The sequence below is a fragment of the Micromonospora sp. NPDC023966 genome, assembly GCF_040639095.1.
Classification (GTDB): Bacteria; Actinomycetota; Actinomycetes; order Mycobacteriales; family Micromonosporaceae; genus Micromonospora.
In genome coordinates, this window is sequence record NZ_JBEZZJ010000047.1 from 1 (window position 1) to 46,699 (window position 46,699).

Sequence of the window (46,699 nt, forward strand, 5' to 3'; positions counted from 1 at the left end):
GAGATCGACACTTCGGAAAAGTCACTTCCCGGACCCGCCACACCCCAGCCTAGAACACCCCTCTTGATCATCACTTGACACAGAGGGGTGCCAGATGAGTGTGCGCATCCTCGAACTACTGAACCAAGCGCCGAACCTCGATTCGGGCCCCGGGCACTTCGTTGCTGCGAACGGTGCGCTTGTCGCCTCGATAGTGATCGACGCGGTCGTCTGCCGCTTGCGGTGGACCGCGCCATTTTCGGAACCCGAATACGCCCTCCATCGCATCCAACCTCGGCTTGACCCGGACCAAGCCACTCCTGGTGACCGCCTCACGGACCGCGGCCTTCCACGCATGCTCGGCTGCTGACGAGTGGCTGCCTCCCCACCCAACACCCCAGGTCACAGCCCCGCAGACGCCCAACTCAGCAAAGCGTGAGCCAAGTCGGGTAAATCGGAAGTTGACCATCGCGGAGACGTGCCGTCCGAGTCGCTCGCGTTCGGCTACCGCTCGCAGGATCCGCTGTCGAGGTGGAAGTACCTCGTGTTCGCCCAACGGCAGAGCCGGATGCCGACGACTATGCCGGCGATCGTGACCAAGGCGGGGAGGTACCCGCTGGCGACTTGCACGATGGGGATCGCCGGGCAGCCACCCGAGATCGCCCAGCCCGCGCCAAACAAGATTGCGCCGGGGATTACGCCGGCGTGGATGCGACCTGAGGTCCGGCGGACGCGCAATACGGCGAATACCACGACGATGATCGCTACGGCGCCGGCGAAGGCCAGGAACATGCGCAAATCCTGGAAGGTGAACATGCGGTTCAGTTCGGCGTAGTCACCGAACCCGATGTTCGCGACGGTATAGCCGAGAGCCAGCCCAGCGATGACGTTAGCGATGGTGATCCCGCCCCGGGTACGCATCAGATCACCTTCCACAGCAGGAACGACACGAGGACGCCGGTGCCGAAGAAGACGGCAGTCGCGACGCTGCTGACCGGCTGTAGCCGGCCACAGCCATTGAGCCCGTGACCGCTGCTGCACCCTCCGGCGAGACGGGTACCGAAGCCGACGAGTACACCGCCGACGAACAACGCGCCAATCATTTCGATCGGTTTGTCGGTCACGATCTGGCCGAAGGCGTCGCCCATGTCGAGGCGGAGCTGGAACCGGCCGGCGGTAACCGCCGCTATCCACCCGCCGCCGAAGATTGACAGGAGCAGGGCGACCTGGCTGACCAAGGGAGCCGGGAGCAGGCTCGCCAGTGAGGAGCTCGGGGAGGCAGGTGGTCGCCCGTCCTGTCGCGGTGCCCGCGCGTCGCCGTGCGGGGCGGGATGCGCAGCAGGTGCCGCCGAACCGGCTCCGAACTGGTCGGCGGCGGCCGCGGCGAGAGCCTCGGCGAGGACACGTTCGTCAGCGAACTGCTCGTTCACGCGTTCGACCCGGCGTTCGGCGCGCCAGTGCAGCACGCGGTCCCACGCACCGGACACCCCGAAGGATCGATCGGTCGTGACGGCGTAGTTGATGGTGGTGAGAGCGAGCCCGGCAGCCCCCGCCCACCAGGGCCAGTATTCAGTCATGCGGGACCTGCAATCCAATCTACGAGTCGGGTCCACCACCGGACCCGCCGAGGCGCTGGTGGGGACGATGGGGTTCTAGAGGGGTGCGAACCCGGTGCGGACGAGCCAGGGGTGAAGCCTTGAGCGGGTGCCGGTAGCGGGTTGGGCTCCCGGGCCGGCACCGGCTCGAACCGCTGCGAGGACCCCGGATCGAGTCGTGACGGGGGTGTCTGGCGTGCCGTGTCGGACCCCACACCGGCGGGTACGCGCCCCAGCAATATCGCGTCGGCTCCATTCGGCAGGAGCGTGATCGGTACGAGCTGGCCCGTCCGGGACAGCTCGTACCGAGCGCACGTCAGCCAACCCTCGGCACTGTCGCAGTAGTGGTTGCGCCAGGCGCTCAAGCTTGCGTTGAGCAGAGGGAAGAGGGGACAGTCCTGAGCGTGTGAGCAGCCCAAGTCACTCCGATCTGACCAGCGTCACCCGGCGAATGGGTGGGATGGCATGAGTTGGAGGGGCAGGTCTCGGTCAGCAAGCATACATACCGTATGGACGACTGACGATCGACAGGCGACCATGTCGAACGCCGCTTTGATCAACGGCCTGGTCACGCCCCACCACGGCCTGGTCGCGGTCGGACGGCCGTTGCCCGTGCGCGCCGAGCGTTCGCGCTGCGCGGCACGCGCAGATCCCATGCCGGCGCGCCCTACGCCTCCGGCCACCGAGGGTGCTGTCGTTGTGGACCGGCGAACGTGTTGAAGCGATGTGGGTGAGACCAGCCGGGAAGCGCAGTCCGCTGCAGTCAGGCAGGCGAGCGCGTCGGCGGCCGCACAGTTCGACGGGATAGTCGCCGACTTGGCCAGCCGGACGTCCGCGCTGAGGTCGGTCGCGAGCTCGACATCGGACGCCTGTCGCGCCGACGTCCCGTCCCCCGTCGACATGGACGTCGCCTGCCGCGACACATACGGTTCGGGCGCCTACGCACAAACGTCGAATCCTGACGATTCATACGCCTGGCGGTGCTACCGCTGGCCACCCGTCACTCGAGCAGTGGTACCCATGCTGCGGCGACGTTTCCGTCGCGTCGCGCCTCGCTGAGCCGTTGAGCTGGAAGCGGCTCGGGGTGCACTGTCTGCTGCAGGGGACCAACTCCGTAGACGGCGGCGACGCCGCCCAGCGCCCTTGCGGCGGTCGTCCAGGTGGACGGTATCTCGGCGACGCCGTAGGCGAATACATGACCGGTCGGGTCACGCAACGCGAGGCCCGTAGCGCCCAGACCCACACCCCAGGTGGTCACCCTCGCCGGATGTGTCGCCGATGCCCAGCGCGGCAGGCCCAACAAGATCGCCGCCTCCACCTGCGCCTCGCACCGCGAGCCAGTGAGGGTCTCCGTCCACGCGGCGCTGGCTGGCTCGAACCACGCGACGGCGATCCCCACCGGTCCTTCGGCGTGAGAAGGCTCCCCTGGCTGCGGGATGGGACAAGGAGCAGCCCACGGCGTCTCCTGGCTCGTCACCCACACGTGCAGCCGTTCACCGCCGCGGCGTTTCGCATCATCGGCGACGGCAAGCACCCATGCATCGCTGACCTTGTCTCGCGCGCCTGAGCGATCCGGGTGGTTTACCGGTGGAGTCGGCTCCGTAGCACCTGCGCTTTCCGCAGCCGGTGATCCATCCAATACCTCTCGCGATGTTGCTGATGTCCACGGGCGGCGTGCGTTCGCCGGTTGAGTGGACCTGGGTACTGCCGCAGGTACGGGCTTGAACGCATCGACTCCATTCGGCAGGAGCGTGATCGGCACGAGCTGGCCTGTCCTGTACAGCTGGTACCGAGCACATGTCCGCCAACCCTCCGCACTGTCGCAGTAGTGGTTGCGCCAGGCGCTCAAGCTTGCGTTGAGCAGAGGGAAGAGGGGACAGTCCTGAGCGTGTGAGCAGCCCAAGTCACTCCGATCTGACCAGCGTCACCCGGCGAATGGGTGGGATGGCATGAGTTGGAGGGGCAGGTCTCGGTCAGCAAGCATACATACCGTATGGACGACTGACGATCGACAGGCAACCATGTCGAACCCCGCTTTGATCAACGGCTTGGTCACGCCCCACTACGGACAGAACCCGGGCCGTGTGCATGGCGAAAGGCCGCGAGCGGCCCAGGAAGGCGGACACCGCGGCACGCAGAACGAGCTGATCAGTCGGTACAACGTTGGCAGCGGAAGCAGGAGAGGTTGTCATACATCACCGTGCGTCACCAGCGGTGATGAACGCCAGTCCACCGGGAGCGGCAGAACGTGCACGTGATCTTGTTCCCGGAGACCAGCGAACTCTCTGCGCAGTAGGCGGGCTAAGAATGTGTCGCCTCTTGTCCAAGGGCGCGAGCGAGGCGGCGGACGGCCTCGTCCATGAGGTCGGGTGGGGCTGCAGCGTAGGTCAGGCGCAGGTGCGGCGCCGGGGGTTCGGCCGCGTACCAGGGGCGGCCGGGGAAGACAATGACGCCTTCGGCGGCAGCTGCGACGGCCAGGGCGACGTCGTCGGTGCTTCCAAGGGCTCCAAGGGCGCCGTCTCGTGAACGGCTCCTTCCCACTTTCGGCTGCCTCACTCTCGGCGGTGACGGAGGGACGTCAGCCGAGCAGGATGCGGGTGTCGTAAGAGTGGGAAGCCGACACGCCTGGACATCTGACGCTTCACCAACTGGTCTTCGTGTTGACCCCTGCGATCGCCCTCCACGCCACCGCTGCTGACGCTTGAGCAACCAGCAACCAGCGACCACCACCCGAGACAGCGGACGCCGCTGCCTGCTGTGCGTGACGCGGGGCGTCATGCTGGCGGTCAGCCTGGGGTCGGTCGGTTCCTGCGTGTTCGCGCGACGCCCAGCCATTCACCGAGCCGACGGCGGACCCGGCTGCGGCGATATCCGCCGTGCACGGCCCCGGTTGGTGGTGGATCGAACAGCGATCCGAACCCGGGTGCGGCTGTGGTCGGCTTGGTCAGGAACGTCGCGCTCCACCGGGCGACCAACGACTCGGTGACTCGCGGCGCCATTCGGTGGGCGGACAACGCCAGGTGTGAGAGCACACCGGTTGTTACCTGCCTGCGCGGGCGGCGGGCGCACGCGAGGATCGTGGCAGCGAGACGCTCAGGTGCGTACGCGGGCGGGATAGCCCGTAGTTGGCGGCCGGAGTGGTTGGCGGCCCGCTCGAAGAACGGCGTGTCGACCGGCCCGGGTAACACGAGACAGACCCGTATCCGAGGATGACGGGCGACCGCCTGCTGAAGGTTCAGGGCCAGCCCTCTGATGGCGAACTTCGTCATGGAGTAGAGCGGGACCAGCGGGTTCGGGAACACTGACAGCAACGATCCGAGGAGCACGAGGGTGCCGTGGCCCTGCGCCTGAAATGTAGCTAGGGCGGCGCGGGCGCACAATGCGATGCCGAATACGTTGGTGTCCACCAGCCGACGAATCTCGTCCACCGATTCAGAGCCCAGCGGCCCGGCAATGCCGACGGCCACCGCTTCGACCCAGACGTCTATCTGCCCGAACCGCTGCACCGCCAGCCGGGCCAACCGCTCGACGGCCGCTGGATCTGCAATGTCGGTCGGTACAACCAGCACCTGCCCGCCCCGTGCTCGGCAGTCGTGTTCCACCTCCGCAAGCGCTTCTTGGCTGCGCGAGGCGAGCACCAACCTGGCCCCTTCGGCAGCGAACGCCAACGCGGTAGCGCGGCCAATTCCACTCGACGCCCCCGTGATCAGCACCACGGCGTCACGGAACGTTCTACGCCTGACCATCACACCTCCCGCAGCGCAGCAGAGCGCGATCAACCATCTACCCACGGGTGTGACAATCACTCCCAGGGCGCATCACGCTGCCTGGCCTTTCCGCGGCAAAGCCCCGGAAGCCAGGAGACGCGTTGATCATCGCCGGCTGACGGCCGGGCTTTCGATGCCGCAAAAGAGCCGGTCGGTGAGAAGGCGGGGTCGGCGAGATCCCACGACTCGGTGAGGCGCTCGCCGCGACGAGTGGCCGCCGCGGCGCTGCTCCGCGCCGCTCAGACGTATCCGGTTCTGCTGCCGAGGGTGCGCGACAGGGCACGGAGCGCATCCCGCCACAGGGTCGGGGTCAAGGCCGGGCCGTGATTGGAACTGGCGAGGGACAAATCTTGATCATGCGGCAATGCGATGCCCTGCAGTCCCCCGTGGTACTTCGCCCGGCACGAAAGTTTTCGAGAAAGTTTGGGCGGGCTTGTCGATTGGAGTTGGTCCTTTTCGTCGTCCTGGTGAGAGCCCGGTACCGAGCCGGTCCATACACCCACTGGAGGCCACGATGACCACCACCGTGAACACGACCCACGCCACCACTTCGGCCTTCGGTGCGATGATCCGGACCGGCGTCATCGCCGCGATTGCCGCGAGCGCCGCCACCATGGCCGTCGCCGCCGCCGGCCACGCGGCAGGCATCAGCCTCGATATCGCCGACGCCCCGATCCCGGTGGCCGGGTTCGGCGTGCTGACCGCTTCGTTTTCGCTGATCGGCGTGGTCATCGCCGCGCTACTGTCCCGTTTCGCCCGGCGTCCCCGGCGGACGTTCGTCCGCACGACGGTGGTGCTGACGGTCCTGTCGCTGGTGCCGGACGTGATCGCCGACGCCGGGGTGGCCACCAAGGTGCTGCTGATGCTCACCCACCTGGTCGCGGCCGCGATCGTGATCCCCGCTGTCGCGCGTCGCCTGGCCGCCTGACCTGTCACCATTCCACAGTCGAGTCATCGGAGTGTCGCGTCATGAAGCAGTACCTGCTGTCGGTGCACTTCGTCGAGGCTTCGCAGCCAGGAACTCATCTACCGCCCCACCCTGCATGTCTGAGTCCGTCCGTGCAGTCTCACCCCGCCACCCGGCCGAACCTGACCCGCAGTTCGCGCCATCGCACGGCGGCGGCGCGGGAACTGGGTCCTTCGGTGACACGTTGCCGCAGCCAGGTGGCCGGAGATCGTCGCGCTTCGTACGCCGCTTCGGCTGGTCGGCCTGGAAGCGCCGGCTCGGCTTCCCGAGTCGCCCGGAAACCGCTCCGCTTGGTTTGATGTTGGGAGCTGCTTGCCAACACCATAGTGATGATCTTAGGTTTCATCACGGCGATGGCGGAGGGCAACGGCTGGCTTCCCCAGCATCCGGCCGCCGGCTCGCCGACCCGACGCGCAGCACGTGACCATTCCGCCCGCCGTCGCCCGGCCCGCGGGCGAACATTAGATGCTTCCTTGCTGCTCAGCTGAGTGACCCAGAGGGCCGAGCTGCACCGACCAATCGGCACGACAATGGCCCCGGCGATCAGCGGTGGTCGCCCTGCTGCTCGACGGCGCGCTGCACGGCCCGGTGGATCTGGCGCTGAGCGGGTGTTCCAGGTGCCGCACTGCGGATCGACACGTGACCGACGCGACCCGAAGGTGCCTGCCCGGGCTGTGCAACCTCATCCCGGCGGATTCACAGCCGCTACCCCGCGCAGACTGATCGACCGCGGGACAGCCAACCTCCCGCCGCGCGATCATGCCGCCCCGCCCCGCGCCGCCCGTTGGACCGGCTGCACTCCGCTACACGGGAAGCGGGTGCACACACTGCCTCGGTCATGGCGAGTGCATCGCTGGCGCGTCAGCAGGCTCAGTTGGGCGGCTCGAAACGGCCGTCGACCGCGGTCCACCCGCCGTCCACGATCAGGCAGGTGCCGGTGACGAAACTCGCGGCGTCGCCGGCGAGATAGACCACCGCACCCGCCATCTCCTCCGGTCGTGCCCAGCGTCCGAGCGCGCTTTTGGCGGCGTACGCGTCGTACCACTCCGGATTGGCCTTGATCTGTGCCGTGAGGGGCGTCTCCACGACGCCGGGGGCGACCGCGTTGACCCGGACACCGCGCGGCCCGAGTTCGGCGGCGGCGGTCCTCAGCAGCTGCACCAGACCAGACTTTGTCGCCGCGTAGACGCCCTGACCCGGTTCCACGGTGTAGGCGCGGATGGAGGAAAAGCCGATGATGCTGCCCCTACCTCGCTCCGCCATCCCTGCGCCGAAGGCGCGAACCAGCGCGAAGGAGGCTGCAAGGTTGAGCCCGACGACCCGGTCGAACTCCTCCTGCGTGTAGTCCAGCAGACGCTTACGGACGTTCGTGGCGGCGGTGAAGACCAAGATGTCCACATCGCCCAGTTCAGCCGCGGCCAGGGACACCGCCGAGGCATCCAGAACATCCAGAACGTACGCGGAGCCGTCGTCCATCCGGGCGGTGAGGGCGGCGGATTCAGCGTCGCGGTCGGCGCAGATGACCTCGGCACCGTGCGCCGTCAGCGCCCGGGCGCATTCGCGGCCGATGCCGCTGCCGGCCCCGACCACCACGGCCCTTCGACCGTCGAGCCGAAACAGCTTTTCGTACGCGGGCATGGCTCACTCCTCATCCTCTGCAGCAGTTGCTCATGGACAGGCCGCGTGATGCGCGCCCATGACGTCGACAGGGGGTTCAGGCCGGCCGGATGATCGCCATCCGGGTCACGGTGAGTTCCTCCACCGCGAAACGAGGGCCTTCCCGGCCGATGCCGGAGTCCTTGACCCCGCCGTAGGGCATGTTGTCGGCGCGGAATCCCGGCACCTCGTTCACCACGACCCCGCCGACCTGCAGCCGCTCGACCGCAGCGAAGGCGGTCGCCAGCGACCGGGTGTAGACGCTCGCGTGCAGGCCGTACCTCGATCGGTTGACCACGTCGAACGCGCTGTCGATGTCGGGGACCGCGCGTACGCACACCACCGGGCCGAAGATCTCCTCGTCCCAAGCGGCCAGGCCGTCCGGCACGTCGGCGAGGACGGTCGGCCGGAGCATCCGCCCGTCGACGTCACCGCCCGCCACGACCTTCGCGCCCGCCGCGACGGCCTCGCCGATCCAGTCGTGGACCCGCCGGGTCGACCGCGCGTCGATCAGCGCCGCGACCCGGGTCGCCTCGTCACGGGGGTCGCCCACGGTCACGGCGGAGACCCGATCGGTCAGCAGTCCGAGGAACTCCTCGGCGACCGGCGCCTCCACCAGCACCCGCTGCACGGAGATGCACGCCTGGCCGGAGGCGTAGTAGCCGCCGCGTACCACGGCGTCGGCGGCGGCGGCCAGGTCCGCGTCGGCGGCCACCACCAGGGCGGCGTTGGACCCGAGTTCGAGCAGGACCTTGGTCGGTGCGGCCGCCCGGGCGATGGTGTGTCCCACGGCGGCCGACCCGGTGAACGACACCGCGCCCACCCGCCGGTCGGTCACCAGCGTCTCCCCCACGTCCACGCCACCGGTGACGAGCTGCACCGCCTCCGGCGGCAGCCCCACCGCCCCGCCCGCCTCGCGCAGCAGGTGCACGAGCCAGAGCGTGGCAAGCGGCGTCTGCGGCGCGGGCTTGCACACCACCGGGCAGCCGGCCGCGAGCGCCGGCGCGATCTTGTGGGTGGCGAGCAGCAGGGGATAGTTGAACCCGGCGATGCCGACGACCACGCCGATCGGCCGGCGCGTCCAAAACCCGATCAGTCCCTCGCCGGACGGCAGCAGGTCCAGCGGCACCGTCTCACCGTGCAGCCGGGCGACCTCCTCGGCCGCGCTCTCCAGCGTCACGAGGGTACGGGCCACCTCCGTCCGGCAGTCGACCAGCGGCTTTCCGGTCTCCAGCACGAGCAGTCGCTCGAACTCCTCGCGCCGGGCGGCGAGCGCGTCGCGGGTGTGCAGCAGCGCGGCCCGGCGGACGTGCGAGGGAAGCCGCGCCACCGTGTCGGCGCTGGCCACCGCGGCGTCCAGCGCGGTGCGCGCCAGCTCGGCGTCGCCGAGCGGCGCCTCGGCGACCGCCGACCCGTCGTACGGGAAGCGCACGGGCGCGGTCGGCGCCGGGACCCAACCACCGCCGACCGGCAGGCCGGCCGGGAACGGTGCCTCGGACAGGCTCATCATCGCCTCCATCCTTGAACGGCGCTGGGAAAGACCTCGGCGTACGCGCGGTATCCCCCGGCGCTGCCCGCCGCGAGGATGCCGTGGACCACCGCCCGGGCGAACGCGTCCGCGGCCGCGGCGAGCACCGCGTTGAACGCCACCGGGTCGAGGCCCGGACCGGCGCAGGTCGCCAGGGCGAAGACGGTGTCGCCGTCGAACATCGAGTGGACCGGCCGGATGGCGCGGGCCATGCCGTCGTGCCCGATGCCGGCCAGCTTCTGGCACTGGGCCTTGGTGAGCGTCCCGTCGGTCGCCAGGACACCGATCGTCGTGTGGAACGACGCGCCGACGCCACGGCCGGCCGCCACGGGCGCTTCGGCGGCCTCCAGGGCGGCGGCACGCTCCCGCTGGTCGGGCGGGCGCGCGCCCTCGAACTCGCCGGCCAGGCCGAACCGTGCTCCGTACAGCTCGCCGGTGGCGGGGTCGACGGTCGAGCCGACGGCGTTCACCACGGCCAGCGCGCCGACGGTCACGCCATCCACGACCACGCTGGCCGAGCCGACACCGCCCTTGATGCCGCCGGCCACCGCACCGGTGCCCGCCCCGACGGTGCCGAGGGCGACCGGCCCGTCGGTCGCGGCGTCGTAGGCGGCTGCCCCGAACTCCGGGCCGGGTGTGGCGCGGAAGTCGCCGCCGCGACCCAGGTCGAACAGGACCGCGGCGGGAACGATCGGTACCACCTGCCCCGGCTCGGTGCCGACGGGGAAGCCGATCCTGGCATCCGCCAGGCGGTCCATCACACCGGCGACAGCGGCCAGCCCGTACGCGCTGCCGCCGCCGAGCACGATCGCGTGCACTCGGTCGACCAGGTTTCGCGGGTCGAGCACGTCGGTCTCGTGAGTGCCGGGGCCGCCGCCACGGACGTCGACGCCGGCGACCGCCCCGCCGGGCGGAGCGACCACCACCGTCGTCCCGGTGAGCCAGCCGTCACCGATCCGCTGATGGTGACCGACCCGGAGACCGGCGACGTCGGTCAGGGTGTTGCTCGGCCCAGGTCGCATCGGGGCGGTCACCGCCCACCGACCGGGCGGGGCGCGTTCAGGAACCGGCGGGCCGCCTCGGCGTAGACCCTGGTGGATCGGACGATGTCGGCGAGCTCGACGTACTCGTCGGCCTGATGGGCGATCCACTTGCCGCCGGGCCCGTAGACGACACTCGGCACGCCGCCGCGGGCGGTGAGGATCGTGCCGTCGGTGGTGCCCGGCACTCCCCCGTACATCGGCTCCTCACCCGTCACGACGGTGTGCGCCTCGGCGAGTGCGGCGACCACCGGGGCGTCGACGGGCGTGTCCACCGGCGGCCGGTCGACCAGGACCGCGACCTCGGCGCGCACCTCCTCGTCCGCCCCCAGCGCCGTGGCGATGCCGCGGACCCGCTCGACCAGGGACGGGTGGTCCACTCCGGGCACGGTGCGGACGTCGATTGCAACGGTCGCGTACGCGGGGATCACGTTGATCTGGTCGAGGTCACCCGCGCTGGCGACCGTCGGGGTGACGTACGGCAGGCCGAGGTGGGGATGTGTGCCGTGCCGGGACTGGAGTTCCTGCTCCAGCTCGGTCAGTTTCAGCACGAAGGCTCCGGCCGTACGGATGGGGTTGCGGGCGTGCTGCGGCATGGCGCCGTGCGCCATCCGACCGTGGAAGTCCACCCGGAACCGGATCGCCCCCTTGGACACCGGGCAGATCTCGCCGGCCTCGGGTTCGCACACGATCGCCGCGTCGACGTCCGCGGCGAGCCCGGAGTCCACGAAGTGATGGACGCCGAGCATCAGCCCTTCCTCGTCGGCGAGAGCGCACACCTTGATCCGGCCGGGGAACGGCCCGGCCAGCTGCAGGGCGCGGACGGCGTACAGCATGGCCGCCACACCCGCCTTCATGTCCGCGGAGCCACGGCCGTAGAGCCGTCCGTCGCGGATCTCCGCCCCGTACGGGTCGACGGTCCAGGTGTCGAGAGCGCCCTCGGTGACGACGTCGGTGTGCCCTTCGAACATGAGGGTCGGCCCGTCGCCACCGCCGCCCTCGACGACGGCCACCACATTGGGGCGGCCGGGCGCGGGCTCGGAGACGACGGGGTCCCAGCCGAACTCGCGCATCTTGGCGGCGACGAGGTCGGCGGCCGGTTGTTCGGACCGGCCGCTGGCGGGGTCGTTGACGCTGGGGATGCGTACCAGAGCCTGGGTGAAGGCGACCACGCCCTCCTCGTCGACGCGGATGGTGTCAACCTGGGCCGAGACGCTCATCGTTGCTGCGGCTCCTTCCGGTCTCTGTCCGCCGCGTGGGCCGCGAGGGCCTGGCGCAGCGTGGGCGCAGCGGCGAGCAGCGCCTGGGTGTAGGGGTGGGTCGGGCGCTCGTAGATGGCGGTGGTGGGGCCGCGTTCGACGATTTCGCCCTCGTGCATCACGACGACCGTGTCGCACAGGTGCCGGACGACCGAGAGGTCGTGGGAGACGAAGACCAGCGTCAGCGAGAACTCGTCGACGAGGTCCATCAGCAGGTTGAGGATCTGCGCCCGGACCGAGACGTCGAGGGCGCTGACCGGCTCGTCGGCGACCAGGACCTTCGGATGCGGGGAGAGAGCCCGGGCGATCGAAATCCGCTGTCGCTGGCCACCGGAGAACTGGTGCGGGTATCGATTGGCGGCTGCCGCCGGGAGCCCGACGGCGTCGAGCAGTTCCGCTACCCGGGCCCTGGGGTTCGGGTGGCCGAGCGACACGAGGGGCTCGCTGACGATGTCACGGACGGTCATCCTGGGGTCGAGCGAGCTCATCGGGTCCTGGAAGACCATCTGCAGGTCACGGCGAAGGAACTTCAGAGACCGGTCCGGCAGCCGGGTGATGTCCCGCCCGGCGAAGCTGATGGAGCCGGAGGTCGGGCGGTCCAGCCCGGCGAGGAGCCGGATGAGGGTCGACTTGCCCGAGCCCGATTCGCCCACGATGCCGAGCCGCTGCCCGTACGCGATGTCGAGGTCGACCCCGCGGAGCGCCTCGACCGCCGGGCCGGGCCGGGTCAGCGAGCGACGGGGACGCCGGTAGCGGCGGGTCACCTGCCGGGCGGTGATCACCAGGTCCCGTCCGATGCTCCCGGTCACCGGCACCGCGTCAGCGGTGACGGGGGCGGGCACGGGCGTACCGATCTGCGGAGTCTCGGTCATCGGTTCTCCCCCACCGGGTGCCAGCAGGCGAACCCCCGCGCGGGGGTACCGGACCACTCCGGCGCCCGCTCGCACCGGTCGGTCGCCCTGCCGCATCGGGTGCGGAAGACGCAACCGTCCGGGAACTCGCCGCCGTTCGGCACGGCCCCGGGAATCGTCCGCAGACGCCCACGCTCGTCGACGACGGTCAGGTCGGAGGCGGCGATCAGCCCTTCGGTGTAGCGGTGCCGGGGCGCTGTGAACACGTCGTACACGTCGCCGGTCTCCACCACCCGGCCCCCGTACATGACCAGGACGCGCTGGCAGACCGAGGCCACGACAGCCAGGTCGTGGGTGATGAAGAGCAGCGCGGTGTCCCGCTCGGCGGCCAGCTCCAGGATCAGGTCGAGCATCTGCGCCTGCACCGTGACGTCCAGGGCCGTCGTGGGTTCGTCGCAGATCAGCAGCCCCGGGTCGTTGGCCAGCGCGATCGCGAGCATCACACGCTGGCGCTGGCCGCCGGAGAGCTGATGCGGGAAGGCCCGGGCGGTCGCCCTCGGGTCCGGCAGCCGCACCCTGTCGAGCAGCTCGACCGCCGCCGCGACCGCCTCGGCCCGGCTCTGTCGCGTCCGGTGCAGCAGCATCACTTCCGCGACCTGGTCGCCGATGCGCATCACCGGATTCAACGCGGTCATCGGTTCCTGGAACACCATGGACACAGTCCTGCCACGGACCTTCGCGAGCTGGCGCTCACCGGTCCGCAGCAGGTTCTCGGGCATTCCGCGCAGGCGGATCGATCCGGTGGCCCGCAGGCCCTCGGGCAGCAGGCCCATCAGCGCCAGCGCGGTCAGGGACTTGCCGGACCCGGACTCACCGATCAATCCCACCCGCTCGCCGCTGCCGATGGTGAGCGAGACCTCCTCCACGAGGGGAACCGGACCTACCCGGATGCCGAGGTCGTCGACCGCCAGCACGGCGTCCGTCGCGGTCCCGGTGCCGGATGCCCGCGCCGCGGCCGTCATCGGTGCTCCCGCAGCTTGGGGTCCAGCCAGTCGCGCAGCCCGTCGCCGAGCAGGTTGAAGCCGAGTACGGCGAGGGCGATGGCGATGCCGGGCACGAACGCCAGGCGGGGCGTCGAGAACAGGAGTTCCTGCGACTCCTGGAGCATGCGGCCCCAGGAGGGGGTGGGTGGTCGGGTGCCGAAGCCCAGGAACGAGAGCGCGGCCTCGGCCAGGATGGCGATGGCGAACGACACCGACGCCTGGACGATGAGGATGCTGGCGATGTTCGGCAGCACGTGGCGCAGTGCGATCGCGAGCCGGGAGCGCCCGGCGGCGCGGGCGGCGAGGATGTACTCGGTGTGCATGACGCCGAGGGTCTGGCCGCGGGCGACTCGGGCGAACGCCGGGATCGTCGCGACCCCGATCGCGATCATGGCGGTGAGGGTGCTCGCGCCGAAGACCGCGCCGAGCATGATCGCGAGCAGCAGCGCGGGGAACGCGAAGAGCAGGTCGTTGGCCCGCATGACCACCTCGCTGAGCCAGCCACCGGCCATGCCGGCGAGGACGCCGAGCGGCGTGCCGATTACCGCGGCGACGCCCACCGCCACGATCCCGACGAAGAGCGTCGTACGGGCACCTACCATCAGCTGGCTCGCCACGTCCCGGCCGAACTTGTCCGTGCCGAGGAGAAAACCGTCGCTGAACGCCGGTGCCAGCCGGTGCGCCGCGTCGACGTGCACGGCGTCGTGCGGCGTCCAGACGAACGAGGTCAGGGCTGCCAGCACCACCAGTGCCACCAGAGTGCCGCCGACCATGATGCTGGCGTTGACACGGTGCCATCGGCGGTACGCGCGGTCCGTGGGGGCAGGAAGGTTGTCGAGTGCGGTCATCGGACCCCCCGCAGTCTCGGGTCGAGCAGGGCGTACAGGACGTCGACCAGGAAGTTGATGCCGAGTACGGCGACGACGAGCACCATGACGGTGCCCTGCACGAGCAGCAGGTCGCGGTTGGCGACACCGTCGAGCAGGAGACTGCCCAGGCCGGGCAGGGTGAAGACCCGCTCCACCACGACGGCCCCGATCAGCAGCGTGGCCAGCTGCAGGCCGAGGACAGTGACCACGGGGATCGCGGCGTTGCGCGCGCCGTGCTTCCACAGCGCCCGGTAGAGCCCGAGTCCCTTGGCGCGGGCGGTACGGATGTAGTCCTCCCGCATGACGTCGAGCACCGCGGATCGGACGTACCGGCTGAGTACCGCGCCCTGCACCAGGCCGAGAGAGAGGGACGGCAGCAGCAGTTGCCGGAGCCAGGTGGCGGGGTCCTCCGCCAGCGGGGTGTAGCCACCCGACGGAAGTGCCTGCCAGGTGACGGCGAACAGGTACACCAACAGGATGCCGGCGAGGAACGCCGGCACGGCCACGCCGACCTGGCTGAGCCCGGACAGGAGCAGCCCGCCGACGCTGCGGTGGCGTACCGCGGCGGCGGTGCCGAGCGGCACCGCCACCACGATGGCCATCAGCATCCCGAACAGCACCAGCCAGAGCGTCACGCCCAGCCGGTCCACGATCTGCGGACCGATACGGTCCGTGGTGACGTAGGAGACGCCGAAGTCACCGGCCGGTAGGCCCGACACCCAGTCCAGGAACTGGGTGGTCAGGGGCCGGTCCGTGCCGAACTCGGTCCGTTTGGCCGCCACCGCCTCCGCCGTGGCGTTGACACCCAGCGCGACCTCGGCCGGGTCGCCGGGAAGCACCGCCATGACCGCGAAGACGACGACCGAGGCGACGGCGGTGCTCACGACGAGCACCGCCGCGCGGACCAGCAGGTACAGGCCCATCGGGTCAGGCCTCGGACGGAGACAGCACGCTGAGCTCGAAGGACTCGGACACCAGGTTCTTCGGCAGACCGGTCATGCCCTTCTTCGCCACGATGAGGTTGGGGAAGAGGAAGAGGAAGTCACCGGCGGCGTCCTCCGAGATGATCCGCGCGGCCTCCTTCATCGCGGCGACCTGCTCGTCCTCCGTGCCCGCGTCGGCCTTGGCGAACAGCTCCTGCACCTGAGGGTTGTTGTAGCGCAGGTAGTAGTCCTTGTTGCCGAAGACGGCGGTGATGTCGCGCGGCTCGACGTGGTTGATGATGGACATGTCGTAGTCGGCCTGCTTGAACACGACGTCCAGCCACCGGGCGGGAAACTCCAGCGGTTCGATGTCCACGGTGATCCCCACCGCGGCGAGCTGCGACTTGACCACCTGGGCCGACGCCACGGCATAGGGCAGGTTGGGGATGCGCATCCGCAGCTTGAGGTTGCTCTGTCCGGCCTGGGTCAGCAGTTCCTTGGCCTTCGCCGGGTCGTGCGGGTACAGGTTGGTCAGGTCCTCATACCAGGGGTCGGTCGGCGGCACCATGGTGCCGATGAGCTGGCCCCGCCCGGCCCAGGCGGTGTCCAGCAGCGCCTTGTGGTCGATGGCATACCGGATCGCCTGGCGGACCCGCTTGTCGTTGAGCGGAGCCTTGGAGTTGTTGAACGAGAGGACCACCTCGCCGGTCGTCGTGCCCTCGATGACCTCGTACTTCGAGGTGTCGGAGAACTGCTGGATCGACTCGGGGGCCTGGACGGCGGAGATGACGTCGATGCCGCCGGTCAGCAGCGCGTTGTTCAGGGCCGTGGCGTCCTTGAAGTACTTGAGCACGACCTTGCCCACCTTCGGCTTCGTGCCCCAGTAGTTCTCGTTGGCCGAGTAGGTGATCGCGTCGCCGCGACGCCAGGAATCCAGCTTGTAGGGGCCGGTGCCGACCGGCTTGTTGGCCAGGTCGGCGACCCCGTCGCGGCTGAACATGGCGCCGATCCGGGTGGTCATCTTGTACAGCCAGGAGTTGCTCGGCTTGGCCAGGGTGACGACCGCCGTGGTGTCGTCCTTCTTCTCCACGTTGGCCACGACGTCCATCGCCGACTTCAGCGAGACCTTCCAGTCGGTCTTGACGCGGTTGATGCTGAACACGACGTCGTCGGCGGTGAACTTCTTGCCGTTGGTGAAGGTGACATTGTCGCGCAGGTGGAACGTGTAGGTCTTGCGGTCGGGGCTGACCTCCCACGACTCGGCGAGCAACGGCACGACCTTGCCGTCCTGGTCGAGTTTGACCAGGCCCTCGTAGACGTTGATGAGCAGCGCCTGCGGGATCGCGGCGCCGTCGGTGCTGGTGAAGTCGAGGTTGGCCGGCTCGGCGACGAAGCCGACCGACAGACTCGAGGTGGTGGCGGAGTCTCCCGAAGTTCCCGATGAGCATCCCGCGGCGGCGATCGCGAGCGTAACGGTCGCGGTCACCGTCACGAGCCGGGCGAGCGGTCGTGTCACGGCTTTTCTCCTGGTGCGGGGGCCGGGCGGGGCCGGTCCGGCTGGCGAACGGACGGGTGGGACGTGATCACGGTGCGGTGCTGGTCTCCACGACGGCCAGGATCTCCGCCGCGACTTCCTTCGTGGTGGCGATGCCACCGAGATCGGGGGTGTGCAGGGAAGGATCGCGCAGCGCAGTCGCGACCGCATCGCGCACGATTCGCCCGGCCACCGGCAGGCCGACGTGGTCGAAGAGCATGGCTCCCGACAGCATGCACGCGACCGGGTTGGCCACGCCACGCCCGGCGATGTCCGGGGCCGAGCCGTGCACTGGCTCGAAGAGCGCCGGCACATCGCCGCCGGGCAGCAGATTCGCGCTCGGCGCCATGCCCATCCCGCCGACGAGCACGGCCGCGAGGTCGGAGAGGATGTCGCCGAACAGGTTGCTGCACAGCAGTACGTCGAGTTCGCGGGGCTGTTGGACGAGCCGGACGGCCATTGCGTCGACCAGCACGTTCTCGCACTCGACGTCAGGGTTCTCCGCCGCCACCTCGGCGACGACGGAGTCCCAGAGCGTATAGCCGTGGCGGAGCACGTTCGACTTCGTCACCAGGCTCACCCTGCCCCGCCGGGTCCGTGCCAGATCGAAGGCGTACCGGGCGGCTCGCAGGATAGCTGGCCGCGAGTGGACCGCCACCTCGATGCCGACCTCGTGCGCAGTGGCGGTGTGCGCGCGACCGCCGATGCCCGCGTACTCCCCCTCGGTGTTCTCCCGGACGATGACGAGGTCGATCCCGTCCGGCTCGCGCAGCACGGTCGTCACGCCGGCCCAGGATTGAACGGGCCGGACGTTGACCGCGAGGTCCAGAGCCTGCCGCACCCCGATGATCAGGCCCCAGATCAGCTCGTGGTCGGGCACGTCCGGCCGGCCGACCGCCCCGAACAGCACCGCGGGAAACTCGCGGAGCACGTCGACGGCGTCCGCCGGCATCGCTCGGCCGGTACGCAGATACCGGTCACCGCCCCAGTCGAGCTCGACAACGTCCAGCATGCTGCCGGCGCGCGCGGCGGCCGCACGGAGCACGGGAAGGCTCGCCGAGACGACCTCGGGGCCCACGCCGTCGCCGGGAATCACTGCCACGCGGAGATCCTGCACGTCGAGCTCTCCGTTCTATGCGGATCTATGCGGATCTATGCGGACGCTCTTTACCTTGCCTGGTCTGACCAGTAGCCTCAGTGGACCCCACGCTCTCACTCGCCCGCAGGAAAGGTCAAGAGCTCAACCCCACGGTCTTCGCTGGAACCGGGGTCCACCGATGCGGACACCGCAGCGGATCCGACACCACTCCACACAGAGGGGATCTCATGACATCCATGGCTTCGCGGTCCGCCGCACTGCTCGCCGGGGCGCTGATGTTCTCGGTCGCCACCGTCGGCATTCCGGGTCCCGCCGCGGCGGCGGACACCCCCGGCCTGCCCGGCAAGTACAACGCGATCACCGACGTCCCAGGCATCCAGGTCGGCCAGGTCCAGTCCACCCGAGCCCCGTACCTCACCGGCAGCACCGTCGTCTACACCCCCCGCATGTCCGTGACCGGCGTCGACCAGGAAGGCGGCGCGCCGGCCACCAAGGAGACCGACCTGCTCGATCCGCTCAACTCCAACCCCGGCGTCAACGCGGTCATGCTCGGCGGGAGCAGCATGTACGGGCTGTCCGCCGCCGACGGCGTCATCCGCTGGCTCGAGGAGCGCGGCGAGGGAGTCAAGGTCGGCAACGGAGTTGCTCCGATCGTGCCGGCCGCCGACATCTTCGATCTCGGCCGGGGCGGCAACTTCCGGGCCCGTACCACCCCCGGCTGGGGCTGGCTCGCAGCCGAGAACGCCAAGGCGAGCGCCGTCGCGCAGGGTGTGGTCGGCGGCGGCACCGGGGCCCGCTCGGGTGGGCTGAAGGGCGGTGTCGGCACGGCCAGCATGGTCCTCGACAACGGCGTCGTCGTCGGCGCCATCGTCGTGGTGAACTCGGTCGGGTCCCCGGTGGACCCGCGGGACTGCTCGCTGCTCGCCGCCCGGTACGAGGTGGCCGGCGAGTTCCGCGGCCTGGCGACGCCGAAGAAGCAGGAGTGCAACCAGCCCGGCGCGTCCGGCGCCAAGGCGGAGGAACCGTCGATGAACACCACGATCGCGGTGGTCGCGACCAACGCGCCGCTGGAGAAGGCCGCCGCCGCCCGGATGGCCACCAACGCGCACGACGGCCTGGCCCGGGCGATCAACCCGATCCACACGCTGAGCGACGGCGACACGGTATTCGCGATCTCGACCGGCGACGGCACCCCGTTGCGCGTCAACGCCGACGGTGGCCAGCTCAACCGCATCTTCAACGCGGCCGCCGATACCCTGACCCGGGCGGTCGGGCACGCGATTCTCAACGCCACCACCGTCGGGACGGCACGGAGCTACTGCGACCGGTACCCCTCGGCGTGCAAGAAGGTCACCTCGCTGCCGGCGGACCAGCGCGGCGAGGCGCCGGAGGTCACGGCTGAGTCGCTGGCCTCCGCCACCGCGAAGGTCTCCGACGGCACCCCGCCGGTCGGCGGCTCGTCGGCCACCGGGCCGGCCGCCCAGTCGAGCGCTCCGGTAGCCGAGGAGAAGAAGGCCGACGGATCGCGGCAGCCGGTTTCATTCAGCAGCGCCGCCTCTCCCGGCGGCAACGGCCCCTCCCCCCTGCTCGTCAACGGAGGGCTGGCCTTGGTCGGGCTCGGCGGGCTGGCCGGCGCTTTGTTGATCCGACGCCGAGCAGCCACCAGGAGTTAATCCCAACCCGGAGAACGACACTTCGCGGAATCGGCCGGCGTGACCGGACCGTCGCGCCGGCCGAGCGCCGTGGGGCGTTACCATTCCGGGCAGACGGCCGTATCTGGTCGGATCGCTTCGCCCCACCACCGCGATCCCGCTGCGTCGCGAGCGCTTCTGCAGACTTTGAGAACGAGGGGTAGCCAGTGGCCCAACGGCCGCGATTTCAGCCGGTCCAGCCCGTGCGGGCGTACGAACGGATCGTGCAGCAGATCGAGGAGGCAATCCTCCGCGGTGACCTGCGCCCGGGCGAACGACTGCCGTCCGAGCGCGACCTGGTCCAGCAGTTTTCGGTCAGCCGCGCGACCGTGCGCGAAGCGCTGCGGGTCCTCCAGAGCAACGGCATGGTCCGCTCCCGGGCCGGCGACCCGGCGGGTGCGGAGATCATGCCCTCCTCCCCGGCCACCCTGCAGAAGTCGATGACCACTCTGGCCCGACTCTCCGAGCTGACCCTCACCGAGCTCATCCAGTTCCGCATGTTGCTGGATGCGACCGCCAACCTGCTCGCTGCCCAGTTGCGCACCGAGGAGCAGCTCGGCGAGATGGACACAGCGCTGAAGGTGATGCGCGACAGCGTGTCCCTCGGATACGAGGAGTTCAGCCGGGCCGACGTGGCGTTCCACGACGCCGTCGCGAGAGCCAGTGGCAATCGACTGCTCCAGGTCTGCAACCAGGTGGTGCGGTCGGTGGCGCTCACCCTCATCGCGGAGAAGATCGTGCACGCGCTCGACCGCACCGCGCAGATGGAGGAGAGCATCGCCCACCACGCCGAGGTGCTTGAGGCGGTACGAGCTGGCGACGGCACCGCGGCGGCACGGATCGCCCGCCAGAATCTCTACGACTACTACGCCTCATATGTCCCGGAGGACGAACGGGTGTTCCTGCGGGCACTGCTCGATTGACAGCAAACTGATCATCCTTGAGTTACCAACGTAGCGTAGCGACGTAATCCACTCAGGGATCGTCGCCAATCTCGTTCGGCCGAGACAACTCAAAGAGTTTGAGAAATATCCGACGTCAGGCATCAAGAAGCGGCGACTGGCGCGGCCCCTTATCCGGGACGCGCTCGTTGATCGGCTGGTGTTCGCGCGCCCCGGCGGCCAGCAGCTCCCGCACTGCGCGGGCCAGGTCGTCCACGTGCCAGTACAGGACCGCGCTGCCCGGCGGGTCCGGCATGGCGCCGGCGTAGCGGCGGTCGATCAGACCCAGCTCGTGCTGCTGGCCGCCGAGGCCGAACTGCAGCACGGCGTAGCCGGCGCCACGGGCGCGTTCGTCTTACGGGTACAGCGCCGCCCGTCGGGACAGGTGAGCAGCTTGCCCGATCCAACGCGCTTACTGCGCCGAGGGGCAAGGGGTTACGGAAGTCCGGCCTCGCCGCTGCCGAACCGCCAGATAATGCGGGAGTCAGCCTGGTTCCCAGCCCCACCGGAGGCGGCGGGCTGGCCAGGATGCGGCCGGGAAGGAGCAATCGTCGGATGAGCACGATGCACGCCGTGAGAGCGCACACCAGGGGCGGGCCGGAGCAACTCGTGTACGAGGAGGCGCCGCGGCCCGAGCCGGGGCCCGGTGAGGTGTTGGTGGCCGTGAAGGCCGCTTCCATGACACCCACCGAGCTCACCTGGCCGCAAACCTGGACCCACACCTCGGACGGGACAGGACCCGAGCGCACCCCGATCATCCCGTCGCACGAGTTCTCCGGCGTCGTCGCGGCGTGCGGCGCGGGGGTAGAGAGCCCCGCCGAGGGTCAGGCCGTCTACGGGTTAATCCCTTTCACCCGCGATGGCGCGGCCGCCGAGTACATCGCCCTGCCCGCGGCCGTCGTGGCGGCCAAACCCGCCACCATTGACCATGACCACGCCGCAGCGCTGCCACTGGCTGCGTTGAGTGCCTGGCAGGCACTGGTGGACCACGCCGACCTGCAGGCCGGCCAGCACGTGCTGGTGCAGGGCGGCGCCGGCGGCGTGGGGAGCCACGTGGTGCAGCTCGCGGCCGGTCTCGGTGCTCGCGTCAGCGCCACAGCGGCGGCGGCCGACCTGGATTTCGTCAAGGGTCTGGGCGCCGAGCAGGTCATCGACTATGCGCACGACCGCTTCGAGGATCACGTTCGCGACGTGGACGTGGTCGTTGATCTTGTCGGAGGAGCCACGCAGTCGCGGTCCTGGTCGGTCCTGAAACCCGGCGGTGTCCTGGTCACCCTCGTCACTCCACCCGACCAGCAGGAAGCAGCCCGGCACGGCGTCCGCGGCGTGTACTTCATCGTCGAGCCCGACCACGACGCGTTGCGTTCCATCGCCGAACTCGTCGACAACGGCCGGTTGAGGCCGGTGCTGGACCGCGTGCTGCCCCTCACTGAGACGCGCTCAGGTTACGAGGCGCTCGAGACGGCCAAACGCCGCGGCAAGATCGTCATCCACGTCGCGGACTAACTGCATCGCGCAGCACCATTGCTGACACGGGTGACGGGTGGTTCGCGGCCGACTGACGTGTGGCTGCGGTGGTGGCTGGTGGTAACCGCTCGGGCGTGAGGGCGGGCGGCCCGAAGAGCCAGTCGACGTAGCTGCATGAACCGCCTGATCTCACCCGATCGGTAGGTTTCCGGCCGTCGTCAACGGGTAGGACGCGCCATGCCTGGCCTTTCACTGGTGCCCCTCGGCGCCAGTCTCGTGCTCGCCGATCCAGCGCAGCTGCTGCCGGCGCGCGAGCAGATGGCCTTCACTCTCGGCTTCCACATCATCCTCGTGCCGTTCGGGGTGGCCTTCACATTCCTGATGCTGATCGCGAACGCCCGCGGCATCCGCCGGAACGACGAGACCGCGCTGCTGCTGGCCCGGCGCTGGTCACAGGTGGCGGCGGTGCTGTTCGCCGTCGGCGCCGTCTCCGGCACGGTGCTGTCGTTCGAGCTCGGGCTGCTCTGGCCGCGACTGATGGGCAACTACGGCGCGGCGTTCGGCATCCCATTCGCGATCGAGGGTCTGTTCTTCTTCCTGGAAGCGGTCTTCGTCGCCATCTACGTCTACGGGTGGCGGCGGATGCGCCCATGGCCACACTTCTGGACCGGGGTCCCGGTGGTGCTCTCCGGGATCGGCGGCACGCTGTCGGTGGTCGCGGCGAACGCCTGGATGAACCAGCCGGGCGGATTCACCATGCGGGACGGCAAGATCGTGGAGGTCCGCCCACTCGAGGTGATCTTCAACGACGCGTTCTGGTACGAGGCCATCCACATGCTGCTGGCCGCGTACGTGGTCGCCGGGTTCGTCATCGCCGGCGTCTACGCGGCCGGGATGCTGCGCGGCCGCCGCGACCGCTACCACCGGCTCGGCCTGCTGATACCGCTGACCGTCGCGGCGCTGGCCACCCCGGTACAGGTATTCGTCGGCGACATCGCCGCGCGCGAGGTCTTCCGAAACGAGCCGGCGAAGTTCGCCGCGATCGAGGCCGTCCCGACCACGAGCACCCACGTGCCGGAGGTGCTGGGCGGCTACTACGCGAACGGAGCGACGCACGGCGGCATCAAGATCCCCTCCGGGGGCTCGCTCCTGTCCGGTTACTCGCCGTCCACCCGCATCCAGGGCCTGGACGCCATACCCGCCGAGCTGCGGCCGTCGGACCGGCAGGTCACAATCGTCCACCTCAGCTTCGACGTGATGGTCGGCATCGGCTCCGCGCTGCTGGCCCTCTCCGCCTGGTACGCGCTGGCCTGGTGGCGCCGGCGCGACCTGCCGCGCAGCAGATGGTTCCTACGGGCCACCACGGTCAGCGGTCTGCTCGCGGTGGTGGCGCTGGAGGCGGGCTGGGTGGTCACCGAGGTCGGCCGGCAGCCCTGGACGGTCCGCGGTCACCTCCTCACCCGGGACGCCGTCACCACCTCCGGCAACCTGTGGCTGTTCTTCGCCGCCACCGTCGCGCTCTATGCCGCGGTCGGCGCCACCACCGTGTACGTCCTGCGACTGCTGCGCCGCCGCTGGCGCGACCAGGGCGGGGCTACCGAGACGGACGTGCCCTACGGCCCACCCCGGTCCTCGGAGTCCGCGCCCACGGGCGGGCAGGCGTGAGTACCTTCGCCGCCGTCGTGTTGTTCATCGGCGTCACGGCCTACGCCGTGCTCGGCGGCGCGGACTACGGTGCCGGCTTCTGGGATCTCACCGCCGGTGGTGCGCGACGTGGGCAGGCCCCCCGGCACCTCATCGACCACACGTTGGCACCGGTGTGGGAGGCCAACCACGTGTGGCTGATCTTCTGCCTGGTGATGCTCTGGACAGGCTTCCCGTCCGCCTTCGCCGCGATCATGACCACGCTCTACATCCCGCTGGGCCTCACCGCGCTGGGCATCGTGATCCGGGGCAGCGGGTTCGCATTCCGAAAGGTGGTGGTGAACACGGACCAACAGCGGGCGACCGGGGCGGCGTTCGCCACCTCGTCGGTGATCACACCGTTCTTCCTCGGCACGGTCGCCGGCGGAATCGCCAGCGGGCGAGTGCCCGCCGACGGACACGGCAATCCCGTGACCAGCTGGGTCAACCCCACGTCGCTGCTCGGCGGGGTGCTCGCGGTCGGGGTGTGCGCGTTCGTCGCCGCGGTGTTCCTCACCGCCGAGGCCCGTACCCAGGCCGACGCCCGCCTGGAGCGCTGGTTTCGCCGTCGAGCCCAGGCCAGCACCGTGGCGACCGGCGCCGTGGCGCTGGCGGGCATCGCCATCCTGCACGCTGACGCCGGGCGTCTGTTCTCCGGGCTGATCGGCCGCGGCCTGCCCCTGGTGCTGGTCTCCGCGGCATGCGGGCTGGCCAGCATCGCCCTGCTTCACCGGGCCGCGCCCCGGTTGCTACAGGCGCTCGCCGTCGGCGCGGCCGGCACGGTGGTGGTCGGCTGGGGCGTCGCGCAGTACCCGTACCTACTGGGCACCCATCTACGCATCGACGAGGCCGCCGCTCCCGACGCCACCCTGGCGTCGCTCACCCTCGTCGCCGCCGCAGCGCTCCTGCTCGTCGTGCCGGCCATCGCGCTGCTGTTCGTCCTGCACCAGCGCGGTCGCCTGGACACCGCCTGACTCCGACTCGCTGGTGGGATCAGCGTTCCAGCAGGCAAAACCCATATGACGAAGTGCAAAGATGCGAGTCGATCCAGAGTCTCTGCAGAGGTTCGCTGCAGCGGCCGGCGGGTTTACCGCGTATACGCCTGGTCAGCCCGTCCGCCGCTGTCGGGCAGCGTCGGCGTCTGTGGATGACATTGGCTGTACGAATGGCTGTAGCGGCCTTGGCCGCTGACCTCTACGGTTCCCGACCATGGAGGCCACATTCGCAGCCGTCTTCTTCTACGCGCTGAGCATCTTCGTTCTTTACTGGGTGATCCGTCTAGCGGTCCTGCACGCCATCCAAGCCGCCGACAAGCACCGGCGGGGCGGGGCGTGACGGCTGGGTCCGAAAGTCGGGTGAGGGTTCGAACCTCCGCCACACTGCTCCCATCCCCCCGCCGAGGGCAAGCAGTTCTGCGGCGCGGCAGCGATCGCCCCAGCCAAACGGCGAGCAACCCCGACGACGATCGTCCCGCCTCAGCCGCCCATTGCTCTTGACGTTCCGCCAGTGTGGCCGGCCGGCACGCCCGCTGCCGGCTGATGGATGAGCTGGCCGCGTCGGCGGTAGCGGACTGGCCCGTCGCGCATCACGCGGACGCTGTCCCGCGCCTTCCGCCGGATGGGCGTGCCAGCCGCTCGATCCACTACGAGGAGTTCGACTTCCGCTGATCCCGGCCGCGGGCACCCGTGCGATAGCGTGTGGCGCCATGGGATCCGTGGACTTGGTCTTGGCCATCGTGGTTGCCGCGGCCAACCTGGCCGTCGCCACCGTGCTGCTCGCCAGGAGCCGTGGCGGCACGGCGGTGCCCCGGATCTTCGGCCGCTCGCAGCCCTTGCCGCGCCTTCGAGCCGCGATGCACGCCTGCCTTGGGCTGGGGGTGGGCGTCGGCTGGCTCGTCAAGGACATCTTCCCACCCCACTCCACGGGCGACACGGTGCTGTTCAACGTGATAAGGGTGCTGCTGGTGGCTGGCCTCGTCACCGCCCTGCTGGTCGCCTTCCGGCACGCGCGACCCATCCGTGACAAGGCCGCCCGCTAGTGCGGTGGCCGCTATGGGTCGGTTATGTAGATGGTCGGCGATGAAGCAAGGCTGGTTTGGGCTGTCCGGCGTGTCTGCGGGCACGGGAACAGCCCGCTGGTCATGCTCGCCCACGCCATCCTCACCATCATCGCCGCCCGAGAACGCAACAACCGCACGATCTTCCTTTCCTCGCCCCAGCGGCATGCTGTGGGCTCGGGCGCTGGTCGAGTCCACGGACACGTCCCAGGTGATGCGGCCCGCCCATCGGCGAGGGCTTGCAGCGCGGTGAGGATCCGCTGTTAGGTTCGCCTGCATGACTGGGCAGATCACGGCTGGGCAGTTCCACGCGGCCGACGGTGTCGAGGACTGGCGCTGCCTTTACCATGTGGTCTCCGCCTATTTCCTGACGGGCTCGTTGAACAAAGGCATCGAGCTCGTCGCTGAGATCGGCCGGCTCGCCGACGAGCACGAACAGCAGTACGTCACTATCGACCTGCGTCGCGCCGGCGTTACCGTGAGCCTGGGAGTGCGTCACGTCGCGCTGGCCCGGCGGATATCGGCCGCGGCCAAGAAACTGGACATCCCGGCCGACCCGAGCGCCGTACAGCTCATCAACGTCACCCTTGACGCGCTTGTCGGTGCGGATGTGCTGCCGTTCTGGCGAGCGCTGCTCGATTATCGCCAGCTCGGCGAGGACTACCTGTTCGACCCAGCGCGTCGCGGCCCCGGCTTCAGTTTGCAGCACATGGATGCGGCGCGCCCACAACGCAACCGCCTGCACCTCGATGTCGCCGTCCCACACGATCAGGCTGAGGCCCGCATCGCCGCCGCCTTGGCTGCGGGCGGCCGCCTAGTCTCCGACGCGCACGCGCCGATGTGGTGGATCCTGGCCGACGCCGAGGGCAATGAGGCCTGCGTCGCCACCTGGGTCGGACGCGAATAAGGGACCCCCTCCGGGCACCAAAGACTAGCGGCGCACCGCTACCCCTTCCGCGCCGACCGGCGAACCGAGCATCCGCTTCTGCCGCTGGTTGGTGCGACCGATGGCGCCGGGTCCGGCGAGGAGGGCGGGCTCACGATGCGGCGATCACCGTCGGCCCGTCGATGTTCGGCGATTCGGCTCCTGCCGAGGAACTGCCGGATGACCAAGACTGAAGCGATGTCTCACGATATCGGTGGTGCGCCACGCACCCAGGTAGCAGTCGCCGCTCTGCTCATCGTCGCCGGCGTGCTCGTCCTCTTCGTCCCCGCCGGTGACGAGGGTCGAGTCCTCGTGCCGGTCAGCGAAGGCCACGGACTATCCGCCGTAGACGGGGTAGGTGCGGCACTGCTGGCGTTGGGCGGCACCTGGCTGGAAGTGCTCGTGGTACGGCGTCTGCCGTACCTCGCCCTGCCCCCACGGGCCTTGTTCGGACTCGGCCTGCTGGCCGGCCTTGGCATGGGGCTTCTCATCGCCTCGGTCTTTTCCGGATTCTTCTGGTGGTGGGCCCTCGGCGCCACCGCACTTGGCGTTGCCGTCCTCGTCCTCGCGCCTCTCACGGCGCGCCGGTCCCGCCGGGACCCTCCTAGTCTCCAGGCAAGCCGGTGACCTCGTCACTCTGAGGGTCGTAGATGACCAGGCCGTGCCGCTCCGCCAGGTCCAGGACGACGTCTATCGCCTCGCTGCCCCTCGGCGAGTAGCTGATGTTCATGCTCACGTGGTCGATGCCGACAGCGAGAGGGGCGGACATCCAGGGCGACTCCGGGTCGTACGGCGGGTGATCTGGGAAGCGCTCACGCAGTTCCTCGTAGAAGGCGACGATGCGCTGGTCAAGTTCGCCGTCAAGGTGTTCCATGCCGGTGCAGTGATCGGCCATCTGCCGCGCATCGTCTGCCGTCGCGGAAGGCTCGATGGCCAGGACCATGAGATCAAAACTCACGGCTACATGCTCCCGGACCAGAAGCCGCTCCGTCGACCTCTGCCCCACCGTCAGTGCTGCATTGACCGTTTGCGGCGGGGTCGTCGGACCTGCCGTTTTGGCGCGCCCAGCGACCTGCGGTGGCGTCCTCTCGTCCCGAGGATTCGCCGTTGTTGACTGCTGCTGACCGCTTGATCGGGCACGCGACGGGAACGGCTCAACGCGGTAGTTCCCCTTGGGCTGACTGACCTAGGATCGCGTCGTGACGCACGCCCGCCTCCGCAGGTTATCTGCTCTCGTCGGCTGGGCGCTCTACCTCGTAGCGGGCGTCGGGCTGCTGCTGCACTGGGGGTTCGTAGTCTGGCTGCTGACGGGCGCAGGCATGCTCGCTATCCAGTGGTCGCATGGCTTCGGCCGGCGCAAGTCGTCGCAATGACAGAGGGAGCCGAAGCCGATGTAAAACCGGCGCGTGACGTCAAGCGTTTATTGACGCGGTAACGAGGCTGGCTGACAACGGGATGAGGCCGTGGTGGGGATGCGGCGCGTGTACCCCGGGCAGGCCCCTGGCCTGCCGGCAACGCCGGACCGAGGGGTCGCAGAGGCTCCGGGGTCAGGGGCGGCCCGCAGGGCCGTCGCGCAGCGACGCGAAGCGCCTTTGACCCTGGAGGGGCGGCCCCGCACACTCCGCGCCCCGGCCGGCTGCCGGCGCACCAACTGCCCACCCAACGGCCTATCGCTCTGCGGCGGCCCTCCGGGCTTCCCGCTGTCCGCGCCAGCTGCCGGGGCGTTCGCGGGGTCAGCTGCCGCGGATCCCTGGTCATCGCCGGGGAACGCATCCACGTCGGCATCGCCCACGCCGGATCAACCTTGACCGTCGAAGCCGCCGACACCACCTTCCGCGTCCACGACGGCGACCAGCTCGTCACCGAAGTCGCCCGCACCACCGCCAAGGACATCGCCCGGTTCAAGGCCCGCAAGCCGGAACCAGCCCGGCGGACCCCCACAGCACAACCCCCTGTGGAAGTCTGAGCCCATGCAGGCCCCTGCCCCACCTCAGGGAACAATCACGGCCGCCAACAGCCCGGACTGGTCAACCCGGGCCGCCGCAGGACAACAACTCGCCGCGTGGGCCAACCAAGACGACATCGCCGACATCCTCCAGCGGCTCCTCCTCGACCGCGGCAACACCGCCGTCGTCGAAGCGACCTGCCTGGCCCTGCTACGCCGCAACGACATTCACGGCACCCGACTCGTCGCACGCGCCACCACCACAGCCCACGATCTCCTGACCATCGGCCTCGACCACCTCGACCACCTCCACAACGCCGTCGTGAACTACCTCCTCCCCGACTGGCTCGGCCAGCTCACCGGCACCGTGGACGACTTCCTCATCCTCTGCAACGCCCTGGCCCAACACCCCGACCCCACCACAGCCAGAGAACTCGCCGGCTGGGCCCGCCGGTAGTTCCGACGACCGAGCAGATCCGCTACCCAGCCCAGTAACAAGATCGTCTAGCCGGACGTGTCACCCACGTCCCGAGACTGATCTGTCACGGACGTCCTGAGACCCGACATCGGCCGGCGGCTCGGCTGTCCTCCGTCGACTGATGCGCGACACTCGTCCGCCAACTGATCTGCGACACCTCAGCGCGCTGATGGCGACAGATTAGTATCGGCCACCGAGCCCTCCGGCTGGCAGTTCGGTGATGGTCGGCGCTAGTGGCTGGCGGTCGGGGAGGAAGGCGAGGGGTCATGCACTCGTGGGGCTCGTTCACACCCGCTCAGCAGACCTTGCTGCGTCGTGCGATGTCGGACAGCTGGCTCGCCGGGACGGTGCAGGTCTACGGGGTGGATCTGCGCTGGGCGGGGGCCGATGGGGCGCCCCCGCCGCGCAGCTATACCGAGCACGAGCAGCGCATGTTGGTGCCGCTGCTCGCCGCGGTGACCACGGATCTCGTCGACCATGGCCTGCTGACCGTCCACGAGTCGGCCGGCCTGGCTCCCTCCGTCTCCGACATGGCGGTGGAGGGCAGCGGCTTGCGCGCGGTCCTCGCGAAGGCGGAAAACTGGCTCTGGTCACCGCATCTACCATCCCAGTTCCGGTTGTCCGCCCCTCGGTTCGTCCGGGAGCAGTGGTTCGACGAGGCATACCCCACGGCAGACGGCGGCGATCTTCTTCGCTGGGACGAGTTGGACGTAGGTCAGCGCGAGGTCCTGGTCTGCGCCGCCGAGGCTAGCGGGATGCTGACCGGGCCGTTCGGTATCTGGGACGGCCCGCCGGCTGAGCTGGACGCCAGGCAGCGCTTGGATTGGGTCGATCGGCATCTGGCAGCGTTGCTGCCCTTCGTCCGCGATGGCTTGATCGAGGTACGCCGCTACTCCGAGGCTGCCAGCGACGAATTCATGGTCATCGGCGTAGACGGTCTGCGCGACACTCTGACCGATCCCACCCTCTGGTGCAGTGATCTTGATTGGGGCGTCGGAGTGGGATGCCTGTTCACCTACCCTGGACTCGCAGTATGGCGGGGTGGCTGGAGCGGTGCCTGGAACGCTCGCCTGACGTTCGAGTGACCGCCACGGGTCCGCAACGCCGGCCACAATCGCTTTCGCTTGGTCAGCCGGACTGTCGAGGAACCCATGCATCTCGGCATGACAGGACCTTGCCTCGGCGGCCATCCTGTCGCCCCTGGCTTGCTGGATCTGTCCACATCAGCTGTCGGATCACACGGCCGGCGGCTCGGCCGGCTGCCCGGACGTCCGACTGCACAACCTACGGCACACCGTCATGTCTCTGCTGATGGAGCTGGGCGGCCCGCCGCACGTCGTCCAGGCCATCGCCCGGCACGCCGACCTGACGATCACCCTCAAGATCCACTCGCACGCCAACCTTGATGTCATGCGGCAGGCGCCCGGGAAGCTCGACGGACGACTGTCGTGACCGCTACTGCTGTCACCATTGCTGTCACCGCCTCGCGGAATGATCTTCTCGGCGCGGTTCCTGCTGGTGGTGTGTGGTGGGCGCGGCAGGTTTCGAACCCGACCGCCGGCGGCCGCGCTCGTCGCGGATCGTTGCTGTCACCGCAACCGTCGATAGCCGTCGCCCGACTCCCACACTGCCAAGGAGATCTCTCGAATCGTCCTGGCCAACGCGGTCGTGACCTCCGGCGACGCGGTCGCTCTCCCGCCAGTCCCCGTCAATCACCCAACGTGACCTACCGACCTGGCACGGATCTGACACGCAGCTCCCCTGTTGTGCGTGGCCGGCCGGCCAACGCTGGCCGGAGGCCGCCAGCAGGTCGGGGCCGGCTTGTGCCCCGGATCCCTCAGGTGGGAGCAATGAGCAACGTCGACCTCGTCATCCTGCCCGCCTACGCGTCCTGGCTGTTCAGCGCCCGAGGACGTCCACCAGTTGCTGCCCCAGGCCGGTGCAGGCCTCCATGTCCAGGCGGTACGTCACGTAGCGGCCGCGGCGCGCCGAGATCAGCAGCCCGGCCGCCTTTAGTACCGCGAGGTGCCTGGACACCTCCGGCGCCGTCACCCGCCAGAAGTCGGCCAGCTCGCCGGTCGTGTGCGGACCTCGGGCGAGCGTGCGGCAGAAACGTAGCCGCAGCGGGTGCGCAAGCGCGGTCAGTCGAGCATCCAGCTCGTCCACCCGCAACACTGGGCGCGGGTCCCAGCCCGGTGCCGGGTACTGCAGCACGGGCAGCCAGCCGGGCGCGTACACGACGGTCATATGCGGTGCGCCGTACGCGCTCGGGATGAGCGTCATCCCGCCGCCGCGACCGTCTGCGGTCTGGTCCTGCAGCTTGTCGATCGTCAGAATGCCGCGCGCGGTGTCGACCCCGATTGCGTGCGAGATCCGGCCGAGGGCGCCGATACCCTCGCGGGCCAGGTCGAAGCGTCGATGGTCGGCTTCCTCGGCGAGCGCTGGGCGGACGCGTTTCCAGACCGTGCCGAAGAAGGCGGACTCGCAGGCGAGCAGAAAGCGTCGTACCCGCTCGCGCTCGGCGGCCGGATCGGCGAGCACCCGCTCGGCCCACGCCGCCTGCCGCGGCCCTCGGGCACGGGCCGCGGCCAGCGCCCGCTGCCGCACGATCGGGTCACGCAGCGGCGACCACATTCGCGGCGCCGGTGAGACGGCCCGATGGGCGGCGAGCGCCGCAGCGACCCAGCGCTCGTCGTCCAGGCGGTCGACGTCGTCCAGTTCCTCGCGCAGGCTCGGCCGTGGATCGGGCGGGAACAGAAAGTCGGCCCGGCCGGACTGCCAGAGCAGACCGAATTCCTCGAGGTCTGGAGCCAGCTCTGCGGGAAGGGCAGCCGCCATCATCGCAACCGCCGCGGCGGTGTCCGGATGATGCTGCGGCTCCGCGAGCACGTGCAGCACCGCGCCGAGCTCCGCGAGCGGCGACGGCGTTATCCGGATCCGATCGGCCGGTACGCCGGCGATGTCGACCGAGGTAACCACAGTACCGATCATGGCAGGGGTCCGCGCCCGGGCAGACCGATTGACGTCGTTTGTCAATCGACGAGGCATGAATTGACGACGCTGGCCAACCTGCGTCCCTTCGCAGTCGTACGGCCGGACGATCGGAGCCGTGACGACCACCCGTACGACGCTTCGTGAGCTGGTCCGCATCCCGGGCGGCGGCCGCTACGCGCTCAGCGCCACAGTAGAGGCAGCGACCTCCGGGATGCTGCGCCCGTTCATCGTGATCTACGCCGTCCTGATCGGGCTCAGCGCATGGCAGGCCGGTATGACGCTGACCGTCGGCATGCTGGCCGGACTCGGCGCCGTCCCGCTCGCCGGATGGTGGATCGACCGCGGAGCGCGGCGGGCCCCCGCCGTCGCCGCGCTACTGGTGCGAGGGGTGGGGTCGCTCCTGCTCGCCCTGGTGCCCGGCACCGCCGGATTCGCGATCGGTGCGGTGCTCATCGGCGTCGGCACGCAGATCGCTCCACCCACCAATTCCGCGCTGGTCGCCGCGCTGGCCGGCCCGGCCCAGCGTGCGGCGGCGCTGGCCGCGGGCCGCTCGCTGCGCAACGCCGGCCTGGGCGTCGGCGCCCTGCTCGGCACGGTTCTGGTCGCGAGCGGGCCGGAGGTGCTTCGCTGGCTCGCGCTGGCGACGGCGCTCGGGTGCGCGTTCGGCGCGGCAGTGATCGCCCGGGTGCCGCTGCCCCATCAAGATGTTCCGGCCCCCGCCCTGGCTGCGGCAACGAAGGAAGCGCGCGGTGCCGGCCTACGCACCGTTAACGTCCTGGCCCTGGCCGGCATTCCGTACGCGTTTTACGCCGACATCATCGAGATCGCCCTGCCGCTGCTGCTGGTGCAGGGCCTGCACGCGTCGCTGGCGTGGCCCTCGGGCATCTTCGTCGCCAACACCGTCATGGTGATTGCGCTGCAGCTGGTTGTGGTAGTGCGCCTCGCGAAGTGGCCGCACCGCATCGTGCTCTTCTGGTCCGGCCTGTTGCTCGCCGCCTCCTACCTCGCCTTCTGGCTCGGCGGGGCGACCGGCGGCGGCCCCGGCACTGTGCTCGTCGCGCTGGTCATCGTGCCTTACACGCTGGGTGAAATTCTCTATACCGGCAGCAGCGTGCCGCTGGTGATCGAGTCAGCACCGCCACACCTGATGGGGCGCGCGCTCGCCCGCTGGCAGCTCAGCTACGGCCTGGCCCGGGCCGTCGATCCCATCATCATCACCGGTCTGCTCAGCCTGGGTGCGGCGGCGCTGTGGCTGCCACTGGCCGCCGCGACCCTGCTGGGCGCAGCGACGGTGCGCCTGGGCACTCGATGGCGTCGTCTGCACCGCGCGCGTCGGCAGTCCATGAGTCATGCCGTGGCAGATGGCGGGAGCCCGGCCGTCGATGGTCCCCTGACCAAGAGCGTTCACGGTGAGACTGTTACGTCCAGATCTGTGAAAGCCGGAGGTTAGACCCCTCCCGGCTACTCGCAACGTTTGGTCCCGGCTCACCCTGATCGTGAAGTCCTCCGCCACTGTGCCGAGGCCACCGTCCGCTCGGCATGCCGCCGGCGACGCCAGACGGAAGCTGAAGTGCAAAGGCAGTCACTTTGCGTCCGGCGAGCCGCCAGTTCGGCCGATTCGTTGACAGGCCGTCTGGATCGCTCGCCGCTCAGAGTTGGCTCATCGCCTCCTCACCGATGGGCGAAGACGAAGCCACCGTCGACGTTCGGGGCCGGGCGATGCAACATCTCCGCCTCAACAGTGAAGCCGGCAGCGTCCAGCCAGGCCGCGACCCGGCCCGGTGAACGACGGTGCACGTAGACATTCATTGGGTGGCCGCCGTAGCCCTCCGTCTTGAGCTTGCTGCTGTCACCGGCATAAAAGCCGAGCAGCAGGGCCCCGCCAGGCCGCAGCACCCGAAAGAACTCGGCGATGACCGTGGGAACCTCATCGTCGGGGACGTGGATCAGCGAGAACCACGCGAGCAGGCCGGTCAAGGAACCATCAGTCAGTTCGAGAGCCGTCATGGAGCCAACCTCGAATCGCAGGCCGGGATGGTCCCGCCGAGCCACGTCGATCATCGCGGGCGACAGGTCGACGCCGAACGCGTCCAGGCCGATGCCTTGCAGGTAGGCGGTGATCCGGCCCGGACCGCAGCCGACATCGGCGACCGGCCCGGGACCCTGGGCATGCACCAGCTCGGCGAAGAGCGCCAGGATGCCCCGCTGAAAAGGCTCGCCGGCGAGGGCGTCCCGCAGCAGGTCGGCGTAGCTGACCGCCACGGTGTCGTAAGAAGTCCGGGTGTCGTCGAGCCAACCGGGAACGCGCATGCGGAGCACGATAGCCGCGACTCACGTGGTGGCGCCGCCTTGGGCAAGGCCACCATCGATCCGCGCGAGCGAAACCCTCGTGACCGTCATGTATTTGCAGACCATGATCGCGCAGACGGATCTGCCGCTGACCGCGCGCCCACCAGTCGCTACCGCCCGACTCTGCCGATGTGCGTGCACGTGGCGTCGTTGATCAGCGAGGGCTGTGATCCTCGCCGTCTCTAGCACACCCCAGGACACATTGAGGTAGGCGGCCGGCTCTGTTTGCTGCGCCCGCCCCGTCCGATTTGACAGCGTCATGGATAGCGGTTATCTATTGTTGATCTACGGAGGTGTGCTGGGTGCAGGACGTGGTGCTGGCGATGCTGGCGAAGGAGCCGGCGTACGGCTACGAGTTGCGTAGCCGGATTCGTGGCGCGCTCGGCCCGCTCGGCGAGGCGATGAACGCCGGGCAGATCTACGTGACGCTGGCCCGGCTGGCCAAGGCGGGGCTGGTGACCTCGGAGCGGGCCGAGGGACTGCCGGATCGGCCGGACCGGCGGGTGTACGCGTTGACTTCGGCGGGGCAGCAGCGGGTTGCCACGTGGCTGGCCGAGGTGAGTTGGCCGAAGCCGGACCTCAGCGAGTTCCATCTCAAGCTGGTGGCCGCCGCTGCCGCCCGGCTGGCCGATCCGCTGGCTCTGGTCGATGCGCAGCGGCGCGAGTTGCTGCGCCGGCTGCGGGATACCCAGCGGGCTGCGTTGGAGCGGTCGGTGGATCCGGTCGTCGGATTGTTGTTGGAAGGGGTCGTGCTGCGGCTACGGGCCGACCTGGAGTGGCTGGAAGCGTGCGAACGGATGTGGACCGAACGCGACCGGACTGAACAGAAGGGGAACCGATGACCGAGCGGAGCGAGGGCCGCGAGGGCATGCCCGGTGGTACCGCATGATCGGGGCGGCGCTGCTACGGGCGCGCGCGGTGACCAGGTGGTACGGCCGGGGAACTGCACTGGTCCGCGCAGTCGACGAGGTCGACCTGGAGGTGCCCGCCGGGCAGACGCTCGCGATCATGGGTCCCAGCGGCTGCGGCAAGTCGACCCTGTTGCACCTGCTGGGCGGGCTGCAACGCCCGACCGACGGCGAGATCTGGCTGGCCGAGCATCGGATCGACGGGATGAGCGAGCGCGGCCTGGCCCGGCTGCGGCGGCAACACGTCGGTTTCGTCTTCCAGTCGTTCCACCTCATGGACGAGTTGACCGCGGTAGAGAACGTCGAGCTGGCCGCGTTGCTGGCCGGACAGTCGCCGCGCCGGGCTCGGCAGCGCGCCTTGACTCTGCTGGACCGGGTGGGGCTCGCCGACCGTGCCAGGCACCTGCCGTCGGCATTGTCCGGCGGCCAGCGCCAGCGGGTCGCGATCGCCCGCGCGTTGAGCAACGAGCCGCTGGTCGTGCTGGCTGACGAGCCCACCGGGAACCTGGACAGCGCCGCCACCCTGGAGGTGCTGCGGTTGTTCGAGGAGCTGCGTACGGCGGGGCAGACTCTGGTGGTGGTCACCCACGACGCGCGCATCGCCGCGGTCGCCGACCGGGTGATCTCCATGCGTGACGGGTCGTTCGCCGACGACAGCCTGCTCGCCGGTACCACCGGCGGCACGGGCACGGTCTACGGCGGGTGGCGCTGAGGTGGCCGGGCGTCTGTTGCTCGTGTGTCGGCTGCTGGTGCGGGACCTGCGCCGGCGGCGCACCGAGACCGTACTGCTGCTGCTCGCCATCAGCGCCGCGACCGGCACGCTGACCCTCGGCCTCGCCCTGAACAATGCTCTCGCCCAGCCGTACGAGCGGACCCGGGCCGCCACCGCGGGCCCCGACGTGGTGGCGATGCCGGGGGGGACGGGCCCGGAGGCCCTGGCCGCCCTCGCGCCGCTGGCCACCGCACCCGGTGTCACCGCACACAGCGGACCGTACCCGATCGCTTATCTGATGCTGACCGCACACGGCAAGACCGTGCACGCGGTCGTCGAGGGCCGGGACAACTCCCCGGCGGCGCTCGACCGGCCCGCGGTGACCGCCGGCACCTGGGTACGCCCCGGCGGTGTGGTCATCGAGCCCACCTTCGCCAACGCCGTCGGCGTACACGTCGGCGACACCGTCGACATCAACGGCCACCCGCTGCGGGTGGTCGGGACAGCGGTCACCGCCGCTAGGGCCGTGTACCCGAGTGCCGACTGGCGCGCTGATGCGGGCAGCCCCTTGACCGAAAACGCCGGCCTGGTCTGGGTCGACCGTAGCCAGATCGGCGCGCTGGCCGGCGCACGGCCGTTGTCGTTCACCCTGAACCTGAGATACGCGGACCCGCGGGCCAGCACCTCGTTCACCCACAAGCGCGACGCCGGGATCGAATACACCAGCTGGAAAGAGATCGCCTACCAGGACGGCAGGCTGGTCGAAGGCGCACACGAGGCCCTGCTCATCGGCAGCTGGCTGCTCACCGCCCTCGCGGTGGCCAGCGTCGCCAGCATCGTCGCCGGCCGCATCAGCGGCCAGCGCCGCCGGGTAGGGCTGCTCAAGGCCGTCGGCGCCGGACCGGCAATGGTGGCCGCCGTCCACCTCGCCGAGTACCTCGTGATCGGGCTCGCCGCCGCCGGCACCGGCCTGGCCGTCGGCTGGCTCGCCGCTCCCCCGCTGACCAACCCCGGCGCAGGGCTCCTCGGCGCCGTCGGCGTCCACCCGCCCGCGCTACGCACAGTGGTCGCCGGCACCGTCCTCGCCCTCGCCATCGCCGCCGCGGCGGCCCTGGCGCCCGTGGTGCGCGCCACCACCACCGACACGGTTCACGCGCTGGCCGACGCCGCCACGCCGCCGCGGCGCCGCCGGTGGCGCGTCTGGCTGTCCCGCCGGCTGCCCAGCGCCCTACTGATCGGAGTACGCATCAACGCCCGCCGGCCACGTCGCGCCCGGCTCGTCATGGTGAACAGCCTGGTCACCACGACCACGCTCGTCGCCGTGCTCATGGCTCAGGCGCAGGACCAGCTGATCCCGCTCGGCGACGTCGAGCTGCCCAGGCCGCGGGACGCGCGGACCAGCCAGGCCATGTTCCTCGTCATCGTCGTACTGTGCGTCCTCGCGCTCATCAACGCCATCGTGAGCGCCTGGACGGCGGTCCTCGACGCCCGCCACCCCCTGGCCGTCGCCCGCACACTCGGCGCCACACCCGCACAGGTGACCGTGGGCATGACGGTCGCGCAGCTGCTTCCCGCGATACCCGGCGTCCTCGCCGGGATCCCGGCCGGCATGGGGCTGTACCTGGCCGTCGGCCGCGGCGAGGTCCGTTACCCGCCCGATTCCTGGCTGTTCGCCGCCGGGCTGGGAGTCCTGCTCGCCATCGCCGCACTCACCGCCATCCCGGCCACGGCCGCCGCCCGGCGCCCGGTCGCGGACACCCTCCGATACACACCGACCTGACCGGCCGCCAACGGCCTACAGTCTGCTCACGGCACCACGACGAGCGGAACCGCCGAGCGAGACGGCAGTGGCAGCCGACGCAACAACCACACAAGGAGTCGCACGGATCTGCAGCGGGCCGCGTGCTATGCAGCGTCACGGCGAGCTGGCCCGGTTGCCGTCCGGACGTGCCGAATAGGATGCCTCCCTCCTGATGATCGGCACTATCGTGATCGCGTGACCATGGCGCGGCAACGGCAGGACTACTTCGATGCTCTCGGCTGGGTAACCCAGCTGATGACACAGGTGCGGAGTGAGCACCTCGAAGCCCGCACTCCCTGCGTAGATTTCGATGTTCGAGGGCTGCTGGGTCACCTCATCGGCACCGCACACCGTGGACTCGGCACCGCCCGGGGCATCCCGACACGGGGCATCCCGCACGTGATCACCAACGTCGCAGATGCGGAACTCGCCTCCACGTATGCAACGTTGGCGGCCTCGATCCGAGAGGCGTGGTCGCCGCTGGCGGCTGTTGACGGGGTCATCGCGCCTTGGGGGCCCTGCACGGCTGCGGAAGCGGCACGCGGCTTTACCGTCGAGACGATCACGCATGGATGGGACTTGGCGGTGGCCACCGGCCAGCCGAGCGATGCACCGAACGGCATTGCCGATCGCTGCCTCTCCTATGCTTCAGCCGCCATCCCCGACCGGCTCCGAGGAGTCATGTACGACGCGCCCGTTGTCGGGGCGAAGGCCTCATCCACGACGGAGCAACTCGCGCACCTTCTCGGTCACAAGAGAGAGCCTCGATGACATTCGAGGAGGCATCTGCCGATGACCGTTCCTCACCGAGATCAGGTGCGCGGATCTGCCGCCGGAGCCCGGAGGTTCCGGCGACGGGCTTCCTACCTGCCCATATTAATGGTGGGCGATACTGAAACCGAACCAGTGACGGAGCCGTTGACGCTCGGCCGCTTCCAGCCGGGGCAGTCCCAGACGCTGCCCGTCGACCGCGGCCGTGCTCGTCCCGCAGGTAGTCCACCAGGCGCACGCAGCCAGGCCTAGCGGATCGGCTCGTGTCAGCGCTGGCCCGGGACAGCGAGGCCTATCGGCTCCCAGTTTGCGCCCACACCCCGCCCAGATCGGGGGCAGGAAATTTGACGGTTGAACCGAAGGTTGTCCGGGATCTGGTCCTCGTCGACTCCTTGACCCCTGACAAACAGCCCGCCCGTGAATGCGGAGGCTCAATCGCATCGAGAAGCTGAAGTTCTTCCTTCCGGCCGAAATGAGCACGACCATTGCCCGCCGTAATCGAACTGCTGAACCGGTACCACGACGGGTGATCCTCAGCAGCTGTGCCCCTCCTGGTCACTGAGCCGCCGGCCGCGCACAGGTTCTACCACCGCCACAGCCTGAAGCTCGCGACGCCACCCGTCAGCCAAGCCGGCCAGCGAGGGTGATCTCGTGCGGGGCCCCGTCGGACCGCGGCAACGGGTACCGCGGAAGTACAGCCATCCGAGCGAGCGGATCCGACAGAAACGAGCGCCACCGCCAATGGAACAGCCATGCCACGGACGGCAGCGGAAGCTGGCGGACGCGTGAAAACTGACCCCCTGGCGGCGGCGGGTTCCCGGCACGGCGGATCCCGCGTCGCAGGGCAAGTTCGCGATCGTCTTCGGTTCCATCTGTCATCGCTCTTGGTTGGCCTGCGCCGTGGTGCGACCATCCCCGCCGTGCACCTCGCGCGGATGACGGTTCGGGGAAGGAGCACGGCCGAGACAGCCACGAACTAGCGTGAGCGCCGACGGCAGTAGCGTGCGGCACGCCGGGACATATCGATGGAGTACCCAGCGTGTCGTGGATCGGAACGGGGGCCGACTTCCATGGTAAAGAAGTTCATCAAAGAGGCGGTTTCGCGCAGCGCGGAGTCGGATGACGATCGACGGAAGCTCGCGTCGATGACGGACCCGACGAATCCCGCCGAGCGATCGCCGGACGGCTCGGGGCCGAGTGACGCGACGATCCTGAACTTCGCCCTCAACCTCGAATACCTCGAGGCCGAGTTCTACCTTCGCGCCACGACGGGGCAGGGACTGCCTGACGAGATGACCACCGGTACCGGCACCCGGGGTGAGGTGACCGGTGGGAGCATGGTCAACTTCAGCAACTCGGTAGTGCGCAAGTTCGCGCGGGAGATCGCCTCGGACGAGCGGCAGCATGTGGCCTTCCTGCGGTCTGCCCTCGGGGAGCACGCCGTTTCCCGACCGGCGATCTCTCTTGACACGAGCTTCACCGCGGCGGCCACCGCGGCCGGGCTCATCAAGTCGGGAGAGATTTTCGACCCGTACGCCAACGATCTCAACTTCCTGTTCGCCGCGTTCCTGTTCGAGGACGTCGGCGTCTCCGCTTTCAAAGGAGCGGCACCGCTGCTGTCCAACAAGACGTATCTGGACGCTGCCGCGGGTCTGCTCGCCACGGAGGCGTACCACGCCGGGATCGTCCGCTCCGCGCTCTACAACGAAGGCATGATCGACGATGCCGTCTTCGCGGGCGTGCAGAAGCTCTCCGACGCCCGCAACAGTCTCGACGGGCCGGTCGACGACGACCAGGGTATCGGCACCAGCGCCGAGGCGAACCTCATTCCCACGGACGCCAACGGCATGGCCTACGGCCGCTCGGCCCAGTCGGTCCTGAATATCGTGTACCTCAACGCAAGCCCGGCGAACTCCGGCGGCTTCTACCCCTCCGGCCTTAACGGCGACATCGCGATGAGCGGCGGGGCCGCCCGCTAATCACTTGGCCATCGCCGTGGTCCCGGCGCAGCACTCTGGTGCGGGTTCCCAGGCCCGTACTGGACGGCCCGTACAGATCGCCAACGACAACAGTCTGCTGGACCGCGTTCCCGGCATGCTGGGCGCGACGACGGGCTTCACACAACTGACCCGGCGGACGTACGTCGGCGTGGTGGAATGCGGGCGGCCGCTCGCGGTGACCGTGCTCTGTGCCGAGACCGCGCCGGTGGGGAGCCGCACCCGTCACCGGCATTGCATTGAGTGCCCTAGCGCGAAAAGGAGATGGTTCTGCAACAAACATGGCTCGTGGTGCTCTCGTGGGCTGCGCTCTCTGTCGGCTTTGCCAGCGCCGTCGTCATCGTTATTGACCAGTTTGTTCTTCGATATCGTCAGCCGGTCAAGATCATGGAGATTGTCTGGCCGGCAACCGCCCTCTACTTTGGCCCAGCAGCCGTCCTGACCTACCGACAGTGGGGCAGACCTCAGTCTCCCCGATGGCTGGAGCGGCATCGCACCCCGCCCAAGAGGCCGCGACATGCTGTCACGGTAATCGAAATCCTACATTGCGCGACGCACTGCGTTCTGGGTGCCATCATTGCTACTCTTGTCGTCTTCGGCTTCGGCCTCGAGATGTTCGGCAAGAGATTGTGGCCCGAATTTATCGGCGATTACGTAGCCGCAGTGGCGGTAGGCCTTGCATTCCGCTACTCCGCTGAGGCTGACATGGGTGGCCGAAGGGCGTGGGCCGCGATGCGGAGGTTTCTCGTGGGAGACCTGCTGAGCGTGTCCGTCTTCGAGTTCGCCCTATTAGGTTGGCTGGCGGTGATGGAGTTTCTGGTTTTCCACGAGACCGTGCAGCCTAGTAGTCCGGTGTTCTGGCTCTTTGTCCAGATTGGGTCGGTCATCGGCTTTTTTGCCGCTTGGCCGCCAACCCTGTGGCTGGTTCGCCGCGGCGCCAAAGCGGAACTGCTGGGCACGCCGCAGTAGGTAGTGCCGCGCCGACGCCCGTGGCGAGATGCGCGGTTCGTGTTCCGCGGGCGATCGGACGTCATTGGCACCTCGCCGGACCGGGCCGAACGGCGGATGAGCAGCCACCGATGCTCACCGGGTCCGCTTGGCCGACAACCGCAACGACACGATCGTCTACCGCACAGCGGGATCGAACGGCTTCCCCAGGATGAAGTGTGGAAGATACTGCGGCGGCGCTGTCATGGTCCTCCGCGTCCAGGGCACCGAATGCGCCCTGTCGCGGATTATCGGTAGCGAGCGGCGCGCAGCGACTCGGCAGCTGTAAGGAGAGCGGCACCGAGGAGCACCGTCGCCCTTCCTGCCGAGCTTCGGGCGTCGTGGCCAGGAAACTGAGCGTGGTGAGGAACATCCCGACTGCCCCGATGCTACCGATCGCCGACGCTCTGGGCGCAAGCGGCTTCGCGGCGATCAGAGAGCCCACGGTGATCTCCGTGACCCCGATGAGTCGGTTGAGCTTTTGGGCGCCCAACTTCTCGCAGAAACGCGAGAACAGCGGACTCGAGGTGACCAGGGGCTCGTCGTTTTCGACCTCGTACTGCTTGAACTTGAGCGCACCGATCCACAAGATGTTCGTCGCCAGCGCGGAGCGCAGGACCGAGAGGCCTACGGAGGCGAGGTCATCGGCCGTGGCGTGTCGTGTGCCCATCGCTCGCTCCTAGTCGCTGCGTCGACGGTCGGCATGCTGGGGACCATTTACCCGCTGGAACCCGGCACACGCACCCAGGGCGCGGCTTCCCGCTCGACACCACGCTCACGTCCCCCATGTCCGCGGCGAAGGCTAGATCTTTACGAGCATTTCCGGCGATGGCCGCCATGGTTGATGTCAGCCACGGATGTCGCCTCGGCGCTGCACGCTCGCCGCGGGCTTAACCCCCGTCGTGGGGATCCGCATCCGTGTTGTCGACGCTGGGCCACTCCGCGCCGAGGAGCAGCGCTGGACACCGGGGGACAACCGTCGGGTGATGGGATCTGACGGCCCGGAGCTGACAATTTGCTGCTCTCCGCTGCCTCCACCCTCGGCCATCCCGGCACCGCTGCGCTCAGTTAGTGCCGTTACGGCGCCTTCGGCCGACTCCAGATCGAACTCGCGGAACGGCTCAGACGGCGACGGCGGCCATCTGGGTGCACGAGTCGGCGCACCGGCGGCACTGCTCGGCGCACCGCATCATCTTTTCGTCTCGGCTGAACTTTGCGCAGACGACAGCGCACGCCTGACAGATCTGGACACAGATAGGCGATATCTCGCGGGTCGCGGTTTCAATGCGCAAACCACGGGGTCAGTTTCAAGGCGGAGCCGCCAGATTCCCGATCCGGTCCAGGTGACGGTCGGGCAAGGTGGGGCGCAGGCCGCGGCGCTCCCCCATTCCGAGCCCGATGGGACCAGCCCAGCCTTGGCTGCCTGACTTTCGCAGGCGGTCCCCGCACGGATTACGAATTCATGCCAGCCCTTAACCGCGGCGGAGGCTGACCTGGGGTCGTCGTCAGCGCGCCTGCTCGGCAGCGCGGCGCACATCGTCAAGCAGGACCTCCATGTCGTGGCGGGTGGTGCGGTAGTTGAGGACGCAGCCGCGCAGCGCGAAGCGGCCATTGATGGTCGCGTTCGACAGGTACGAGCTGCCGGCCTGCTGCAGTGCCACCATGATCCGTTCGTTGAGGCGGTCGAGTTCCTCCTCGTCGGCCTGCGACCGGGAGCCAGCACGCGCGTTCGGCGGCAGGTAGCGGAAGCAGAAGATGGATAGTTCGACCGGGGCGAGCAGCTCGAAGTCGGCGCTGGCGTCGACGAGCTCGGCCAGATGACGGGCGCAGTCGAGGTTGCCCTCGATCGCGTCGCCCACAGCGCGCGAACCGGCGTGCGCCAGCGCCATCCAGACCTTGAGCGCGCGGAATCGCCGGGACAGGTCCGGGCCGTAGTCCCAGAAGGCGAATGCCTCGGCCGGCTCGGTCTGCATGATCCGGGTGTAGTCGGCGTCCAGGCTGAAGGCGGGCCGCGCCGCCTCGGGGTCGCGGTAAATGAGGCAGCCGCAGTCCCCAGGCAGGTAGAGCCACTTGTGCGGGTCGAGGGCGATCGAGTCGGCCTCCGAGATGCCGTCAAAGAGCGGACGGGCCGCGGGAGCGAGCCGCGCGAACCCGCCATAGCAGCCGTCGACGTGCATCCAGAGCTTGTACCGCCGCGCGACCGCCGCGATCTTGGTGAGCGGGTCGACCGCGCCGGTGACGACGGTGCCGGCGTTGGCCACGACGCAGAAGGGTTCCGCCCCGGCGGCCCGGTCCTCCTCGATGGCGCGGACGAGGGCGTCGACGTCCATCCGGAAGCGGGCGTCCACCGGGATCTCGCGGACGTTCGCCCGCCCGATGCCGAGCAGCGCGGCGGCCTTGTGGATCGAGTGGTGGGTCTCGGTGGAGGCGTAGACCCGCAGCGGCACGGGATGGGCGGCCGCACCGTTGGTGGCGACCGCGTCGCCGCAGTGGCGGTGTCGTGCGGCGGCGAGCGCGGTGAAGTTGGCCATCGATCCGCCGCTCATCAATAGGCCGCCGGCCCTCGGGTCGCAGCCGAGGGCCTCCTTGATCCAGTCGATGGTTACGTGCTCCAGCTCGGCGGGAGCCGGTGCCGACCGCCACGCGGTGAGGTTCGCGTTCAGCGCCGATGCGAGGAAGTCGGCAACCGCGGCGACCGCGGTGCCCGGCGCCGAGACGTACCCGAAGAAGCGGGGATGCCCGTTGTGCCGGCTGCCGGGCACGACCACGTCACGGAAGACCGTGAGCAGGTCGGTGAAGTCACGGCCCTCGACGGGCAGCGGCTCGGCGAGCAGTTCCTTCAGCGCGGCAGCGGTGGTTCGCGGGGCGATGGGCAGGTCCCGGATCGAGTCGTGGTAAGCGGCGACCCACTCGACGGCGCGCGCACCCATGTCCCGGATCTGCTCCGCCGAGGGGTCTAGGGCGGAGCCGACGCCGCGCCCATCCGGTGAGATCAAAGTCATGGCCCGGAGGATAGTGTGAATCATGTTGGCGTTCGCTCGCGCGGCGCCCGCCCTGACGTATGGCACACCCGGGTGGCATTCACCTGCGCGGGTCTCCACCTCTGCTTCGCCGCCACGACGCCCACGATCCGCGGCTCGACCGGGCGTTGTGTCTGGACTGCTACGACCACGACCATCACGTCGTCTGGAACCACTTCTCCGGCGAGCTGTGGCGGCGCATTGAGCAGGCCATCGAACGTCACCTCGCCGCCCTCTGCCGGAAGCGCGGCATCCCCTTCATTCGGGTCGTTGCCACTTCCGGCAAGGTCCATTGGATGCCGCCCGTGCGGTTCTCCCACGGCGAGGTCGCCGAGGCGCAACGCCGCGCCGCCGTGCACTTCCACGCCGTGCTACGCCTCGACGGCGTCGACCCCGACGACCCGGACGCATTGGTGCCGCCGCCTCCCGGTATCACCGTCGACGACCTGGAATCCGCCGTCCACGCCGCCGCCTCCCGGATCACCGACACCACACCCCCGCACCCTGACCAGTCCGAAGGCTGGCTGATCCGGCGCCGCTGCCCGCTCTGGCCCCTCGCTTGTAAGGCGCTTTCGGCAAGGGTCGCAGCGTCCGCTGAGGTCCACTGCGTTCAGGTTGGAGGCAGGACCAGTCCGCGCTGGTCCAGCCTCGGCCGTCACCGTTGATGTCAACCACTGATGTCACGACCCGCTGCTTCCGGCTTCCCTAGTCGAGCGGTGGCGGGGCGAACCGGACCAACGCCGGGGGAACGGGCTCGACCCGGACCGCACGTGATCAGGGCTCCCACACCGTCCTGTTAGCGTCGATCGGTGCCCGTCACCGTACCGGCGTCCCCTCAGCCCACCCACCGTGCCCGCAAGGTGGGCCTCGGGCTGGTCTGGCTGGCGACCGTCCTGGCCGGCACGACGGCAGCGGTGAGCGGAGTGCTCGTCGCCCGGACGGACGAAATCCTCGCGTCGGCGGTGTCGCAGGACCGCGCGTTGCCCTTCACCGGCGAGGCCGGTGACCAGTCGGTGCTGCCGTTCCTGCTCGGGTGCGCCCTGGTCGCCCTCTCCCTCACCACCGCGGCGCTGGGCTACCTGCTCAGGGGATGGGCCTACCACAGCGAGCACATCGGGATGGCACTGCCGGCCGTGACGCTGATCATCGTGATCGTCCTCGGCACGCCGCTCGTCGGGCCGATCGATCTCGCCCGTCAGCAATACACCCATGACCTCTACGGGTGGTGGTACTTCCCCTTTCTCCTCGGCGCCGTGACTTGTCACCTGGGCTGTCTTCTCGCTGCGGCGGTGGTCCTGTTTCGCACCCGGTCAACCTGACAGAGTCGCCGTAACCTGCGGCGAGACCCCGCCGAGCAAAGGGACGAACCCCGTCGGGGGGGATGCGGTTTCATGCTCTCGGCCGCTGCCAGTTGGTGGCGGCCCGCGTCAACGAGCAGGTGCCGGGCGTCGTCGGTTCACGTTCGGGGTCAACCCGCACTGACGCTCACGCTGCCTTCTTGCTGCCCCGGCACCTGACGCCTGACCGCGTCTCATGCAGCCCCGTTGCGGCCCGGTGCTTCTAGTTCGGCTAGCCGATCGAGGAGCCGGCGAAGCGGCCACCGTGTCGTTCAGCCATCGCGGATAGGGCTCGCATCCGCGCCTCGAATGCTCGGCTAGGCATGAGTTCGGGGAAGGCGACAACGAGCTGCCAGTGGAGCCCTGCCGCAACATGCTCGTTGCTGGTCATAGGGCGGCCCGTCTGGCTCGGCCGGTACGTGGCCAATCGCTGGTCAAGTCCTTGGACGTGGTGTTTGCGGTTGAGCGTGATTCTTCGTTGTTGTTAGGCGCTGAGCGCTGGCAGGTCGTTGGTGTCGGTGGTCTCC

At 69.2% G+C, this 46,699-nt stretch carries 42 protein-coding genes and 2 pseudogenes; 25 read left to right on the forward strand and 19 right to left on the reverse strand.

Translation table 11 applies throughout. The features are described from left to right. Window positions 1–483 precede the first annotated feature (483 nt). The 3 genes from AB0F68_RS32580 to AB0F68_RS32590 form a co-directional block, all read right to left on the reverse strand. A complete protein-coding gene (locus AB0F68_RS32580; protein ID WP_357345254.1) occupies window positions 484–900 on the reverse strand; it encodes a YeeE/YedE thiosulfate transporter family protein in 417 nt (138 codons plus the stop codon). Continuing rightward, window positions 900–1,556 (reverse strand): YeeE/YedE thiosulfate transporter family protein, encoded by a 657-nt coding sequence (locus AB0F68_RS32585; protein WP_357345255.1) that lies wholly within the window; start codon window positions 1,554–1,556, stop codon window positions 900–902. Before AB0F68_RS32585 ends, AB0F68_RS32580 begins: the two co-directional genes overlap by 1 nt. Before the next feature lie 2,804 nt (window positions 1,557–4,360). Then, on the reverse strand, window positions 4,361–5,290 hold the full coding sequence (locus AB0F68_RS32590; protein ID WP_357345257.1) for an SDR family NAD(P)-dependent oxidoreductase: 930 nt from the start codon (window positions 5,288–5,290) through the stop codon (window positions 4,361–4,363). Window positions 5,291–5,855: 565 nt separating this feature from the next. Between AB0F68_RS32590 and AB0F68_RS32595 the strand changes: the two genes are divergently transcribed. Beyond that, window positions 5,856–6,269 carry a DUF6069 family protein gene (locus AB0F68_RS32595; RefSeq protein WP_357345259.1) on the forward strand — a complete coding sequence of 138 codons (414 nt, stop codon included), beginning with the start codon at window positions 5,856–5,858 and terminating at the stop codon, window positions 6,267–6,269. Window positions 6,270–7,178: 909 nt separating this feature from the next. On the opposite strand, the gene AB0F68_RS32600 is transcribed toward AB0F68_RS32595, so the two are convergent. From AB0F68_RS32600 to AB0F68_RS32645, 10 genes are all read right to left on the reverse strand, one after another. After that, window positions 7,179–7,946: an SDR family oxidoreductase gene (locus AB0F68_RS32600; protein ID WP_357345261.1), complete on the reverse strand. Its 768-nt coding sequence runs from the start codon at window positions 7,944–7,946 to the stop codon at window positions 7,179–7,181. Between the two features lie 76 nt (window positions 7,947–8,022). Further along, window positions 8,023–9,474 carry an aldehyde dehydrogenase family protein gene (locus AB0F68_RS32605; RefSeq protein WP_357345263.1) on the reverse strand — a complete coding sequence of 484 codons (1,452 nt, stop codon included), beginning with the start codon at window positions 9,472–9,474 and terminating at the stop codon, window positions 8,023–8,025. After that, window positions 9,471–10,514 (reverse strand): P1 family peptidase, encoded by a 1,044-nt coding sequence (locus tag AB0F68_RS32610; RefSeq protein WP_357345265.1) that lies wholly within the window; start codon window positions 10,512–10,514, stop codon window positions 9,471–9,473. The genes AB0F68_RS32605 and AB0F68_RS32610 overlap by 4 nt, the downstream gene beginning before the upstream one ends. A gap of 8 nt (window positions 10,515–10,522) precedes the next feature. After that, the gene (locus AB0F68_RS32615) at window positions 10,523–11,752 is read right to left on the reverse strand and encodes a M20 family metallopeptidase (protein WP_357345267.1); all 1,230 of its coding nucleotides are present in this window, start codon (window positions 11,750–11,752) and stop codon (window positions 10,523–10,525) included. Beyond that, on the reverse strand, window positions 11,749–12,663 hold the full coding sequence (locus AB0F68_RS32620) for an ATP-binding cassette domain-containing protein (protein ID WP_357345269.1): 915 nt from the start codon (window positions 12,661–12,663) through the stop codon (window positions 11,749–11,751). Before AB0F68_RS32620 ends, AB0F68_RS32615 begins: the two co-directional genes overlap by 4 nt. Continuing rightward, window positions 12,660–13,664 (reverse strand): ABC transporter ATP-binding protein, encoded by a 1,005-nt coding sequence (locus AB0F68_RS32625; RefSeq protein ID WP_357345272.1) that lies wholly within the window; start codon window positions 13,662–13,664, stop codon window positions 12,660–12,662. The genes AB0F68_RS32620 and AB0F68_RS32625 overlap by 4 nt, the downstream gene beginning before the upstream one ends. Beyond that, complete coding sequence (locus AB0F68_RS32630) at window positions 13,661–14,533, reverse strand: ABC transporter permease (protein WP_357345273.1); 873 nt, start codon at window positions 14,531–14,533, stop codon at window positions 13,661–13,663. Before AB0F68_RS32630 ends, AB0F68_RS32625 begins: the two co-directional genes overlap by 4 nt. After that, window positions 14,530–15,477 (reverse strand): ABC transporter permease, encoded by a 948-nt coding sequence (locus AB0F68_RS32635; RefSeq protein WP_357345276.1) that lies wholly within the window; start codon window positions 15,475–15,477, stop codon window positions 14,530–14,532. Before AB0F68_RS32635 ends, AB0F68_RS32630 begins: the two co-directional genes overlap by 4 nt. Window positions 15,478–15,481: 4 nt before the next feature. Continuing rightward, window positions 15,482–16,993 carry an ABC transporter substrate-binding protein gene (locus AB0F68_RS32640; RefSeq protein WP_357345278.1) on the reverse strand — a complete coding sequence of 504 codons (1,512 nt, stop codon included), beginning with the start codon at window positions 16,991–16,993 and terminating at the stop codon, window positions 15,482–15,484. A gap of 67 nt (window positions 16,994–17,060) precedes the next feature. Then, a complete protein-coding gene (locus AB0F68_RS32645; protein WP_357345280.1) occupies window positions 17,061–18,113 on the reverse strand; it encodes an isocitrate/isopropylmalate dehydrogenase family protein in 1,053 nt (350 codons plus the stop codon). Between the two features lie 233 nt (window positions 18,114–18,346). Here AB0F68_RS32645 and AB0F68_RS32650 point away from each other — a divergent pair, with 233 nt between their 5' ends. After that, entirely contained in the window at window positions 18,347–19,783 is a 1,437-nt protein-coding gene (locus AB0F68_RS32650; RefSeq protein WP_357345281.1) for a P1 family peptidase, read from the forward strand. Between the two features lie 242 nt (window positions 19,784–20,025). Then, window positions 20,026–20,724, forward strand: a complete 699-nt coding sequence (locus tag AB0F68_RS32655; RefSeq protein WP_357345283.1) for an FCD domain-containing protein — start codon at window positions 20,026–20,028, stop codon at window positions 20,722–20,724. A 115-nt stretch (window positions 20,725–20,839) separates the two neighbouring features. Here the strand turns inward: AB0F68_RS32655 and AB0F68_RS32660 are convergent, their stop codons facing one another. Further along, window positions 20,840–21,067, reverse strand: coding sequence for a hypothetical protein (locus tag AB0F68_RS32660; protein WP_357345285.1), 228 nt, complete (start codon window positions 21,065–21,067; stop codon window positions 20,840–20,842). 230 nt (window positions 21,068–21,297) lie between these two features. On the opposite strand from AB0F68_RS32660, the gene AB0F68_RS32665 reads away from it, so the two are divergent. The 7 genes from AB0F68_RS32665 (at window position 21,298) to AB0F68_RS32695 (ending at window position 27,500) form a co-directional block, all read left to right on the forward strand. Then, window positions 21,298–22,248 (forward strand): NADP-dependent oxidoreductase, encoded by a 951-nt coding sequence (locus tag AB0F68_RS32665; RefSeq protein ID WP_357345287.1) that lies wholly within the window; start codon window positions 21,298–21,300, stop codon window positions 22,246–22,248. Between the two features lie 198 nt (window positions 22,249–22,446). Next, on the forward strand, window positions 22,447–23,874 hold the full coding sequence (locus AB0F68_RS32670; protein WP_357345289.1) for a cytochrome ubiquinol oxidase subunit I: 1,428 nt from the start codon (window positions 22,447–22,449) through the stop codon (window positions 23,872–23,874). Next, window positions 23,871–24,866: a cytochrome d ubiquinol oxidase subunit II gene (locus tag AB0F68_RS32675; protein ID WP_357345291.1), complete on the forward strand. Its 996-nt coding sequence runs from the start codon at window positions 23,871–23,873 to the stop codon at window positions 24,864–24,866. The genes AB0F68_RS32670 and AB0F68_RS32675 overlap by 4 nt, the downstream gene beginning before the upstream one ends. Before the next feature lie 235 nt (window positions 24,867–25,101). Continuing rightward, window positions 25,102–25,227, forward strand: a complete 126-nt coding sequence (locus tag AB0F68_RS32680) for a hypothetical protein (protein ID WP_357345293.1) — start codon at window positions 25,102–25,104, stop codon at window positions 25,225–25,227. A gap of 379 nt (window positions 25,228–25,606) precedes the next feature. Further along, window positions 25,607–25,930, forward strand: coding sequence for a hypothetical protein (locus tag AB0F68_RS32685; protein ID WP_357345295.1), 324 nt, complete (start codon window positions 25,607–25,609; stop codon window positions 25,928–25,930). Window positions 25,931–26,225: 295 nt separating this feature from the next. After that, window positions 26,226–26,855 carry a VOC family protein gene (locus tag AB0F68_RS32690; RefSeq protein ID WP_357345297.1) on the forward strand — a complete coding sequence of 210 codons (630 nt, stop codon included), beginning with the start codon at window positions 26,226–26,228 and terminating at the stop codon, window positions 26,853–26,855. Between the two features lie 198 nt (window positions 26,856–27,053). After that, window positions 27,054–27,500, forward strand: a complete 447-nt coding sequence (locus AB0F68_RS32695; RefSeq protein WP_357345299.1) for a hypothetical protein — start codon at window positions 27,054–27,056, stop codon at window positions 27,498–27,500. Here AB0F68_RS32695 and AB0F68_RS32700 read toward each other — a convergent pair. Beyond that, window positions 27,478–27,831 carry a hypothetical protein gene (locus AB0F68_RS32700; RefSeq protein WP_357345301.1) on the reverse strand — a complete coding sequence of 118 codons (354 nt, stop codon included), beginning with the start codon at window positions 27,829–27,831 and terminating at the stop codon, window positions 27,478–27,480. The two genes, AB0F68_RS32695 and AB0F68_RS32700, sit on opposite strands and share 23 nt — an antisense overlap. Before the next feature lie 241 nt (window positions 27,832–28,072). Here AB0F68_RS32700 and AB0F68_RS32705 point away from each other — a divergent pair, with 241 nt between their 5' ends. The 5 genes from AB0F68_RS32705 (at window position 28,073) to AB0F68_RS32725 (ending at window position 30,748) form a co-directional block, all read left to right on the forward strand. After that, window positions 28,073–28,246 carry a hypothetical protein gene (locus tag AB0F68_RS32705; RefSeq protein ID WP_357345303.1) on the forward strand — a complete coding sequence of 58 codons (174 nt, stop codon included), beginning with the start codon at window positions 28,073–28,075 and terminating at the stop codon, window positions 28,244–28,246. A 431-nt stretch (window positions 28,247–28,677) separates the two neighbouring features. Then, window positions 28,678–28,839, forward strand: a complete 162-nt coding sequence (locus AB0F68_RS32710) for a hypothetical protein (protein ID WP_357345305.1) — start codon at window positions 28,678–28,680, stop codon at window positions 28,837–28,839. A 4-nt stretch (window positions 28,840–28,843) separates the two neighbouring features. Continuing rightward, window positions 28,844–29,275, forward strand: a complete 432-nt coding sequence (locus tag AB0F68_RS32715) for a hypothetical protein (protein ID WP_357345307.1) — start codon at window positions 28,844–28,846, stop codon at window positions 29,273–29,275. 287 nt (window positions 29,276–29,562) lie between these two features. Then, window positions 29,563–30,381: a hypothetical protein gene (locus AB0F68_RS32720; RefSeq protein ID WP_357345309.1), complete on the forward strand. Its 819-nt coding sequence runs from the start codon at window positions 29,563–29,565 to the stop codon at window positions 30,379–30,381. Between the two features lie 214 nt (window positions 30,382–30,595). Next, window positions 30,596–30,748: a hypothetical protein gene (locus AB0F68_RS32725; protein ID WP_357345311.1), complete on the forward strand. Its 153-nt coding sequence runs from the start codon at window positions 30,596–30,598 to the stop codon at window positions 30,746–30,748. Between the two features lie 447 nt (window positions 30,749–31,195). Here the strand turns inward: AB0F68_RS32725 and AB0F68_RS32730 are convergent, their stop codons facing one another. Next, entirely contained in the window at window positions 31,196–32,287 is a 1,092-nt protein-coding gene (locus AB0F68_RS32730) for a DUF5937 family protein (RefSeq protein WP_357345314.1), read from the reverse strand. A 118-nt stretch (window positions 32,288–32,405) separates the two neighbouring features. Here AB0F68_RS32730 and AB0F68_RS32735 point away from each other — a divergent pair, with 118 nt between their 5' ends. Further along, entirely contained in the window at window positions 32,406–33,740 is a 1,335-nt protein-coding gene (locus tag AB0F68_RS32735; protein WP_357345315.1) for an MFS transporter, read from the forward strand. Between the two features lie 221 nt (window positions 33,741–33,961). Here the strand turns inward: AB0F68_RS32735 and AB0F68_RS32740 are convergent, their stop codons facing one another. Continuing rightward, entirely contained in the window at window positions 33,962–34,600 is a 639-nt protein-coding gene (locus tag AB0F68_RS32740; RefSeq protein WP_357345317.1) for a class I SAM-dependent methyltransferase, read from the reverse strand. Between the two features lie 341 nt (window positions 34,601–34,941). Here AB0F68_RS32740 and AB0F68_RS32745 point away from each other — a divergent pair, with 341 nt between their 5' ends. The 7 genes and pseudogenes from AB0F68_RS32745 to AB0F68_RS32775 all read left to right on the forward strand — a co-directional run bounded on the left by AB0F68_RS32745 (window position 34,942) and on the right by AB0F68_RS32775 (window position 41,797). Continuing rightward, window positions 34,942–35,481, forward strand: a complete 540-nt coding sequence (locus tag AB0F68_RS32745; protein ID WP_357345319.1) for a PadR family transcriptional regulator — start codon at window positions 34,942–34,944, stop codon at window positions 35,479–35,481. Window positions 35,482–35,524: 43 nt separating this feature from the next. Next, window positions 35,525–36,259, forward strand: coding sequence for an ABC transporter ATP-binding protein (locus tag AB0F68_RS32750; protein ID WP_357345321.1), 735 nt, complete (start codon window positions 35,525–35,527; stop codon window positions 36,257–36,259). 1 nt (window position 36,260) lies between these two features. Continuing rightward, window positions 36,261–38,039, forward strand: coding sequence for an FtsX-like permease family protein (locus tag AB0F68_RS32755; protein WP_357345323.1), 1,779 nt, complete (start codon window positions 36,261–36,263; stop codon window positions 38,037–38,039). A gap of 222 nt (window positions 38,040–38,261) precedes the next feature. Continuing rightward, a complete protein-coding gene (locus AB0F68_RS32760; RefSeq protein WP_357345335.1) occupies window positions 38,262–38,831 on the forward strand; it encodes a TIGR03086 family metal-binding protein in 570 nt (189 codons plus the stop codon). 1,070 nt (window positions 38,832–39,901) lie between these two features. Further along, entirely contained in the window at window positions 39,902–40,810 is a 909-nt protein-coding gene (locus AB0F68_RS32765; RefSeq protein ID WP_357345325.1) for a ferritin-like domain-containing protein, read from the forward strand. Window positions 40,811–40,895: 85 nt separating this feature from the next. Next, a pseudogene (locus AB0F68_RS32770) lies at window positions 40,896–41,045 on the forward strand (D-alanyl-D-alanine carboxypeptidase); the annotation flags it as partial. A gap of 47 nt (window positions 41,046–41,092) precedes the next feature. Further along, complete coding sequence (locus AB0F68_RS32775; protein ID WP_357345327.1) at window positions 41,093–41,797, forward strand: DUF4396 domain-containing protein; 705 nt, start codon at window positions 41,093–41,095, stop codon at window positions 41,795–41,797. A 61-nt stretch (window positions 41,798–41,858) separates the two neighbouring features. Here AB0F68_RS32775 and AB0F68_RS32780 read toward each other — a convergent pair whose 3' ends face one another. Then, window positions 41,859–42,485 (reverse strand): DUF417 family protein, encoded by a 627-nt coding sequence (locus AB0F68_RS32780; protein ID WP_357345329.1) that lies wholly within the window; start codon window positions 42,483–42,485, stop codon window positions 41,859–41,861. A gap of 835 nt (window positions 42,486–43,320) precedes the next feature. Then, window positions 43,321–44,817, reverse strand: a complete 1,497-nt coding sequence (locus AB0F68_RS32785; RefSeq protein WP_357345331.1) for an aminotransferase class I/II-fold pyridoxal phosphate-dependent enzyme — start codon at window positions 44,815–44,817, stop codon at window positions 43,321–43,323. Window positions 44,818–44,927: 110 nt separating this feature from the next. Between AB0F68_RS32785 and AB0F68_RS32790 the strand changes: the two are divergent. Then, a pseudogene (locus AB0F68_RS32790) lies at window positions 44,928–45,359 on the forward strand (replication initiator); the annotation flags it as partial. Window positions 45,360–45,695: 336 nt separating this feature from the next. Further along, window positions 45,696–46,154 (forward strand): hypothetical protein, encoded by a 459-nt coding sequence (locus tag AB0F68_RS32795; protein WP_357345333.1) that lies wholly within the window; start codon window positions 45,696–45,698, stop codon window positions 46,152–46,154. Window positions 46,155–46,699: the final 545 nt, after the last annotated feature.

Bases quoted from the DNA above. Each gene is read 5' to 3' on its own strand.
- AB0F68_RS32580 (WP_357345254.1), bottom strand. From the start codon at position 900: ATGCGTACCCGGGGCGGGATCACCATCGCTAACGTCATCGCTGGGCTG.
- AB0F68_RS32585 (WP_357345255.1), bottom strand. From the start codon at position 1,556: ATGACTGAATACTGGCCCTGGTGGGCGGGGGCTGCCGGGCTCGCTCTC.
- AB0F68_RS32595 (WP_357345259.1), top strand. From the start codon at position 5,856: ATGACCACCACCGTGAACACGACCCACGCCACCACTTCGGCCTTCGGT.
- AB0F68_RS32600 (WP_357345261.1), bottom strand. From the start codon at position 7,946: ATGCCCGCGTACGAAAAGCTGTTTCGGCTCGACGGTCGAAGGGCCGTG.
- AB0F68_RS32605 (WP_357345263.1), bottom strand. From the start codon at position 9,474: ATGATGAGCCTGTCCGAGGCACCGTTCCCGGCCGGCCTGCCGGTCGGC.
- AB0F68_RS32610 (WP_357345265.1), bottom strand. From the start codon at position 10,514: ATGCGACCTGGGCCGAGCAACACCCTGACCGACGTCGCCGGTCTCCGG.
- AB0F68_RS32615 (WP_357345267.1), bottom strand. From the start codon at position 11,752: ATGAGCGTCTCGGCCCAGGTTGACACCATCCGCGTCGACGAGGAGGGC.
- AB0F68_RS32620 (WP_357345269.1), bottom strand. From the start codon at position 12,663: ATGACCGAGACTCCGCAGATCGGTACGCCCGTGCCCGCCCCCGTCACC.
- AB0F68_RS32625 (WP_357345272.1), bottom strand. From the start codon at position 13,664: ATGACGGCCGCGGCGCGGGCATCCGGCACCGGGACCGCGACGGACGCC.
- AB0F68_RS32630 (WP_357345273.1), bottom strand. From the start codon at position 14,533: ATGACCGCACTCGACAACCTTCCTGCCCCCACGGACCGCGCGTACCGC.
- AB0F68_RS32635 (WP_357345276.1), bottom strand. From the start codon at position 15,477: ATGGGCCTGTACCTGCTGGTCCGCGCGGCGGTGCTCGTCGTGAGCACC.
- AB0F68_RS32650 (WP_357345281.1), top strand. From the start codon at position 18,347: ATGGCTTCGCGGTCCGCCGCACTGCTCGCCGGGGCGCTGATGTTCTCG.
- AB0F68_RS32665 (WP_357345287.1), top strand. From the start codon at position 21,298: ATGAGCACGATGCACGCCGTGAGAGCGCACACCAGGGGCGGGCCGGAG.
- AB0F68_RS32670 (WP_357345289.1), top strand. From the start codon at position 22,447: ATGCCTGGCCTTTCACTGGTGCCCCTCGGCGCCAGTCTCGTGCTCGCC.
- AB0F68_RS32680 (WP_357345293.1), top strand. From the start codon at position 25,102: ATGGAGGCCACATTCGCAGCCGTCTTCTTCTACGCGCTGAGCATCTTC.
- AB0F68_RS32690 (WP_357345297.1), top strand. From the start codon at position 26,226: ATGACTGGGCAGATCACGGCTGGGCAGTTCCACGCGGCCGACGGTGTC.
- AB0F68_RS32695 (WP_357345299.1), top strand. From the start codon at position 27,054: ATGACCAAGACTGAAGCGATGTCTCACGATATCGGTGGTGCGCCACGC.
- AB0F68_RS32715 (WP_357345307.1), top strand. From the start codon at position 28,844: ATGCAGGCCCCTGCCCCACCTCAGGGAACAATCACGGCCGCCAACAGC.
- AB0F68_RS32720 (WP_357345309.1), top strand. From the start codon at position 29,563: ATGCACTCGTGGGGCTCGTTCACACCCGCTCAGCAGACCTTGCTGCGT.
- AB0F68_RS32725 (WP_357345311.1), top strand. From the start codon at position 30,596: ATGTCTCTGCTGATGGAGCTGGGCGGCCCGCCGCACGTCGTCCAGGCC.
- AB0F68_RS32730 (WP_357345314.1), bottom strand. From the start codon at position 32,287: ATGATCGGTACTGTGGTTACCTCGGTCGACATCGCCGGCGTACCGGCC.
- AB0F68_RS32740 (WP_357345317.1), bottom strand. From the start codon at position 34,600: ATGCGCGTTCCCGGTTGGCTCGACGACACCCGGACTTCTTACGACACC.
- AB0F68_RS32750 (WP_357345321.1), top strand. From the start codon at position 35,525: ATGATCGGGGCGGCGCTGCTACGGGCGCGCGCGGTGACCAGGTGGTAC.
- AB0F68_RS32760 (WP_357345335.1), top strand. From the start codon at position 38,262: ATGGCGCGGCAACGGCAGGACTACTTCGATGCTCTCGGCTGGGTAACC.
- AB0F68_RS32765 (WP_357345325.1), top strand. From the start codon at position 39,902: ATGGTAAAGAAGTTCATCAAAGAGGCGGTTTCGCGCAGCGCGGAGTCG.
- AB0F68_RS32775 (WP_357345327.1), top strand. From the start codon at position 41,093: ATGGTTCTGCAACAAACATGGCTCGTGGTGCTCTCGTGGGCTGCGCTC.
- AB0F68_RS32780 (WP_357345329.1), bottom strand. From the start codon at position 42,485: ATGGGCACACGACACGCCACGGCCGATGACCTCGCCTCCGTAGGCCTC.
- AB0F68_RS32785 (WP_357345331.1), bottom strand. From the start codon at position 44,817: ATGACTTTGATCTCACCGGATGGGCGCGGCGTCGGCTCCGCCCTAGAC.